Below are 55,797 nucleotides of genomic sequence, written 5' to 3' on the forward strand. Positions count from 1 at the left end.
TTTCACCCTCTATTAAATATCTCGCTAAAGAATCTAAGTTTTCAGAGCTTACTGTGAAGAATGCTCTACAGACTCTTAAAAAGTTAGGGCTAATCACCGTCCTGAAACGTGGGAACGGCATCACAGGCAAAGCCAGCACCTACACAGTGCAGTATTACAGGGAGCTTAAGACCCTGTTTACCCGTCCTAGCACAAGCGACATCTCCAAGGCAGATCGTGAAGCGCGTAGCGATGCAGATATTCCTGCAACGGATAGCGCAGACTAAAAACGGCCTACGGAAAGCGTGCACAGAAACGTGCAGAGGAACCACTCCTCATTTCTGAGGAACCAGAACGAGAGATCTCGTTGTGCTCACCAGTGCTAGAAATCCAGCAGTGCTCACAGGAGCCACCAGAAGCCCCTAAGGAGCCTTTAAAGGTTCAACACAAGCAGAACCAGAAAAAACGCCTCAGAACGCGATTAGCACCCCTCAGCATGTGGATGCTGGCTTGATTCCTGATGAATCAATAATTCTCTACTGGAGAGGCAGAGGAAGAGAAGCAACATCAACCCTAATTAGTATGGCTAGACGTGGCTTAGAAGCTGGAACGTTAGCTCAGGAAGATTTTGAAAAATATATAGTACAAGGAAAAGCAGCATGAACATTACTAAAGCCGTTATTGAAATTCAGCAGCAAGCAAACAGCCAGATGCTTTCATTAACTAAAGACAGCACTGACCACGATATCACTAAAAACTTCTATGATGCCGCTATTCGTTATCTAGTGCCTCATGACATCTATCAAAATATTGCACGTACTTTCATGCATACCTCACTTGAATATGTAGCCTCATTGGCCGCTAAGGTGGTTAATAATGAAAATGCCTAACAGAGATAAAGCTAGTGGACGCTGGCTAAGAGCTACTGACAATGACCAATATAGAGGCCGTCAATATGGGCGGCTTAAAGTATTAGATATAGACTGGATTACAGAGAAAGCGGGAAACACTAAACGCTATGCTCTGTACCATTGTACCTGTGGCAATCTTCATCGTTTAAGCTTGAGCAGTTTAATCAGAAAAGAGTTCCCCACTCGTTCATGCGGCTGTTTACGTAGGGAGATTTGTTATAATGGAAGATGAAAATGATTTGACGTGGTCTGATAATTTCGAAACGGTTTATAAGCCTGATAAAGGCTATGATGGTTTTGAAGATGAATATGGGGCTTTTTCAACCTTCCTACAACATTCAAAACCACGTCATACAAGCCTAACTATCAATGAGTTAGACACTCTCAGCATTGTATGTTCATACGACATTCATACAACTGTCTTACGATATGCACTCAGCAGTACACGGGTGAGCATTGATTTGTAAGCAAAAAAAAGCCCATCGTGGGAGATGGGCAAAGACTACACACAGCAATTCGTTGTTTCACTCAGGGGATTTCCATGCTTATAAATCAAGGTGTTGATTTATAACCGTGTCTTAATAGTAGGCATGCCAGGATTTTGAGTCGATCGGATTCGTCTCAATAGTTAAAGGCAGGTAAAGATTTCTTGAAGAGAATGACGGTTTTAGGCAGGAAAAGGCGGGTCTGACCAGTGTGCAGAGAATAAATAGTTTAGCAACGTTTAAGTATTGCTGTGGAGAGTGTAGGCCGGGTAAGCGTTAGCGCCACCCGGCATCCGTTCTTACTGCGCGTTCTTATCTTCCAGCTCTTCAAGTTCGCTTAAGATGACGTCTGGATCGGTTCCCGGCGGCGGTACTTCATGCACCCAGGCGGAGAAGAGACGCCAGGTCACCGCTAGCAGAACCGGACCGATGAACAGGCCAATCATGCCGAAGGCAATTAACCCCCCGATTACCCCAGACAGGATCAGAATCAGCGGCAGGTCAGCGCCCATGCGGATGAGGAGGGGACGGATCACGTTATCCATGGTGCCCACCACGCAACTCCAGACCAGCAGCACCGTGCCCCAGGTCGTATCCCCCGTCCAGTAAAGCCAGATAATGCAGGGAACCAGCACCAGCAGCGGACCGAGCTGCGCCAGACAGGTCATCAGCATGACGACGGTGAAAATGGTGGCATAAGGTACGCCGGAAATCGCCAGCCCGATTCCGCCAAGTACAGCCTGCACCAGCGCTGTGACCACCACACCGAGCGCCACCGCGCGGACGGCCTGGGCTGCCAGCAGCACGGCCGCATCGCCGCGTTTACCTGCCAGTCGGGTGGCGAAATGACGTACCCCCAGCGCAACCTGCTCGCCGCGCCAGTACAGCAGGGCGCTGAAGACCAGCATCAACGTACAGTGCATCATGAAGCGACCGATGTGCGCAGCCTGCCCCACAAACCAGGTGGTGGTTGTGCCGATGTACGGACGCACTTTGGCCATCAGGGCGCTACCGCCCATCTCCAGCAGGCTGTGCCAGCCGCTGTACAGTTTTGCGCCCACAACAGGAATACTGTTCAGCCACGCGAGATCCGGCAGCGTCATATCACCGCTGGTGACCGCGCGAATAACCGGGCCGCTACTGTCAACCAGGCTGTTAACCAGTAGTGCAATGGGAATAATAAACAGCAGGAACAACAGCAACGTCATCACCAGCACGGCCAGGCCGCGGCGACCAAACAGCAGTTTCTGCAAACGCAAGAGTAAAGGCCAGGTGGCGACGACGACGGTCGCGGCCCAGGCAAATCCGAGCACGAAAGGACGAACGATCCACAGACACGCAATAATCATAATGGCTAAGAACAGCACCGACAGCAGTATCTGCGCGACATCCCTGGGCTGACGAAGATTGACCATAAACGAAACTTTCCTTAAATGAACACCAGCAAGGCTGATGGGAATATAAACCGCATCTCTCTAATCATTAGTGATTTCAGCGATTTTTGACAGGCGGATTTTGCCCGTAATTCTACGAAGCACATAAGAAAAAAATGTGATAAAACTTTCCAGACACAACGCAAACGATTTCACACTATTCTCATTAGGGTCGACAGCAATGATCCCACAGATTTCTCAGGCACCGGGCGTCGTTCAGCTGGTGCTTAATTTTTTGCAGGCACTGGAGCAACAGGGTTTTACAGGTGACACCGCTACCGATTATGCCGACAGGCTGACGATGGCGACCGATAACAGTATTTACCAGCTTCTTCCCGATGCCGTCGTTTTCCCGCGCTCTACCGCCGATGTGGCGCTCATCGCCCGTCTGGCATCGCAGGAGCGTTTCAGCTCCCTGGTCTTCACCCCACGCGGCGGCGGGACGGGTACCAATGGGCAGGCGCTGAACCAGGGCATCATCATTGATATGTCCCGCTATATGAACCGCATCATTGAGATCAACCCGGAAGAGGGGTGGGTGCGTGTGGAAGCGGGGGTGATCAAAGATCAGTTGAATCAGTTTTTGAAACCTTACGGCTATTTTTTTGCGCCGGAGCTTTCCACCAGTAACCGCGCGACCATTGGCGGGATGATCAACACCGATGCCTCGGGGCAGGGCTCACTGGTGTACGGCAAAACCTCCGACCACGTTATGGGTGTGCGGGCGGTGCTGCTGGGGGGCGATATCCTCGATACCCAACCGATGCCGATCGAGCTGGCCGAAACGCTGGCAGCAGAGAGCACCACCAGCGGACGGATTTATCGCACCGTGCTGGAGCGCTGCCGCGAAAATCGCGAGCTGATCCTTGACAAATTCCCGAAGCTAAACCGCTTCCTGACGGGCTACGATCTGCGACATGTCTTCAATGACGATATGAGCCAGTTTGATCTTACCCGCGTACTGACCGGGTCAGAAGGGACGCTGGCCTTCATCACCGAAGCGCGTCTGGATATCACCCGGTTGCCAAAGGTGCGCCGTCTGGTGAACGTCAAATACAACTCCTTTGACTCGGCGCTGCGTAATGCACCGTTTATGGTGGAGGCGCGGGCGCTGTCGGTGGAAACCGTCGATTCAAAAGTCCTGAACCTGGCCCGGGAGGATATTGTCTGGCATTCGGTGAGCGAACTGATTACCGACGTGCCGGATAAAGAGATGCTCGGCCTGAACATCGTCGAGTTCGCCGGGGATGACGCAGAGCTGATTGAGAGCCAGGTAAGCACGCTCTGCCAGCGTCTGGACGAGCTGATTGCGCAGGGGGAAGGCGGCGTCATTGGCTGGCAGCTGTGTAACGATCTCTCCGGCATCGAGCGAATCTACGCGATGCGTAAAAAGGCGGTGGGGCTGCTCGGCAACGCGAAAGGGGCGGCGAAGCCGATTCCGTTTGCGGAAGATACCTGCGTGCCGCCGGAACATCTGGCGGATTATATCGTGGAGTTTCGCGCGCTGCTCGACAGCCATGGTCTGAGCTATGGCATGTTCGGGCACGTTGACGCGGGCGTGCTGCACGTGCGCCCGGCGCTGGACATGTGCGATCCGCAGCAGGAGATCCTGATGAAGGCGATCTCCGACGAGGTCGTGGCCCTCACGGCCAAATACGGCGGTTTGCTGTGGGGCGAGCACGGCAAGGGGTTCCGCGCCGAGTACAGCCCGGCCTTTTTTGGCGAACAGCTCTACGCCGAGCTGCGTAAGGTGAAGGCCGCGTTCGATCCTGATAACCGCCTCAATCCGGGAAAAATCTGCCCGCCGGAGGGCGTTGATGCGCCGATGTTGCAGGTGGATGCCGTTAAGCGCGGCACCTATGACCGCCAAATTCCGATTGCGGTACGCGCTTCCTGGCGCGGCGCGATGGAGTGTAACGGCAACGGGCTGTGCTTTAACTTCGATGTGAAAAGCCCGATGTGTCCGTCGATGAAAATCACCAGCAACCGCATCCACTCCCCAAAAGGGCGTGCCACGCTGGTGCGCGAATGGCTGCGCCTGCTGGCCGACCGCGGCGTTGACCCGCTCAAGCTGGAACAGGAGCTGCCGGAAAAACGCGCGAGCCTGCGCGGGCTTATCGAACGCACCCGCAACAGCTGGCATGCGAACAAAGGCGAATACGATTTCTCGCATGAGGTGAAAGAGGCGATGTCCGGCTGCCTGGCGTGTAAGGCGTGTTCAACCCAGTGCCCAATTAAAATTGACGTACCGGAATTCCGTTCCCGCTTCCTCCAGCTGTACCACACGCGTTATCTGCGCCCGATGCGCGATCATCTGGTAGCAACGGTGGAGAGTTACGCGCCGCTGATGGCCCGTGCGCCAAAAACCTTTAACTTCTTTATCAACCAGCCACTGGTGCGAAAACTGTCTGAAAAACATATCGGCATGGTGGATCTGCCGCTGCTGTCGGTGCCATCGCTCCAGCGTCGGCTGGTGGGGCACCGCTCGGCGAATATGACCCTGGAACAACTGGAAGCATTAAGCCCTGAGCAGAAAGCGAAGGTGGTGCTGGTGGTGCAGGATCCATTTACCAGCTATTACGATGCGCAGGTGGTGGCCGATTTTGTCCGACTGGCCGAGAAAATCGGCTACCAGCCGGTGGTGCTGCCGTTCTCGCCGAACGGCAAGGCGCAGCACATTAAAGGCTTCCTCACCCGCTTTGCGAAAACCGCGCAGAAAACTTCAGATTTTCTGAATCGCGTGGCGCAGCTCGGCATGCCGATGGTGGGCGTCGATCCGGCGCTGGTGCTCTGTTACCGGGACGAATATAAGCAGACTCTCGGCGATAAGCGCGGTGATTTTCAGGTCTTACTGGTACACGAGTGGCTGCCTGCGGTGCTGACGCAAACGCCCCCTCAGGAGGTCAGCGGAGAATCCTGGTACCTGTTTGGGCACTGCACCGAAGTGACGGCGCTGCCGACGGCGCCTGCCCAGTGGGCTTCTATCTTCTCCCGGTTTGGCGCGAAGCTGGAAAGCGTCAACGTGGGCTGCTGCGGTATGGCCGGAACCTACGGCCATGAAGTCAAAAACCACGCTAATTCGCTCGGCATTTACGAGCTGTCATGGCATCAGGCGATGCAGCGCCTGCCACGCAACCGCTGTCTGGCGACGGGCTACTCCTGCCGCAGCCAGGTGAAACGGGTGGAAGGTAACGGCGTCCGCCATCCATTGCAGGCTTTACTGGAGATTATCGGATGATCTGGAAACGTGCGGTCACGCTGGAGGCCTTAAATGCCATGGGCGCGGAGAACATGGTCGGTTTGCTGGACATCCAGTTCACGCGCATTGGCGACAACGAACTGGAAGCGACGATGCCGGTAGACTGCCGTACTCATCAACCGTTTGGCCTGTTACACGGCGGCGCGTCCGTCGTGCTGGCCGAAACGCTGGGATCGGTGGCGGGCTACCTGTGTACGGAAGGAGAGCAGAAGGTGGTGGGTCTGGAGGTCAATGCCAACCACATCCGCTCCGTTCGCAGCGGGCGCGTGCGCGGCGTCTGCCGGGCGCTGCATGCTGGAAGCCGCCATCAGGTGTGGCAGATTGATATCCTGGACGAGCAGGATCGCCTGTGTTGTTCATCAAGGCTGACGACGGCCGTTGTGTAAAGTTTCCGGATGTCTTGCTTTTGGTCAAAAATTAGCCGCCTGATTGTGATATACTGGTCACGTTTTGAACATAAGCGAGGACATCATGGATACTGAAATAACCCCAACACAGCTGGCAATTGAATATTTACGTCGCGATAAAAGCAATCTGTCTCCAGCGCAGTACCTGAAAAAGCTGAAACAGCTTGAGCTGGAATTTACGGATTTGCTGGCGCTCTCTTCAAACGAACTGAAAGAAGAGATCTACTTTGCCTGGCGGTTGGGCGTTCACGTCCATTAAGCAGTGAAGAAAAGGCCGCAAGCGCGGCCTTTTTTGTGTCTGACAGTCAGTATCTGGCAGGCAGTTTGTTAATTTTAATCAGCCGGCCTTCTTCCATTTCGATGAACCCGCCCGTTTTCAGGTCAGCCAGGATCCGCATTACGCCGCTGCGGGAAAGCTGGGTTTTATCCCTGATATACCTTTCCGCCGTCACGCTACGTCGGTAGCTGTCATCTTCCTGCATCAGCAGCACGAGCTGCTGGCGAATCATCTCGTACGCGGTTGGCGCGCCTTTCGGCATGACGTTGTGATAAAGCCGGTTATAGACAAACATCAGATGATTAGAAAGCAGCCCCCACAGCGCCTTCTCTTTGATAATTTCAGCCACCCGCTCGGTCGTGAGCACACCAATCAGGCAAGGCGTTACCGTTCGAAGGTAGTCGGTAAAATAGATGTCCGTCAGGTTAGCGAGGCCAAACAGGGCGGGACTGCGCGCCGTCGAAAGCATCATGTCGTCGCTTCTTCTGTATATGGCGACCGTGCCGTCAAGAATTAAATAACACATGCTCTGCCCGTTTACCTGGAGATCAAGTTGCTCGCAGGGATCGGTTTTATGCGTGGTGCAGTGCGGCTGTAAATGAGAAATCAGTTCCTGAGCATAGGGAGATCCGCGATGCGATGGTTTGTCAGAAGACATAGCGTTAACCTGGAAAGAGACTGTACTCTCTATAGTGTCGCTCTTCTTTTCCACCTTCTCCAGAGATAAATACAGCCTCAGTATTTACGGGGTAAGTGATGGATCTCTACTAGAACGCCACGCTCCATGGTGATGTATTTCCCCGTCCGCAACTCCGCGAGGATCCGCATAATGCCACTGCGTGAAAGATAGGTGCGGCTTTTGATATAGGCTGCGGCGGTAATGTTTTGTCTAATGGCTTCCGGCTCCTGCATCAACTCAACCAGCTGAAAGCGGATAATGTCATAAGCCGACATTTGCGATATCTGGGCGCAATGTTCGTAAACGCGCGATGCGGTATAGATCAGCAGGTTTGAGAAGTGCTCCCATAAATTCTGTTGTGCGACAACATGATTGAAACGCGCCAGCGAAACGCTGGCCACCTCTGAGGTTTCCAGCGCTCTGACGTACAGGTGCTCAGACGATAACTGGCTGCTCACGCCGAGTATAAATGGCGCAGATTCAGAATTTAAGACGATACCGTCCCCGCGACGGTGCAACGCCACGCTGCCATGCAACAGTAAAAAGCATTGACGGGTATCGCCGGAGCAATAATGGATAATTTCTCCTCTGGCAATAATGCCTCTCTCCGCATGCGGCAAAACATTATCGATTATTTTTTCAATGTGCTTAAAAGGCTTAGCGCCGAGCACTGTTGATTTATCAATTTCTGACTCAGGCGCGAATCGGGTATTCATTTGAGACCTCACTGACTGATGCGATCATTTTTTGATCGGCATAAAGAATTATCTTAAAAAACAGCAGGTCAGGGAATGTTAGCAGCGAGTCTAATTATAGACTTATCTTTTTTTAAGTGTTAATTAATTGAAATTGCAACTTTTTTTGTTCAGGTCTAAAAGTAGACTGTGGACATTATTCTTAAGCTATTCCCGAGTGAATATGTTTTTTATTTGTTAAAAGAGGGTCTACAGCTAGACCTCAAAATTGATTGTATGCGGAAAAGGAGTTGTATAAATTTTGACTCGTCGGAAGGGGTTTAATTTCTGCAACTGAATGTCGGTAATAAATAGAGTAATACGGGATATAAAATTATGAATAAAAAATTGATGATGGCAATGTTAGCGGCAGGTTCTGTACTCACTATGACCAATGCATTGGCAGCGGCCGGTACCGTTAATTTTAACGGAAATATTCTGGATTCTGCCTGCGACGTTGATGTGGCATCCCAGAATCAGGTGGTGGTATTGGGCGATTATTATAAAACGGAATTCCCGACAACCGGGGCGAGAACGGCTGCGACGCAGTTTAATATTATTTTGAAAAACTGTCCGGTAACGGTCACCAATGCAAAAGTCCGTTTTGATGGCACGCCGGATTTAACCAACGCCAGCCTGCTGGCGATTGATACGTCCGTGGCGGGAGCGGCTACCGGGATGGCGATTAACCTGATGACGGCAGATAAAGCCGATCTGCCGCTGCACGGCAGCAACAGCTATACCTACGCACTCAGCAGTACGGCTGATAATACGTTGAGCTTCTACGCGCAGTATATTTCCACCGCGGCATCCGTTACCGCGGGCCCGGCTAACTCGGTCGCGAACTTCTCTGTGGTGTACAACTAAGTCAATGGCAGTAATTAGCAGGGGGCCGCCTGGCCCCTTGTTTTATGAGGTAAAAAATGCGTTTTATCACCACAACGGGCCTGGTTATGGCGCTGTTACCGCTGACGTTAACATCCGCCAGTGCAGGAGTAATTATTGGCGGCACCCGTGTTATTTTTGATGGGGCTAAAAAAGAAGCGTCAATAAATATTACGAATCCTGATAACGGTCCTTATTTAATTCAGTCGTGGATAGATGTTCAGGATGAACAATCGGGTAAAGCGCCTTTTATTATTACTCCTCCGCTGTATCGGCTGGACGGCGGACAAAAAAACCTCGAGCGTATTGTCATGACAGGCTCTCTGCCTCAAGGGCAGGAGAGTTTATTCTGGCTGAACATCAAAGCTATTCCGTCAGCCTCTAAGCAGATGAACTCGCTGCAAATTGCCGTCAAAACGCGCATCAAATTAATTTATCGACCAGAGGCTCTTCGTGCGTCTACCCCCGAGGAGCAGGCCAATAAATTAACCTGGCGTCGTGCGGGAAATACCCTTCTGGTTAATAATCCAACGCCGTACGTTATCAATTTCAATGAAATTACGTTGGGTAATAAGAAACTTGACGATGTCACGTATGTGATGCCTTCGGGCACAGCCCGTTTCCCGTTACCGAATGGAACCAGTGGCAATACGCTGACGTTTAAAGTCATTAACGATTATGGCAGCCCTGGTGAATTACACCGGGCCAGTTTGTGATCCTTACGCGTTAATCAGGTGCTCGTCATGACAACGGCATTGAATACAATGCAGCCTGCGCGCCTGGCAATATTTATTGCCCTCGCGCTTGCTGGTGTCTCTCCCACACTGTATGCCAGTGAGACGTTTAATACGGAACTGGTAGAGCTGGATAATCCCGGAATGGGGAAAGCGGATTTATCTGCCTTTGAATCCGGCTCGCAGGCGCCCGGGACATACCATGTTGATATTATTCTTGACGATCGGCTGCTGGAAACGCGGGATATTCGTTTCATGGCAGTGAAGGATGCTAACGGCAGTGAAACGTTGCAGCCGTGCCTGAGTATCGGGCAGTTAAAAGCGTGGGGCGTGAAAACGGCGCTTTTCCCGCAGCTCGACGCCGGGGAAGGAGAATGCGCCGATCTCAGGGCGATTCCACAGGCCAGCGCGGATTTCCAGTTTGGCGCCCAGCGCCTGGCGATCAGCATCCCACAGGCGGCCATAGACCTGCCAGCGAGAGGTTACGTTCCGCCGGATATGTGGGATGAAGGCATTACCGCGGCCATGCTCAACTACAGCCTGAGCGGGGCAAACAGCCGGGCAAGAAGCGGGGCAGGCACCCGCAGCGACAGCCAGTATGCAAACCTGCGGCCGGGGATCAACGTCGGTCCCTGGCGGTTACGCAACTACACCACCTGGTCCCGCGATGCGTCCGGCCAGGATAAGTGGGACAACGTCTACACCTTGATGCAGCGCGCGATTATTCCCCTGCAAGCCCAGCTTACGCTCGGAGACAGTTCCGCGCCTGCCGATGTCTTTGACAGCATGCCGTTTCGCGGCGTCCAGCTGGCGTCCGACGACGATATGCTGCCGGATTCCCTGAAAGGCTATGCGCCGGTGGTGCGCGGTATTGCGCGAACTAACGCGCAGGTCGTGGTGCGTCAGAATGGCTATCAAATCTACCAAAGCTACGTGGCGCCGGGCGCGTTTGAGATCGCGGATATGTATCCCACCGGCGGCGCGGGCGATCTTGATGTCACGATCGTCGAAGCCGATGGCAGTGAGCAACATTTCACCCTGCCGTACGCTTCGCTGCCGGTCCTGCAACGGGAGGGGCGACTGAAATATGCCCTTACCGCCGGGCAATATCGCTCGTATAACCGTAGCGTGGAGAAAACCCCCTTCGGGCAACTGACCGGAATTTACGGCCTCCCTCACGGGATCACGCTCTATGGCGGCGTCCAGGGGGCAGATAAGTACCAGTCGGCGGCTCTGGGGATGGGCAAGAACATGGGCGATCTCGGGGCTGTATCCGCAGACGTCACTCAGGGCTGGTCAACGCCGGAGCATACCGCGAAAACAAGCGGTCAGTCGTGGCGGGCCAGATACAGCAAGAATTTTATCACTACCGGGACCAACTTTTCGATTGCCGGGTATCGCTACTCGACCCGCGGCTATTACGGGATGCAGGACGTCCTCGGTTCGTACGGAGACAGCAGCGCGCTTCAGGACAGGCGACGTAACCGTGCCGAGCTGACGATGAGCCAGACGCTGGGGGACAACCTGGGCGCGCTTACCCTCAGTGCGGCGCGGGAAGATTACTGGAATGACGGTAAGTCGATGGCTTCGTGGAGCGTCGGCTATAGCAACTACTGGCACAACATCAGCTATGGCCTGACATGGACCTACAGCAAAAATGTCCGCTCAGCGTCAGAAAACCGCAAAAGCCAAAAAAACGCTGACCACGACCAGCTTCTGTCGTTCAACGTCAGCATTCCGCTGGATAAATTTTTGCCGCAGACATGGGCTAACTATGGCATGAACGCCAGCAGCAATAACGGGACGACGTATAACGTCGGCCTGAACGGGGTGGCACTCGAGAACCGTGCCCTGAGCTGGAACGTCCAGCAGGGATATGGCACAGAGGGCGTGGGGAATACCGGCAACGTGAACGCGGACTATAAAGGCACCTATGGCGAAGTCACGGCAGGTTATGGTTATGACAAAAACAGTGAACGCCTGAATTACGGGCTGCAAGGCGGCATTCTCGCCCATGCTGATGGCATCACGCTTTCCCAGCCGCTGGGGGAGACCAGCGTCTTAATCAAAGCCCCAGGCGCCTACTACGTGGATATCCGCAATCAGCCCGGTGTACGGACAGATTTTCGCGGATATACGGTCGTGAGCAACCTTTCTGTCTACCGGAAAAACGATCTCACCCTCGACCCGGAAACGATGCCGGACGATGTCGAGCTGGAGATCAACACCCGCACGGTGACGCCGACGCGGGGAGCGGTGGTGAGAGCCGATTATCTGCCGAAGTCAGGTCGCCGGGTGCTGATGACCTTGACCGACAACGACCGCGCCGTTCCGTTTGGGGCGGTGGTCACCCTTGTGGGTGATGAAAGCGGCAGTTTTATTGTCGGCGATCGCGGTCAGGTCTATTTAACCGGGATGCGCGAGCAGGGAACGTTAGTCGCCACATGGGGAAGTCAATCCAGCCAGCAATGCCGCGCTGATTTCACGCTGCCGAATCACTCAACGTACGGTGGGATCGCTGATATGCACACCACCTGCCGTCAGGAACGCTAACATGAAATGTCTTAACACGATGCTGCTGCTCTGTTTGCTCGCGGCGGGAAGTATCGCTCGTGCCGGTACCTGCACCACCATCATCCCACAGCTTTCCACCCTGTCCGTGGGGACGATCAACGTGCAGCGCGATGCGCCTGTCGGCACGGTGGTATTTTCCGGCGCGGCGTCAGCCACAGGCTCCTATCTTACCGGGTGTACGAATCCGCTGATGCTGGGATTCAGCATGCGCTACAACAGCGCCACGTTGAGCAGCTACGGCAACCATGTTTACAACACGAACGTCAGCGGGATAGGGATACGCTTTTCCTCCAACGGCTATTTTGAAAACCCGAGCAATACGTTCTCGTACAATGCGCAGACCTCCTATGTGGACTGGTACGGCGGGAGGATTGAGCTGGTGGTGACCGGCCCGGTCTCATCGGGGGCATTAACCCCGGGGGTGATTGGCGTCGTGACGCTTCAGGGAAGCGACGGCCTCTACCGTGACGGTCTGACCACGCAGCTCACCTCCGGCAACATCAATGCCCTGGCGTGCACGGTGAATACGGCCCAGCTGACGTTTCCGATAGGGGATATTCCCGCTTCGGTGTTCGGCACCGTGGTGGGCACCACGCCAGCGAGAGCACAGAACACGCAAAACCTGGGCTTAACTTGCGCCGCCGGAACCAATATTACGGTCTCGCTCAGTGGAATACAGAATCCGGACAGCGCCAATACCAGCGTGATGGCCTTAACCGGGCAGGGAAATGCCGGCACTGCAAAAGGGGTGGGGGTGCAGCTAATCTATAACGGTGCACCGCTGGCGATGAACAGCCGACTATTTTTGCGACAGTCTGCCGGGGGGCAAGAGACGTTGCCATTAACGGCCCGATATTACCAGACGTTAACCCGCGTGGAGTCAGGTTCAGCGAATGCCTCCGCCACCCTGAATTTGACCTACCAGTAGCAGGTAAGAAGATGAAAATAAGATGCAGGACACTGCTGTTACTTGCCTTACTCAGCGGGAAGGTATGCTCCGCTGATAGCGTCAACATCGGTGTGACGGGAAATATCGTGGCGTCGCCATGCATATTTAATGGCGGCAATAACAATCTCGATGTCAATCTGGGCAATATTCAGGCAACCAATATGGCGACGCCGGGCTCAACATCGGATCCGGTGCCTTTCAGTCTGCTGTTTACCCAGTGCCCAACGGGAACGCAGAGTGTGACCGTCGCTTTCACCGGCAGCCCCGATCCTGAGGCGGGCGCGGACTATTTTATGAACAGCGGTTCGGCCACACATGTGGCGATAGCCATGCGCGATGCCCAAACCGGTGCGCTTAAAGGAACAGGCTCCAGCATGACCCAGACCATTGCCGCGGACAGAACCGCGACATTAGCTATGCTGGCCTCGGTAAAATCCATGACGGGGGGCGCCACGCCGGGAAGCATCCGCGCGGTTGTGGTGATGACGATGCAGTACAACTGAATGCCGGTGATAAGCCTTTTTTAAAGACGTTGGTGTGAACTATGTTAAATATTCTGATTCAGGAAACGGATCTGTTTTTTCAGGCTGGGCTACAGAGCTTTTTCGAAGATTTTTTTAAGCATAACTTTCATCGCTCCATCACTTTTCACCTGGCGCTGACCAATGAAAACGTCAGCCAGGCCGATATTATTGTTCTTTCATTATGTCAGGGGGAAACGCTGACCTGTTTTCCGGAATTACTGGCCCGGCAAAAAGGAATTGTGATAGGTCTCGTCGACGATGAGCTGCGCTTTTCGGCTCTGCCTTCCTGCTTTCAGGACATTATTTTTCTTCCTCGCCGGGCATCGCTTGATCGTATTAGCGGCGTTCTGTTTATTGCGTGGTTCACGACGCAATTACCGGGTTACACCTGGAATAAAAAGACCTGTTTCGACTGCCAGCATAAAGGGTTATCCCGGCAACAAATTCGTATTCTGGTCAATTTTTACCGAGGGCTGTCGGTAGTGCAGACCGCTCAGGCGCTGGAGATGAGCGAAAAAACGGTCTTTACCCATAAATATATGATGATGCAAAAATTTAATCTGCGAAGCGATTACGAGCTGATCGTACTGTTGAGAAGGCTGATGGAGAAAAAGAGCCGGCCGAACCTGCTTCGCGATTACCTGGAAAATAATTATGCACAACAAATAGCCTGAAACGGCAGCGGATAGCTGGCCGGGCAGCGATAGCCGCCACCCGACAAGCATTTAAACGTTAACCGCAGCGATCAACCGCGTCTTCATGGTCTGGTACGCGGAAGCCGCAAAATCCTCCGCCCAGCGCTGGTCCTCGATTGCCTCAAGCTGCACGGCGCAATACTTCGTTTCCGGCGTTCTGGAGATCGGGTCGAGATTATCCTGCGTCAGCTCATTACAGGCGCCAATCCACCACTGGTAGGTCATATAGATTGCTCCCGCATTGATGCGCTCGCTGATGCTGGCGCGGGTGATCACTTTACCCCGGCGTGAACGTACCCAGACCAGCTGGCCTTCGGCAATCCCCCGTTCATCCGCGTCGGCCGGGTTAATTTGCACCCGGCCCGGCTCGTCGGCCAGGCTTTGCAGCGCCGCGCAGTTCCCGGTCATGGAGCGGCAGGAGTAGTGGCCCACCTCGCGGACCGTACAGAGCACCAGCGGGAAATCCGCATCCGGGATTTCCGCTGGCGCGCGCCACGGTGCGGCAAAGAGCTGCCCTTTACCGCTCGGGGTATCGAACTGATTATCTTTGTACAGGTACGGCGTACCGGGATGATCCAGCGTCGGGCACGGCCATTGAACGTGACCCATCTCGCCCATTTTTTCGTAGGTCACGCCGTAGAAGAGGGGGCACAGCTCGCGCATTTCGTCCCAGATCTGCTGGTTATCCTCGTAATGCATGGGATAGCCCATTTCCGTGGCCAGCAGGCTGATGATCTCCCAGTCGCGCCTGACATTGCCGCTGGACTCAATGGCTTTGCCGAAACGCTGAAAGCCGCGATCGGCACAGGTGAACACACCGGCGTGTTCTCCCCATGAGGTGGCAGGGAGCAGCACGTCAGCCAGCTCTGCCGTTTTGGTCATAAAGATGTCCTGAACCACCACAAAATCGAGCGCCTCAAAGCCGCGGCGGACCAGACCCAGATCGGCTTCTGTCTGAAGCGGATCTTCCCCCATGATGTAATACGCTTTGATCTTACCTTCCAGCGCGAGATGCGGCACTTCGGTGATGCGCGTTCCGACGCGATCGTCCATCCGGTTGACATTGATTTTCCACGCATCAGCAAATTTCAGTCTGACCGCCGGATCAGTGACGTCCTGGTAGCCGGGAAACATATTGGGCAGAACACCCATATCGCAGGCGCCCTGAACGTTATTTTGCCCGCGAACCGGCCCCACGCCGACGGCAGGGCGGCCCAGATTGCCGGTCAGCAGTGCCAGGCTGGAGAGACCTTTCACCACATCGACCGCCTGACCAAACTGCGTGACGCCCATTCCCCACATCACCGTTGCTGAAGGCGCCGCTGCGAACATGCGCATTGCCTGACGAATATCCCGCGCGGGGATCCCCGTCAGATGTTCAACCTGCTCGGGTGCGTAATCTTTTACCGTCAGTCGGTACGCCTCAAGCCCTTCTGTAAAGCGAGCAACGTAGTTTTTGTCGTACAATTCCTCTTCAAGCAGGACATAGCCAAAGGCATTGACCAGCGCCATGTTACTGCCATTTTTTAACTGAAGATGAAGATCGGCAATGCGTGCCGTTTCAATATGACGCGGATCGCAGACAATGATTTTAGCGCCATTTTCACGTGCTTTAAGCACGCGTCGGGCGACGATGGGGTGAGAGTCGGCGCAGTTATAGCCGAATACCAGCAGGCATTTTGAGTTTTCAATATCGTTAATGGAATTGCTCATGGCGCCGTTGCCGAGGGTCTCCTGTAAACCGGCAACGGACGGACCGTGACAGACGCGGGCGCAGCAGTCGACGTTGTTAGTATTCAACACCGCACGGGCAAATTTTTGCATCACATAGTTGGTCTCATTGCCCGTTCCCCGCGAGGAACCCGTGGTCATAATGGACCGAGGGCCGTACTGTTCTTTGATGCTTTTAAGCCTGTAAGCGGTATAGCGAATGGCCTCTTCCCAGGTAACAGGGGTAAAGGCCTCGCCTTTGCTGTAGCGGATCATGGGCTGCGTCAGGCGGGGGGTAAGCAGCCGAGTATCATTAAGAAAGTCCCAGCCGTAGAACCCTTTCAGGCAAAGCGTGCCCTGATTAGTTACGCCATCAGCGGCTTCGGCACGGATAATCCGGTTATTTTTAACGACGAGGTTAAGTTTGCAGCCTGCACCGCAGTAGGGGCAGACGCTGGCGATTTTTTTCATCAATAACAGACCTGTTAAGAAATGAAGCAATGTTTACTGGAAAGCCCAGTCCCTTAGCGGACTAAGCAGGATCCATGCCAAATTCGGCGTGCTTGATTAACAGGGCGTTAGGGGAGAGAGGGCGTGTCATCGTCAGTCCGTTCGTCAGAATTGACGGTGACACGCTAACCGAAGAGATGGGAAGAGTGAGGCGTTAAAGATCGTCCATGGTGTAACCGACGACAATTTCCAGCGTCTTGCGGATCACATCCGCCTTAACGACATCATCGGTGGATTCCAGCGTCTGGATCAGCCAGAGAATGATCGCTTTGTTGGTCAGATGACCTTCGGAAGCAAGAACACAACGAACCGCAGTCGAAAAAATGGCAGACTCTTCAGCAAAGCGATCGCCTGCGTGACGGAAATACTCCGACAACGCGCTATCTAAAAAGGCGGAGTGGTATTCGGGTTGAAGCTGAATATTTTGTCTCATTTGTTCTCACCGTAGCTGTAAAGTTGTAGTCAATGTATCTTTTTGGGATCGGACGGTTTTCCATTTCCAAATAACGGCACTACATTGTCTCGGTTATTTTTGAGAGATCCCTCTCTCTGAATTCGTCCTTGTGCGGTTCTGCGACCTTTAAAAGCGACCGTGCCAGAGCTGATTTCAGCTATCACCCTCGCTAATGTCTCCCGCCGCTGGGGATCCGTCTCACAGGCTTGCATGTTACGCAGACGCTGAACCAAACCCTCGGTCGTTACAGGACCGCGCTCCTTCAAAAGTGAAAGAGCGGCTTCTCCAATAAGCTGGTCGATCAGTCTGTCCGCATCACTGCTGTTCATAACATTAACGTTCGAAGAGCAGGCCAAGAAGCATGTGATAATGATGCTCCTCTTCCGGGCCATTGGCCTTTTCAAGGCGACTTAACAGTTTTGTGCAGAGCGATTTGCGATTCAGATTCCGCCCGTCGCTAAGGATTTCAACAACAACCTGACCCAATGTTTCCTGTTGGGTTGGAAGCGCGGCTTTTTCGAAGTACTGCGCAATTGCTGTTGCTGTGTCTGCGAGGTGTCCGTTCTGCTGCATGTTTCGCTCCTGTAAATTTTCGTAATCAGTAACGTTACATTTAAGGTATACATAATTTTCAAATCTGTACATTAAAAATGTACAATTTTTTAAATATTTTATAATATATTTGATAAAGTATATATTTATCATATGGTTATATGTATACAGCTTACTGCTAAATTCACAAAATATATTGTACAATTCGAAGTGGCGTTGCAGAGTTGTACAAGCCCGGAAAAGGCGCAAAGAAGTCATGTAAATTGTTGAGATGTAAATTATTTATTGGGTAATTAATGTGCTATAACAGAGTTCTCCCCACGTGTTTTCGTGGTCACCCCCTCAATCTTCAGGATTAGCATGCTCACAACCATTATTTACCGCAGTCATATCTGCGAGGACGTTCCAGTGAAAGCGCTGGAAGACATGGTCGCTGCTGCAAATTGTAGAAATCGCCAGTTCGATGTGACGGGGATTTTGCTGTTTAACGGCACACACTTCTTTCAGTTACTTGAAGGGCCCGCTGATAACGTTAAGGAGATCTATCAGCTCATCTGCCGTGACCCACGGCATCACAACGTGGTCGAATTATTAAGCGATCACGGGCCTTCAAGACGTTTTGGCAACGTAGGTATGGAGCTCTTTGACCTTCGTCAGTACGACACCGACGAAGTGCTACAAAAGGTACTCGATAAAGGCACAACCCGCTATCAGCTGACCTATAACGATCGCGCCCTACAATTTTTCCGCACCTTCGTTGAGGCCACTGAAAAAGCCAACTACTTTGAGCTGCCTCCGGCTGACGCCTGGGAGTTTGTCACCGAAAACACGCCATTATCCTCCCAGCCAACGGTAGTGGCAAAGGGCGCGGACTGTAGTTTCGCATTTCAACCTATCGTCGATCCGTTTATGCAGCAGGTGGTTTCCTGGGAAGCCCTGATCCGCACGCCGTCCGGTGAGTCCCCGGAAAGCTACTTTGCCAACCTGTCGCGTGAGGCGCTGTACGAATCGGATCTGAAGAGTAAGCAGGTGGCTTTGTCGATGGCCAGCGCGCTGGGCCTACAGACTCAAACGTTGTCCATTAATCTGTTGCCGATGACGCTGGTCAATGTTCCTGGCGCCGTCGATTTTTTACTGACGGCAATTGAGGCGAACGGTTTTGTGCCGGAGCAAATTGTGGTCGAGTTCACCGAGAGCGAGGCGATCTCGCGCTTCGAAGAGTTCACCAGCGCGGTCAGACAGCTTAAAAGCGCCGGGATCAGCGTGGCCATCGATCACTTTGGCGCGGGATTCGCCGGTCTGCAACTGCTGGCCCAGTTCCAGCCGGACAGAATCAAGATCAACCGTGATTTGATTGCTAACGTGCACAAGAGCGGCCCGCGTCAGGCAATCATTCAGTCAATCATTAAATGCTGCGCCTCCCTGGAAATTCTGTTCTGTGCGGTAGGCGTAGAGCTAGCTGAAGAGTGGATGTGGCTGGAATCTGCCGGGATTTCTCAGTTCCAGGGTCACCTTTTCGCCAGCCCGCGTCTGGGGGGCATTCCGGCGATTGCCTGGCCCGAGAAAAAGTACGATTTATAAAAAACCTGTACGTAACTGTTAAAAGTGACCTGTACGTACGGCTAAATTTATACAACAATATATTAACGAGTGAGTGGTTCTTTGAGCCATTCACTTGTCTCAGAACGAGGAGTTAGTTATACAAATGATTTGTACAATCTGATAAGGTTGGTTTGGTTAGGTATGGAAGTATTGTGCGTGAGGGAGTTAATGGCCTATTACAGTATCGGCGAAGTGGCCGAACGATGCGGTATCAACCCCGTTACGTTGCGTGCCTGGCAGCGCCGTTATGGATTGTTGAAGCCGCAGCGAAGCGAAGGGGGCCATCGTCAGTTTGACGATGAAGATATCCTGCGTATCGAAGAGATCAAACGCCTGATGAAAACGGGTGTTTCGGTCGGTAAAGTAAAAGCGCTTCTTGAAAATACAGAAGTGATGACTCAGGGGAACTGGGCATCGTTTCAGGAAGAGATGTTAACCGTTCTGCGCTATGCCAGCCCGGCAAAACTGCGCGCCAAAATCGGCGAGTTCCGCCGTGACCATGCGATGGATGTTCTGATAGATAACATCATCACCCCTGTGCGGCAGCGAATGAACCAGGACCAGAATACGGTGCGTCACATGGCGAGCCTGCTGGACGGTGTCCTGATTGAGTTTGCCGTTGCAAGCCTGGGTGAGTCGCGAAAAAAAGCAGGTAAGGATGCGCTGCTGATTGGGTGGGAGTGCGACGACCGTACGCATTTGTGGCTGGAAGCGGCCCGTCTTGCCTGTCAGGGCTGGCATATTGACGTGCTGGCTGAGCCGATTGATTCTCCGCGTCCGGAACTCTTTCCCGGGCAAAAAATTTTCGTCTGGACCGGTAAAGCGCCTACGCCTCGTCAACAGGAGCAGCTCGACCACTGGCGTGAACAGGGTTTCGCCGTTTCGATCCATCACTGATGTTAAGGGGGCCAACGGTAAACCGCCAGCGCGGGTTTTTAGCCTTCTGGCGATACGACAGGGGTATCCGCGAAGATGCATAGCATCAGTACCCCTGTCATATCGTCGGTTTATTCCATCATCAGGTTGTCTGAAATATTCATACTGGCCACGGATTCAACTTTCCACACGCCATCTTCCTTGACCATGCAGTCAATCACGGTGTGATCCCGCTTTTTGCCGAATGAGATATAAACCTGCATACAGGCGGCATCGTAATCCAGCGCCCGCGCACTGACGATGCCCCAGTCATCTTCATATCCCTGAGCCTTGATGAACATATCGACGTCAGGCACGTCATATTCATCTGGATCCAGCTTATCCATGGCTTTGAGTTTGCTGATAGTTTCGCGGGTTACATATGGCCTCAGCGCTTCATAGTTTTTCAGGGGCTCTTTCCCGATAATAATTTGCGAGATGTACCACTTATTAAACTGAAGGGCAGCGGATACCTCAGGGGTGAACTTCTGTGCAGCGGATGCGAGAGTGGGCAGAAGCAGGATCGCCAGAATTATTTTTTTCATGTCAGTCATGCCTGTAAATTGCATATGCTGGCTTTAATTCCCGGTATTCCTTTCCCGGATACATTGTTCGCTGAACAAAATCAGAGTACCAGACGCCGTTCCCACCATAGATGCAAGCGTGGCCATATGGGTGGTGCGCTGTGGGCTGGATCACCGCTACATCGCCCTCAACAGGCTCACCGTAAACCTGGTGGAAACCCGCCAGAATTAAATTGCTTTTCATATCCTTAGCATAATGCGTGTTCTGTAGATTAGCACCGCCGGAGCGAATGGATTTTGAAACAAATTCTGCACATCTTTTTTGGCTATACTGACCTGCATGCTGGCGAGCATGAACTGCGGCTTTATGGGCACTCCACATAATTTGATCCCTTACTGAATGAGTGGTTAAAAAGGGAAACATTACGCCGAAAAGGGACGAGTTTATGTAAATAATCATGAGCGGAATTTAACCACTATCAGACTGATAAATAATGGTTAACTCATCCATTAAACGTCTTTATGCGCGCTCAGGTAAGGCAAAAAAGAATTAAAAAGAACCTGGCTTAAGGGGGAGGCATCCGTAAATAATGTATTTGGTGCCTGGGCGTACTTTAGCTATCTTAAAAATAGGTATTTCCAATACAATTTTTATCATTGCCCGCTACCTCACCGCCTTTCTTATGAAATTCGTTATTTATCAATGCATTGAACAAATCTAACCATCCCATCCGCATCCCGTCACAGGGTCTATGCTTAATGAAAGTAGCCAAAAAGGGCGGTTTAGCCCAAAGCCCCTGCTCGCAGGGGGTTGAAGTGATAATCGTTATCACTAACATGGTGTTATGCCCTGGTGGCTTATCAGATGAGGTGGACCTATGGAACTGCATTCAGAAACCTTCAATCCGGCCGATTTTGCCTGGCGTGGCTTAACGCTGACGCCCGCGGCGGCGGCGCATATTCATGAGCTGGTGGCAAAAAATCCCGACATCCTCGGCGTACGCTTAGGCGTTAAGCAGACTGGCTGCGCGGGATTTGGCTACGTGCTGGATACCGTAACCGAACCTGAAAAGGACGATCTGGTCTTTGAAACCGACGGTGCAAAGTTATACGTCGCACTACAGGCGATGCCTTTTATCGATGGAACCGAAGTCGACTACGTTCGGGAAGGTTTAAACCAGTTATTCAAATTTCATAACCCGAAAGCCCAGAACGAATGCGGCTGCGGCGAAAGCTTTGGGGTATAGGCGGTACTATGTCTCGTAATACTGAAGCAACGAGTGATGTAAACACCTGGAGCGGCGGACACCTCAACTATAAAGAGGGTTTCTTCACGCAGCTGCAAACCGATGAACTGGCGAAAGGCATCAACGAAGAGGTCGTGCGCGCCATTTCGGCGAAACGTAACGAGCCGGAGTGGATGCTGGAGTTTCGCCTGAGCGCATTCCGCGCGTGGCTGGAGATGGAAGAACCCCACTGGCTGAAAGCGCATTACGATAAGCTGAACTATCAGGATTATAGCTATTACTCTGCGCCCTCCTGCGGCAGCTGTGATGATACCTGCGCCTCGCAACCCGGTGCGGTACAGCAAACCGGTGCCGAGAACAGCTTCCTGAGTAAAGAGGTGGAAGAGGCGTTCAATCAGCTCGGCGTGCCCGTGCGCGAAGGCAAAGAGGTGGCGGTAGACGCCATTTTTGACTCCGTCTCGGTGGCAACCACCTACCGTGAAAAACTGGCGGAGCAGGGGATTATTTTCTGCTCCTTCGGGGAAGCCATTCACGATCACCCGGAGCTGGTGAAAAAGTACATTGGCACCGTGGTACCCAGTAACGATAACTTCTTCGCGGCACTGAATGCGGCGGTGGCGTCAGACGGTACCTTTATCTACGTGCCGAAAGGCGTGCGCTGCCCGATGGAGCTCTCGACCTATTTCCGCATCAACGCGGAAAAAACCGGCCAGTTTGAACGCACCATCCTGGTGGCCGATGAAGGCAGCTACGTTAGCTACATCGAAGGGTGCTCCGCTCCTGTGCGCGACAGCTACCAGCTGCACGCGGCGGTGGTGGAGGTCATCATCCATAAAGATGCGGAAGTGAAGTACTCTACGGTACAGAACTGGTTCCCGGGCGACGGTAACACCGGCGGTATTCTGAACTTCGTCACCAAGCGTGCGCTGTGCGAAGGCGAAAACAGCAAAATGTCCTGGACGCAGTCAGAAACCGGCTCCGCCATTACCTGGAAATACCCGAGCTGTATTCTGCGCGGCGACAACTCAATCGGTGAGTTTTACTCCGTGGCACTGACCAGCGGTCATCAGCAGGCCGATACCGGCACCAAGATGATCCACATCGGTAAAAACACCAAATCGACCATCATCTCCAAAGGGATCTCTGCCGGTCACAGCCAGAACAGCTATCGCGGGCTGGTGAAAATCATGCCGACGGCAACCAACGCGCGTAACTTCACCCAATGTGACTCCATGCTGATTGGCGCGGACTGCGGGGCGCATACCTTCCCGTATGTCGAATGCCGCAATAACAGCGCCCAGCTTGAGCATGAGGCAACTACGTCACGTATTGGTGAAGATCAGCTTTTCTACTGCCTGCAACGCGGGATCAGTGAAGAAGATGCGATTTCAATGATCGTTAACGGCTTCTGTAAGGACGTGTTCTCTGAACTGCCGCTGGAATTTGCCGTTGAAGCCCAGAAACTCCTCGCCATTAGTCTTGAACACAGCGTCGGTTAAGGAAAGCACATGTTAAGCATTAAAGATTTACAGGTTAGCGTGGAAGAGAAAGAGATCCTGCGTGGCCTCAATTTTGACGTCAAACCGGGTGAAGTTCACGCCATCATGGGGCCAAACGGCTCCGGGAAAAGTACGCTTTCAGCGACGCTGGCAGGACGCGAAGATTATGAAGTTACCAGCGGCTCCGTTGAGTTTAACGGCAAAGATCTGCTGGAGATGTCGCCGGAAGAGCGTGCCGGCGAGGGCATCTTTATGGCCTTCCAGTATCCGGTGGAAATTCCGGGCGTCAGCAACCAGTTCTTTCTGCAAACCGCGCTGAACGCGGTGCGCAAGTATCGCGGCCTTGAGGCGCTGGATCGCTTTGACTTCCAGGATCTGATGGAAGAGAAGATCAAGCTGCTGAAAATGCCGGAAGATCTGCTGACCCGCTCGGTAAACGTGGGTTTCTCCGGCGGTGAGAAGAAACGTAACGATATTCTGCAAATGGCGGTTCTGGAGCCAGCGCTGTGCATTCTCGATGAGACCGATTCAGGGCTGGATATCGATGCCCTGAAGATCGTTGCCGACGGGGTGAACTCCCTGCGTGATGGCAACCGCTCATTTATCATCGTGACACATTACCAGCGAATTCTGGACTACATCAAGCCGGACTATGTCCACGTGCTTTACCAGGGACGCATTGTGAAATCCGGTGACTTTACGCTGGTTAAACAACTGGAGGAGCAGGGTTATGGCTGGCTTACCGAACAGCAGTAATGCACTTCAGCAGTGGCACCGGCTGTTTGAAGCGCAGGCTGGAGCGCGCTCTGAACAGGCTCAGCACCATCTCCAGCAGATGCTGCGTCTCGGTTTACCGACGCGTAAACATGAGAACTGGAAATATACCCCGCTGGATGGCCTGCTGAACGGCGAGTTTGTCACCCGTCTGGCGCAGGTCAGCCCCGATCAGCGCGACATGCTGGCGCTGAGCGTGGATGCCGTGCGTCTGGTGTTTGTCGACGGTCTGTTCCGTGCGGAGCTGAGCGACAGCGTGCAGGAGAGCGGGTTCGATATCGTCATTAACGATGAACGTCAGTCGCTGAACGCGCCTGTTCAGCCTGAAGTCTTCCTGCACCTGACAGAGAGCCTGTCACAATCTGTCACCCATATTCGCGTTAAGCGTAACCAGCGCCCGGCGAAACCGCTGCTGCTGATGCATATCACCCAGGGCGTTGCGGGTGATGAGATTAACACCGCCCACTATCGCCACCATCTTGAGCTGGCAGAAGGGGCGGAGGCGACGGTGATCGAGCATTACGTCAGCCTTAACGACACCCGTCATTTCACCGGTTCGCGTCTGACGATGAACGTGGCGGCCAATGCCCAACTGCACCACATCAAGCTGGCGTTTGAGAATCCGCTCAGTCACCACTTCGCCCACAACGATATTCTGCTGGGCCAGGATGCCGCGGCGTACAGCCACAGTTTTCTGCTTGGCGGCGCGGTGCTGCGCCACAATACCAGCACCCAGCTGAACGGTGAAAACACTACGCTGCGTATTAACAGCCTGGCGATGCCGGTGAAGTCAGAAGTGTGCGACACGCGCACCTGGCTTGAGCATAACAAAGGCTACTGCAACAGCCGTCAGCTGCACAAAACCATCGTCAGCGACAAAGGACGTGCGGTGTTCAACGGCCTGATCAACGTGGCGCAGCACGCCATCAAAACTGACGGGCAGATGACCAACAACAACCTCTTGCTGGGACGTCTGGCAGAGGTGGACACCAAACCACAGCTGGAAATCTATGCGGACGACGTTAAATGCAGTCACGGTGCGACGGTCGGGCGTATTGACGATGAGCAGATGTTCTACTTGCGCTCGCGCGGGATAGACCAGCAGGCCGCGCAAAAGATGATTATTTACGCCTTTGCGGCTGAGCTGACGGAAGCGCTGCCCGATGGCGGACTTAAACAGCAGGTGCTGGCCCGTATCGGTCAGCGACTGCCTGGAGGCGAAGCATGACATTTCCCGTAGAGAAAGTCCGGGCAGATTTTCCGGTACTGACCCGTGAAGTGAACGGTCTGCCGCTGGCCTATCTCGACAGTGCGGCCAGCGCGCAAAAACCGAATCAGGTGGTGGATGCGGAAGCCGAGTTTTACCGCCACGGTTATGCGGCGGTACATCGCGGGATCCACACCCTGAGCGCCGAGGCGACCCAGCGCATGGAAAACGTGCGCACGCAGGTTGCAGCCTTCCTCAACGCGCGTTCGCCGGAAGAGCTGGTGTTCGTGCGCGGCACCACCGAAGGGATCAACCTGGTGGCTAACAGCTGGGGCAATGCGCAGGTGCACGCGGGGGATAACATCATCATCACCCAGATGGAGCACCATGCCAACATCGTGCCCTGGCAGATGCTCTGCGAGCGTGTGGGGGCGCAACTGCGGGTGATCCCCCTGAATGAAGACGGCACGCTCCAGCTGGAAAAGCTGGACGCTCTGCTGGACGACAGAACGCGGCTGGTGGCGGTGACCCACGTTTCAAACGTGCTGGGCACGGAAAATCCGGTGGCGCTGATCGTCGACAAAGCCCATCAGGCCGGTGCGAAAGTGTTGATTGATGGTGCCCAGGCGGTGATGCACCATGCGGTTGACGTTCAGGCCCTGGACTGCGATTTCTACGTCTTCTCCGGGCACAAGCTGTATGGCCCGACGGGCATCGGCGTATTGTATGTGAAAGAGGACATTCTCCAGGCCATGCCGCCGTGGGAAGGGGGCGGGTCAATGATCGCCACCGTCAGCCTGACGGAAGGCACAACCTACGCCCGTGCGCCCTGGCGCTTCGAGGCGGGTACGCCCAACACGGGCGGGATCATCGGGCTGGGCGCGGCCATTAGCTATGTCTCTGAAACGGGGCTGGCGGCGATTCAGGAGTACGAACAGCTGCTGATGCATTACGCCTTGCAGGAGCTGGTCAGCGTCCCGGACCTGACCTTATATGGTCCTGCTGACCGTCTGGGTGTGATAGCCTTCAACCTCGGCAAGCATCACGCCTATGATGTGGGCAGTTTCCTTGATAATTACGGCGTCGCTGTGCGTACCGGGCATCACTGCGCGATGCCGCTGATGGCGTATTATGAGGTACCGGCCATGTGCCGCGCATCGCTGGTGATGTACAACACAACGGAAGAGGTCGACAGACTGGTGGCGGGATTAAAACGTATTCATCAGCTGCTTGGCTAACGGAGAGGCGAGAGATGGCAGATTTGCCGGACAGAGATAAATTGCTGCGCAACTTTGGGCGTTGCGCGAACTGGGAAGAGAAATACCTTTATATCATCGAACTGGGTCAGCGCCTGCCGCCGCTCAGCGAAGAGGCGCATAACCCGGACAACATCATTCAGGGCTGCCAGAGCCAGGTCTGGATCCAGATGCAGCAGACGGATGATGGCGTAATCGATTTACAGGGTGACAGCGATGCCGCCATTGTGAAGGGGCTTATTGCCGTCGTATTTATTCTTTATCACCAGATGTCGGCGCAGGATATTGTCGCCTTTGACGTTCGCCCGTGGTTTGAAAAAATGGCCTTAACCCAACACCTCACCCCGTCCCGATCCCAGGGACTGGAAGCGATGATCCGCGCCATACGCGCCAAAGCCGCAATCCTTAGCTAAACTGACAGAACAGCATTCATTCTGTTTCGCGGGGTGGTTTCCACCTCGCTGGTTTTTCAGCTTTCTGACGTTTGGTCAGTGAATAAGGAATCTCAGCATGAAGCGCGCGTCTCTAATAACTCTATTACTCCTTGGTTCGCTCAGTGCTGTTAATTCAGCCAGGGCGGTTGATTATCCTTTACCGCCCGCAGGCAGCCGCCTGATTGGGCAAAACCAGACATACACCATTCAGGAAGGGGACAATAAACTTCAGTCTATCGCTCGTCGGTTTAATACCGCCGCACAGCTCATCCTTGAAACCAATAATACCATTGCACCGGTGAATCCTGCGCCAGGAACGGTCATTACGATCCCTTCCCAGATGCTACTGCCGGACACCGAGCGTGAGGGCATTGTGGTGAATCTGGCGGAGCTGCGTCTTTACTTCTATCCGCCTGGCGAAAATATCGTGCAGGTCTATCCGCTGGGTATTGGTCAGCTTGGGCTGGAAACACCGGTCAGCACCACCCGTGTGAGTCAGAAAATCCCTAACCCTACCTGGACCCCCACAGCGGGCATCAGAGCGCGCTCACTGGCCCAGGGAATTAAACTGCCGCCTGTGGTACCCGCAGGGCCAAATAACCCGCTGGGGCGCTTTGCGCTTCGTCTGGGTATCGGGAATGGGGAATATCTTATTCACGGCACCAGCGCGCCGGACAGCGTAGGGCTGCGGGTCAGCTCGGGCTGTATGCGGATGAACGCGCCGGATATCAAAGCGTTGTTTGAGCAAGTGCGCGTCGGCACGCGGGTGCAGATTATCAATGAGCCGGTGAAGTTCTCCATCGAGCCGGACGGCAAACGTTATATCGAAGTGCACAGGCCGCTGGCGCAGGCAGAGGGCGAAAACCCACAGACGGTGCCGTTCACGCACTCGGCGGCGTTTACCGCTTTTGCAGCGGAGTCAGGTAGCGATAAAACGCTTATCGATAAAGCCCTGGCGCGCAGAGCCGGGATCCCGGTTGCCGTTTCAACAGGCAATGGTTCGTCAGCCAGCAATTCTGTCCTGTCGGTTCAGAATAGTCGTGTCTCAGCGGCGGTGGCGGAAGACGAGGGAGAGAAAGCGCTTCAGTAGAGGTTTGACTAAGGCAAAAAAAATGGCGCACAATGTGCGCCATTTTATTAACAGGTACTATTACTTACGGTATTTAGTAGCCTGGTTGTCCAGACGCTGGTTAGCGCGAGCTGCGTCGTCTTTAGCAGCCTGAACGTCGGAACGCATTGCGTTCACGTCGTTGCTCAGCTGGTCAACTTTAGCGTTCAGAGTCTGAACGTCAGAAGACAGCTGATCGATTTTAGCGTTGCTGGAGCAACCTGCCAGCAGAGTAGAACCCAGGATTACCGCGCCCAGTACCAGTTTAGTACGATTCATTATTAATACCCTCTAGATTGAGTTAATCTCCATGTAGCGTTACAAGTATTACACAAAGTTTTTTGGGTTGAGAATATTTTTTTGATGGGATTACGCCTATTTTTGATCGTTCGCTCAAAGAAGCAACGAAATCGGCAATTTTGACGAAAAAGCTATGTTAAAAAAGGCATTTTTCATCGGATTCATCTTAGATAAATCGCGATTAAATAGAAAAACCCGATTTGCTTTTTGAATAGTTCTGGTTAAAGGCGGGAATAAAAAAAGCGCCCCGAAGGACGCTTTTTAACAAAACAATAATTTGTTCGTGAAATATTACAGCACGTGGACAGATGCCGTGTTGGTGGTGCCGCTTGGAACCAGCGCGCCAGAAACCATAACCACCACGTCGCCTTTCTGAGCCAGGCCACAATCAACCAGTTCCAGAGCCACTTCTTTACCCAGACGATAGAAATCATCGGTAGAGGCAATCTCTTTCACCAGGTGTGGGATTACGCCTTTGCTCAGCACCAGCTGACGCGCGGTGGTTTCGTTGGTGGTCAGCGCCAGAATGGTCGCATCCGGGAAGTATTTACGCACGGCACGCGCAGATTTACCGCCCTGGGTCGCCACGACAATCAGCGGGGCTTCCAGTTTCTCGGCGGTTTCTACCGCACCACGGCACACGGCTTCGGTGATGCGCAGTTTACGGCTGTCGTTGTTGTAATCCAGACGGCTTTTCATCACGCGGTCGGTACGCTCACAGATGGTCGCCATGATGCTGACCGCTTCCAGAGGGTATTTCCCTTTTGCAGATTCGCCAGACAGCATAACGGCATCGGTACCGTCGAGGATGGCGTTCGCAACGTCGCCTGCTTCAGCGCGGGTAGGGCGTGGGTTTTTGATCATGGAGTCCAGCATCTGCGTTGCGGTGATAACCACTTTACGCGCGCGAACACATTTCTCGATCATCATCTTCTGCGCGAAGATCACTTCTTCAACCGGGATTTCAACGCCCAGGTCGCCACGCGCTACCATGATACCGTCAGACGCTTCGAGGATTTCGTCGAAGTTGTTCAGGCCTTCCTGGTTTTCGATCTTGGAGATGATCTGGATGTTCTCGCCGCCGTGCGCTTTCAGGTGCTCACGGATCTCAACCACGTCAGAACGTTTACGGATAAAGGAGGCAGCAACGAAGTCCACGCCTTGTTCGCAGCCGAAGATCAGGTCTTGTTTGTCTTTTTCAGCCAGCGCTGGCAGAGCAATGGACACACCCGGCAGGTTGACGCCTTTGTTTTCGCCCAGATCGCCGTTGTTCAGCACTTTACAGATAACTTTGTTACCTTCGATAGCGGTCACTTCCATGCCGATCAGGCCGTCATCTACCAGCACGGTGTTGCCAACAGACAGGTCGCTGGTGAAGCCTTCGTAGGTCACGGCAACGATTTCGTTATTACCCACAACGGATTTGTCGGTGGTGAAGGTGAAGGTCTGGCCCGCTTTCAGGGAAACGTCGTTACCGCCTTCCAGTTTGATGGTGCGGATTTCAGGACCTTTGGTGTCGAGCAGGATTGCCGCTTTTTTCCCGGTCTTGCTCATCACGTTGCGCAAGTTCTGGATACGCTGGCCGTGTTCAGCATAGTCGCCGTGGGAGAAGTTCAGACGCATCACGTTCATGCCGGCATCCAGCATTTTGCTCAGCATCTCTTCGGATTCGGTTTTCGGGCCGATAGTACAAACAATTTTCGTCTTTTTCATGACAGTCTTAGTCTTTAAGTTGGGAAGGATATGGAAATCTCGCTCCGGGGGCGCACCGCCGCGGAGTCAAACCTGTGTTGCGAAAGAGTATATGACACGCACTAAGAATAGGTGACATCAAATGAGCGTGCAGAAGAAAGTGTGCCTGAGTGCCAGCCCAACGAAGGAGAGGAGAAGTTGTACGTTGTTTTTTGTATTCCAAGCGCTGAAACCATTCACCAGGGATTTGGCGCGCATTATACGCTGATTTACAGTAAAAAGGAAAATGGAAACAGCGTTTCAAAAACAATCTGTGCAGATTCACATAAGTTTGTTATCAAGGCGTTAAGGCCTAATGTCATCTTATGACGGCAGGCGCAACGCCCGCCGTTTTTTGCTCACTTTTTCAGCGCTTGTTTAAGGTCGGCGATCAGATCCTTCGCATCTTCAATCCCCACCGACAGGCGGATAAGCTGCGGCACAATGCCGTTTACAAGACGTTGCGCCAGTGGAATGGAGGCGTGGGTCATGCTGTAGGGCTGGCTCACCAGACTCTCCACACCGCCAAGGCTTTCCGCCAGGGTAAAGAGCGTAAGATGACGGATCACCTCTGTCGCGCGCTGCGCATCGCCTTTAATCACAACGGAGATCATGCCGCCCGGCAGCGCCATTTGTCTGCGGGCCAGCGCATACTGGGGATGTGACGCCAGCCCGGGATAGAACACGCTGTCTACCTGCGGATGCTGCTCCAGCCATTGCGCAATCGCCAGCGCATTGGCGCTGTGCTTCTCAACGCGCAGTGAGAGGGTGCGAATGCCCCGCAGCGTCAGGAAGCTGCTGAACGGATCCAGAACGCCGCCAATCGCGTTTTGCAGATAGCCCAGACGCTCCGCCAGATCCTTATTCGACCCCACAACAGCCAGCCCGGCAACCACGTCTGAATGACCGTTGAGATATTTGGTGGCGGAGTGGACCACTATGTCGAACCCCGCCTCCAGCGGCCGGTGAATGACCGGGGAGGCGAAGGTATTATCCGCCACGCTGATCGCATTATTGCGCCGGGCAATGTCCGCGATGGCCTCCAGGTCGGCCAGTTTCAGCAGCGGGTTCGTTGGCGTTTCCACCCAGATCATGCGCGTGTCCGGGCGAATGGCGGCCTCAAGTCCGGCTACATCGTCCGGCTTAACCCAGCTCACCTGTAACCCGGTGCTGCGCTTGCGCACGTTTTCGATCAGGCGATACGTACCGCCATACACGTCGTCAATGGCGACGATATGGCTGTCTTTATCCAGCAGTTCGAGCACGGTGGAAATGGCCGCCAGCCCTGACGCGAAGGCGTACCCGCGCGTGCCGCCTTCCAGTTCGGCGATGGCGGTCTCCAGCGCATGGCGGGTTGGGTTGCCGCTCCGGGAGTATTCGTAGCCGGTATGTTCACCCGGTGCCGGTTGCGCAAACGTCGACGTGGCGTAAATTGGCGGCATCACGGCGCCGTGCGGGTCGTGATACTCACCACTGTGAACGCTGAGGGTGGCCAGGTTTTTCATCTTTTGCTCCTTTTATTTTGTCAGGCGGTTACGCCAGGCGGTGAGTACGTCACTGCGTGTGATCAAACCCAGAAAGCGGTTTTCGTCATAAATAATCGCCACCAGGCCACGGTCAAAGATGGCGTACAGGGCGCTCTCCGGGGCCTGCTTATCCAGATATTCAACCTGACGCGTCATGGCCGCCGTCACGGGGAGGGAGAAGCGATCGGCATCTCCCCCGATGTGTCGCAGCAGGTCCCACTCGTCGATGATGCCGACGACCTTGTTGTCATCGAGCACCGGCAGCTGAGAGATGTCGTACAGGCGCATGCGGGCCAGCACGGTGGAAAGCGTGTCGTCCGGGGCGGCAGTCACCGTCGCGCCTTCATCGTGGCGCAGGGCAATATAGTCCGAGAGATCGCCTGCCTGCGGACGCGAAATCAGCCCCTGCTGGCGCATCCAGTCGTCATTGAACATCTTCGAGAGGTATTTATTGCCGCTGTCGCAGGCGAAGGTGACCACACGTTTTGGCGTAGTCTGCGCCTGGCAATATTTCAGCGCTGCCGCCAGCAGCGTGCCGGTGGAGGAGCCTGCCAGGATCCCTTCCGTTTTTAGCAGATCGCGGGCGGTGGTGAACGCCTCGCGATCGGTAATGCGCCAGGCGCGGTTAACCCCCTCGATGTGCGCCAGCGGAGGAATAAAGTCTTCGCCAATCCCTTCAACCAGCCACGAGCCGGCATCGTGATAGCGTCCGGTCTCAACCTGGTCCGCCAGTACCGACCCGGCCGGATCGGCAAGCACAAATTCCGTCTGCGGCGAATGTTCTGCAAACCACGCCTGTAAGCCGCCCAGCGTACCGCCGGACCCCACGCCGACGACGATGGCATCGATCTGGCCGTCAAGCTGTTCAAACAGTTCCGGCGCGGTAGTGGTGCGATGCGCCAGCGGATTGGCCGCGTTACTGAACTGGTCGATATAAAACGCGCCTGGCAGTTCGTTCGCCAGCCGCCGGGCATAATCCTGATAATAGGCCGGATGCCCTTTGTTCACATCCGAGCGGGTCAGCACGACCTGCGCCCCTAACGCGCGCAGGTGGAAAATCTTCTCGCGGCTCATTTTGTCCGGCACCACCAGGATCAGCGAGTAGCCCTTCTGCGCCGCAATCAACGCCAGCCCCAGGCCGGTGTTCCCCGCCGTAGCTTCAATAATGGTGCCGCCGGGCCTTAGCTGGCCCGTACGCTCGGCTTCGTTAATCATCGACAGCGCGACGCGGTCTTTAATCGAGCCGCCGGGATTCTGGTTTTCCAGCTTCAGAAACAGCGAGCAGGTGCCGGTGTCCAGCTTGTGCAGCTGGATGAGCGGCGTACGGCCAATCAGTTCGGTGACGGAGTGGTAAAGCGTCATGGTCATGTCCTGTGAAGAGGTGATGACCGGATGATAGAACCATGAAATTTTCTCAATAAAGAACGTTTCACCAGGTTTAAGAACAGAAAGGAATAATCCTTGTGTTTTCAGATGGAAAGACAGCAAGACGTAAAGTTGTCCGGATGTGAGGATGGCTAAATCCGCATAAAGTGCTGCAAAATTAACCGATTTCGCCGGGTGAGTGTGACCTGATATGCAAATGGCAGATAATTATTGCTGATATTCATCTAAATGCTTTTTCACCCGCCAGTTCGCTGCTTATTCCGCAGAATTATAAGAAATTCTTTTTTGGTCATTTAAAAGCTGATAACGGCTGTTTACTATCTTTTGGACATCCATACTGCTAAACCGCTATATGCGTAACGGATAACGAATAAGAATGATCGTACTCAGCAATATTTCGAAGGTCTTTGAAAACGGAAAGCTGGCGCTGACAGCCGTTGATAACGTCAACTTGACGATAGAGCAGGGACAGATTTACGGGATCATCGGTTACAGCGGGGCCGGGAAAAGTACGCTGATCCGTCTGCTGAACGGTCTGGAAAAGCCCAGCGCCGGCAGCGTCACCATTAACGGTCAGGATATCTCCGCCGCGAAGGGAGAAGCGCTGCGTCAGGCACGCCTGAAAATCAGCATGGTGTTCCAGCATTTTAATTTGCTCTGGTCGCGCACGGTGAAGGAAAACATCGCCTTTTCAATGCAAATTGCCGGTGTGCCAAAAGCGCAAATTCAGGCTCGCGTTGCCGAGCTGGTGGAGCTGGTCGGCCTGAAGGGACGCGAGAATGCTTACCCGTCGCAGCTGAGCGGCGGGCAAAAACAGCGTGTGGGCATTGCCCGCGCGCTGGCCAATCATCCGGACGTACTGCTGTGTGATGAAGCCACCTCGGCGCTGGATCCACAAACCACCGATCAGATCCTCGATCTGCTCCTGGACATTAACCGTCGTTTTAACCTGACCATCGTACTCATTACGCATGAGATGCACGTGGTGCGCAAAATCTGCGACCGCGTGGCGGTTATGGAGAACGGTAAGGTGGTGGAAGAGGGGGACGTACTGAGCGTGTTTACGCATCCGCAGCAGCCGATCACCCGGCAGTTTGTCCGCCAGGTGAGCCAGTACGCGGAGGAAGAGACCTTCAATACCGAACTGGCAAACGATCTGGAAGGCACGGTAATCAGGCTGACCTTCACCGGGCACAGCACGCACAGGCCGATCGTCGGTGAACTAACCCTGCGCTACGGCCTGCCGTTTAACATTCTGCACGGCAAAATGACGCAAACCGCCCACGGTGTTTTCGGCCAGCTCTGGGTGCACGTGGTGGCATCTGATGAACAACTGAACAATATCCTCGCCGACCTGCAGCACAGCGATATTGAAGGCGAGGTGATTAAACATGGCTGAGAATCTCTTTCCGCATCTCAAGTGGGATCAGCTCTGGGCGGCGACGCTGGAGACGCTGTACATGACCGCGCTTTCCGGCGTGGCGACCTTTGTATTAGGCATCGTGCTGGGTCTGGCGCTGTTTTTAACTGCCCGCGGCGGGTTATTCCACAACCGCACGGTCTACAGCGTGATGTCGATTGTGGTGAACGTGTTCCGCTCGATTCCGTTCATCATTCTCATCGTTCTGCTGATCCCGTTCACCAAGACCGTTGTGGGGACCATTCTCGGCGCTAACGCTGCGCTGCCCGCCCTGATTGTGGGCGCGGCGCCGTTCTACGCCCGTCTGGTCGAGATTGCCCTGCGAGAAGTGGACAAAGGGGTCATTGAGGCCACGCGTTCGATGGGCGCGCGGCTGAGCACGTTAGTGTTTCGGGTTTTACTGCCGGAATCCTCACCCGCACTGGTTTCAGGTATGACGGTGACGCTGATTGCGCTGGTGAGCTACAGCGCAATGGCAGGGGTGATAGGTGCCGGCGGTTTGGGAAATCTGGCTTATCTGGAAGGATTCCAGCGCAACCATGGTGACGTCACGCTGGTGGCAACGGTGACCATTCTGATCATCGTGTTCATTATCCAGTTCTGCGGCGATGCCATTACTTCACTGTTAGATAAACGCTAATAAATACACACAGGAACCACATCATGAAAAAGACACTGACACTGATCGCCGCCGCAACCCTGAGCGCCCTGAGCTTTGCCTCCTGGGCGGATACGCTCACCGTGGGGGCGTCCAACACCCCGCACGCGGAAATTCTGGAGCAGGCTAAGCCGATTCTGGCGAAGCAGGGGATCGATCTGGAGATTAAACCCTTCCAGGACTACATACTGCCAAACACGGCGCTGGCGGGGCATGACATTGACGCCAACTATTTCCAGCACATCCCTTACCTGAACAGCGTGCTGAAAGATCACGCGGGCGATAAGGATTATGATTTTGTCAGTGCGGGCGCAATCCACATTGAGCCGATCGGTATCTATTCAAAAAAATACAAATCGCTGAAGGATCTGCCGGAGGGCGGCAAAATCATCATGCGTGATGCGGTTTCCGAGGAAGGGCGTATTCTCTCCATCTTCGAAAAAGAGGGCGTGATCAAGCTGAAGCCGGGCATCGATAAAGTGACCGCGCGCATCAGCGATATCGTGGAGAACCCGAAAAAGCTGCAATTTACCCCTAACGTCGAAGCGTCTCTGCTGCCGCAGATGTACAACAACGACGAAGGTGCTGCGGTGGTGATCAACGCCAACTACGCGATTGATGCTGGCCTGGATCCGGTCCACGATCCAATTGCGGTTGAAAGCGGTGAGAATAACCCGTACGCCAACATCATTACCGTTCATCGCGGTGACGAGAAGAAGAAGGATATCGTCGCGCTGGTGAACGTGCTGCACTCCAAAGAGATTCAGGACTGGATCCGCACCAAATACAAAGGCGCAGTCATCCCGGTTAACAACTAATCGACTGATTTTCCAGACGAAGCCCGGCGAACAACACGCCGGGCTTCTTTTTTGTATCCAGCCGACGAATGATTTAAGCTGACGGTTTAGGGCAACGGAGTGATGGCAATGGGCAATGTGACCAAAGACGAAGCGCTGTACCAGGAGATGTGTCGGGTGGTAGGCAAGGTCGTTCTCGAAATGCGTGATTTAGGGCAGGAGCCGAAACATATTGTCATTGCGGGCGTACTGCGTACCGCGCTGGCGAACCAGCGCGTTAAGCGCAGTGAGTTGACCACCAAAGCGATGGAAACGGTGGTTAAAGCGCTGGCCGGCTAACGCGCCAGCGCTTCGCGAGCAGCTCAAGCGAGCAGCAGAGCAGGTAATAGATCACACCCGTAAAGATAAAAATGGCCGCCGGGTAAATTTGCACTCGGTTGTTGACCTGTCCCGCCACCGTGGTCAGTTCAGGAACGTTCACGATAAACGCCAACGACGTATCCTTCAGCAGGCTGATAAAAATCCCCACCAGCGACGGCAGAATATTTCTCAGCGCCTGCGGCAGCAGCACGCGCCACAGCGTTTGCTGCGTACTGAACCCTTGAGAAAGCGCGGCCTCATTCTGGCCCGACGGTAGGGCTCTCAGTCCGGCTAATACCGAATGCATCACCGCAGCCGCGGTAAACCAGGCCAGCGCCAGCGTGACGGTCGTCGCGCCAGGGAGATCCCTGCCGGTTATCAGCGGCAGCAGATACCACATCCAGAATATTACGAAGATCAGGGGGATCCCGCGAATCAACTCTGCCCACGCAAACAGCGCACTGCGCACCACGCCGGGATAGCGCCAGGCGACGCATGCCAGCACAATCCCGCCGGGCAGGGCAAGCGCGGCGGCGCCAGCGGCCATCAGCAGTGAGAGCAGTACGCCGCCGGGTTCTCCCGCAGTCGCACGTCCCCAAAGCAGATAATCCAGGTTTTCGACAATAACGTTAAATCCGGGGATCATGATTTTTCCTCCCTGAATGGGGGCCGAGGCGCACCAGCACGCTCCCCGTCACCATCCCGGTAAGTAAGTAGAGCACCGTACCGACGGTAAAGGCTTCCAGGGCATGGGCGTTATAACTTTCTATCTGGCGAACCTGGTAGGTCAGTTCGGCGAAGCCAATTCCGCTCGCGAGCGAGGAGAGCTTCATCAGGTTAAGGTACTGGCCAACGACGGGTTGCCAGGCGTTAGCGAGCCCCTGTGGCAGAAGAATGTAGCGAAACAGACGCCATGAGGAAAATCCCTGGGCGAGCGCCGCCTCCCGTTGCCCGGCAGGTACGGAACGGAGCCCCGATTCGACTTCTTCAATTAAAAACGCCGAGGTAAATACGCCTAACCCCCAGGCGGAGCATAAAAATTCGGGCGTAAACCACCAGACGTCACCGGGCAAAATGGACCAGCTGTGGTCTGCATTCACCGCGTCACGCAGCTCCTGCGGCAACCCGTTCCAGGCGGCGAAATACCAGAACAGCAGCTGCACCAGCAGCGGCGTATTGCGAAACAGCGATACCCAGCCGCTGACGAACGACGTCCCGAGAAGTCCCCCGGAAAGCCGCAAAAGCATAAAGAACAAGGCGAGCAGGCTTGCCAGCATAATCCCCGCCAGCGTCACCCACAGAGTGGTGAGAAATCCGGAGAGGATCCAGTGCAGGGGCTGTCCGGCCAGCACCCCCTGCCAGTCCAGAGCGGGCATTACAGTTGCTCCTGACGCAGCGGATCCAGCACTTTTTGCAGGAACCGCCTCGCACGCGGATGCGACGGTTGGTTGAAAAATTGCGCCGGGGACGCGGTTTCCAGAATGTGTCCACCGTCGATAAAGACGATTCGATCGGCAATTTCCCGGGCGAACTGCATCTCATGGGTGACGACAATCATGGTGATCCCGCTGTGGGCAAGGGCTTTCATCACCAACAGCACTTCGCCAATCATCTCCGGGTCGAGTGCCGACGTTGGCTCGTCAAAGAGAATGATTTGCGGCGACGAGGCCAGAGCGCGGGCAATCGCCACGCGCTGCTGTTGTCCGCCGGAAAGTTCAGCAGGGTAGCGGTGCGCCTTCTCCAGCATGCCGACCTTCTCCAGCAGCGCCAGCGCGCGCTCCTGGGCGGGCAGGGGTTTCCAGCCGTGAACGTGCTCCAGTGCCAGGGTGATGTTCTGGCTGGCGGTAAGGTGGGCATAGAGATTGAACTGCTGGAATACAAACCCGACGCGGCTGCGTAACTGACGTAGCCTGCTGCCGGAAAGCTGTCCGGTCGGCTTGTGGTCGACCAGAATCTCCCCGCCGCTCAGGCTCTCAAGCTGGTTGATAAGCCGAATCAGGGTCGATTTTCCGGAACCCGAAGGGCCGAGAATGGCAACCACTTCACCCGGCATGATGGTGAGATTAATGTCGGTTAAAACCGGATGGTCGCCGTAGCGTTTGTCCACATGGCGAAACTCAACGCTGGCCTGTTCCAGACGTGAAAAATCCGCGGCATTGGCCGCGGAGTGCGAAAATAAACCTGAGAGCATATTACCGGGCTTCTATTTTAAAGTTACGAGGCTGTGGAGCAGGGGTGCCTGGACCGAACCAGACGTCATAGATTTTTGCCGCCTGGCCGTTTTTCTCCAGGTTAACCAGCTCATCGTTAACGGCTTTCAGCAGCGCCGTTTCACCCTTTTTCACCCCCACGCCAATCTCTTCTTTACTGAGCAGGTCGGGCAGGATTTTGAAGTCGGCTTTATCCGGCGCCTGCGCCAGCAGACCAGCCAGAATGGTGCTGTCCTGGGTAATGGCCTGCACGTTGCCATTGCGCAGTGCCGTCAGCGCCAGCGGGATGTCATCGTAAGAGAGGACGCGGGACTGCGGAAAACGCTGGTGCAGCGCCTGTTCACCCGTCGTACCTTTTACGGCGCCAATGCGTGCCCGGCTATAGTCATCAAGCTTGTCCGGTGATTTTACCGGGACCAGGAACTGCTGGCCGGTGACAAAGTAAGGCGTCGAGAAATCAATGACCTGTGCGCGTTCCGGGGTGATGGTGATATCCGCCACGATGAGATCCGCTTTTCCGGACTGTAGCAGCGGAATGCGGTTAGCCGGATTGGTGGCGACCAGTTCAAGCTTGACGCCGAGCGATTTCGCCAGCGCTTTGGCGAAGTCCACATCGTAACCCACGATCTCATGCGTTTTGGCATCAATCGAGCCAAAGGGTGGATTAGCATCAAATGTGGCCACTTTCACCACGCCTGCTGCCTTGATATCCGCCAGCCGATCGGCCTGCGCCTGCGCTGAAACCAGGCCCCAGGCTGCCACTAATCCCAGAACCTGCGCCCGTTTTTTAAACCCTTTCATTTTTGCAGCCATAGTCATACGCCATCCCGTTGTTTTTGTTTTACCCCGTTACGCTCCCATAAGGGAAAGCTATCGCCAAATAAGAAATCGTTCTTTGCTATGTGAAAAAAAGCATGAGTGAACAAGGTGTTAAAGAAGAGAGCAGACGGTGGGGCGCTATTTGCAGATCCTGCACATCGACAGTGGATTTTGATATTTCCCCCGGGCGCAATTTGGGTGTTTAACTGAGGACAGGTTAAGCGAGAAGGGTAATGACGATGAAAAAATGGATAAGCACGTTACGGCGGTTTTTTGCGCCCCGACCAGCGAATGCGGAGAACAGCGCGCAACGTGTTCTTGAGTCAATACTGCCTGTCGCCAGCCTGTATGGCGTGGACGTAGCCAACATCGACCCGGAGTGGTTCCATGATAAAACGTCACGCTGAACTGCGCCGGACGCGCGAAATGTACTGGAATGAGTTGTGCGTGGTGTCTGTAAAGCGAGGATGAAGGGAAAAATACCCAGGCTAATCCTCGGTAATTTATGGCCGTTTTGTTACCACTATCTCCTTTCACAGATGGAGATAATAATGAAACGGACAGTATTAACCCCCGCGCTTTCTGCCACCGCACTTCTGCTTACCATGCAGGCGGCACACGCTGGTCCACAGGCACATGTTGTATGCAGTTATTCCCACACCCTCGGCGATGATGCCATTATGATGTTCGGCATGCCCAACGAGGCTATGCTGCACGATTTTTTTGGTAACGTGCATACGGATGCTTACTCCAGCCGTGAATCGCTGCGTATCCAGGAAAAGACCACCTGCGATAACAAAGCAGACAGCTCGGCCTACTGGGCTCCGTCGCTAAAATTGCCGGACGGAACGGTGGTCAAACCCGCCTATCAAAAAACCTATTATCAGGCATCGAACGTTGACGCCTGGCCGCTGCACCCGTTCCCGGCGGGGCTGTCGCTGCTGGCGGGCGATCACCACGGCACCGCGCCAAATCCGCATATCACCTTTTTATGCGCCAATGGCAAGGGTTACACCACCAGAACGGGTGAAGTCTGCGGCTTACGCAAGGCGAAGGATGCCGTGCAGTTTAATATCGGCATTCAGTTCCCGAACTGCTGGGACGGGGTCAACCTGAAGCCCGCCCACGGCCTGGCTAACGCCACCTACGATACGAAAGGACAGTGTCCGTCCGCCTTCCCGGTGAAGATCCCGACGGTGAACATGAATATTGCGTACGTGCTCCCGACAATTAGCTCTCTGGATACCAGTAAAGTCCAGCTTTCCCTCGACCCCATCATGCATGGCAGTGAGCGTGAAGAGCGGTGGGGTAGCCTGTATACGGCACATGCTGACTTCATGAACGGCTGGACGGAAGATGCCGCGCGCTTTATGACCGACCTGTGCATGAACCGCGGAATGGATTGCGGCACCACCGTGCCGTATGGTTATTCAAAAGCGAAGGCCAACGTCTGGCTCAGCAGCATGGAACCCGCACTTTCACAGCCCGATCCCCAGATCTTACTGGTGCAGGATAACTGGAAGAATGGTGGACGCACGAAAAACAGCGAAACATTGTCGCTGGTGAAGTTCCACATTCCACCGCTGCCTGCCGGACAGGATCCTGCCCAGTTTAAATACCGCGTAAGAATTTTTGGCGGGAAAGTGGAAACCAACGGCGCGGATCAAATTTTCTTCTATCCGGCGAGTAACGACTGGGATCCGGCCACCGTAAGCTGGCATTCACGACCGTCCTGCAACTACCGCTCGGATGCGGTGCTTTACCTGAACCACTCCCGCGAATACCGGATGGTGGACGTGGATAAAGCGGTGCGTAAGGCGCTGGCAGAAGGGAAGACCGAAATTTCGTGGTATATCGGTGGCGATCGTCAGGGAAATCACTATCAGTTTGAGACGGGCTCATCTCCCCAAAGCTTGATCCTGATGCTGACCGGGTTTAGCAAAACGCCGGAGATCTGATATCAGGTAGCAAAAGGCATTCATAAAAAAAGCACCGGGGAGCCCGGTGCTTTTTCTTCAGATCTTGCAGGCATCGCCGCAGTCGTCATCGGCGACAATCGCCTGGGCTTTTTTATCCGCATCGTCGAGACGTTCCGCGTTGCGCTCTTCTGCTTCATCCAGCCCGTTAAAGACTAAGTTATCGAGATCAATTTCCATGTGCCACCTGCGTTATTCAGTTTTTGATACTGGCACAGTATAAGTCAAAAAAAGCGGGCCAGGCACCCTTCAGCACATATGGATAATCCCTGCCATACTCAGTGCTTTATTGCTGAGGAAAGCCGATGATTACACTCTGTAAAACCTGCGGTACCGCTTACGATGAACAGCCTAAAAACTGCCCGATTTGCGACGATGAGCGCCAGTATGTCCCGGTGACGGGCCAGGCATGGACGGACTTCGACAGCCTTACGACCACGCACACCAACAAATGGCAACAGCTGGAGCCGCAGCTGTTCAGCATCAAAACCGTTCCCGCTTTTGCCATCAACCAGCGCGCGCTTCTGCTGCGTACGCCACAGGGCAATGTTCTGTGGGACTGCATCGCCAATCTTGACCCGGCGACCAGAGCGTTAGTTGACGCGCTCGGGGGCATCAGCGCGATCGCGATTTCGCACCCGCATTACTACACCACCATGCAGGAGTGGGCCGCCGCGTTTAACGCGCCGATCTACCTGCACGCCAGCGATCGGCAGTGGGTGATGCGTGACAGCCCGGCGATACGCTTCTGGGAGGAGGACGCCCTGGAGATTATGCCTTTGGTGACTCTGCTGCGGCTGGGCGGGCATTTTGCAGGCGGCACGGTGCTGCACTGGCAGTCAGGCGACGGCGTGCTGCTGGCCGGTGATATTTTGCAGGTTACACCCGGGAAAGACGCCGTGTCGTTTATGTGGAGTTATCCGAATATGCTGCCGCTGCCTGCCCGCACCGTTGAGTCGGTGATTGGCCGACTGACCGGGAAAACGTACCAGCGCCTGTACGGGGCCTTTGAAGGGCAGAACATCCCGGTGAACGCAGATGAGATCGTGCAGCGGTCGGGCCAGAAATATATTGCTTGTCTCCGCTAAGACGCGGTGGTTAAATTTTACGAGTGTGATCGCGATCATACCTAAACTAAAACAGATAAAAGAGAAATGGCTATGCAACATATCATTGAAGGTTTTCTCAGCTTTCAAAAAGAGATTTTCCCGCAACGTAAAGAGCTTTTTCGTAGTTTAGCGTCCAGTCAGAATCCCAAAGCGCTGTTTATCTCCTGCTCCGACAGCCGTCTGGTTCCGGAACTGGTTACGCAACAGGAGCCAGGACAGCTCTTTGTCATTCGAAACGCGGGCAACATTGTGCCTCCGTTCGGGCCGGAGCCTGGCGGTGTCTCTGCGACCATCGAATATGCGGTCGTGGCCCTGGGCGTGACCGATATCGTTATTTGCGGCCACTCCAACTGCGGCGCGATGAAGGCGATTGCTGACAACGCCGATCTGGAGCCGATGCCGGCCGTTTCCCACTGGCTGCGCTATTCTGATGCGGCAAAAGCGGTGGTGGAGAAGAAAACCTGGGATAAGCCAATCGATAAAGTGAATGCGATGGTGCAGGAAAACGTCTTTGCGCAGCTGAGCAACATCAAGACCCATCCGTCGGTGGCGGTAGGCCTGCGCAACAATGCCATTCGCCTGCACGGCTGGGTATATGACATCGAAAGCGGCAAAATCCTTGCCCTGGACAAGAACACTAAATCGTTCGTGTCGTTGTCGGAAAACCCGGAAGTCTTCTTCGAGTAATCCGACACCGCAGGGCAGGGAAGCCCTGTTAAAACTCCATGTAAGGTAACTTCCTTCGCACCCCCGACGCAGGTTTTCCAGCCGCTTTCGCCATCGCTTTACCAATTTCAGCGCACTCAGACAAACCCTGAACAAACGGATGATCGTGCATCAGCCAGGGGATCGCCCCAAAAGCGATACGCCCCCGCAGTGATGCCGGCGCCAGCAACGTATAGTCTTCCCCCACGTCCGGAACGTCATCGCCGGTTCCCGCAAGCTGTTTACGCAGGGTGGGGAAGGGAATGTCCTTGTTTCTGAGCGGCTTTTGTCCGCGCGCGTCGATAAACACGTCGAAGCGGTAACTTTTTTTTGCCGTGGTGATGACGGTCTGATCGCTGCCGATATCCAGATCGTAATCATCACCGAGTGCGACCACGCTAATGATCCCTGCCTCGCGCAGCGCCAGTAACCGGCGGATAGACTGCGGTGGAATGGCGGCATAATTATCGATAAACACACGCTCCAGCCCGGATTTAAACCGCTCTCTGTCATGCTCATTGAGTGAAGGGACGATGGCCTGTACCACTTCATGCAGACGAAGCACGGTATAGCGCCAGGCAACGGTGCGTTTTTCGCGCTTGTTGCGCTCCACTTCTTTCAGATTCGCTTCGGCCCAGGTGAAAGGACCGTGCTTTTTACGATCCTCAAACCAGGCATCACGGAGCGTGTCGGCATTCAGCGTGCCGAGCGCTATCGCCTGACACCATCGCGGATCGGCCAGCTCAAGCTCTTTCACCATCAGCGCAAAGATGCGGTCAAGCAGCCCATCCGGGCCTTTGTCGATTTCGCTTGCCACCACACAATCCGTTAACACCGACAGTGGTTCATAAGGGATAGGGCAGTAAAAATCGGCCTCCGGCAGAACGCCCGTGCGGGACATCAGCATGATTTTTAGCCCTTCGCTGCCTTTATTGACAACGAACTGCTTCCCGCTAAACCGGCCATGCTGCATCACAACCGCCATTGCAGCGTCCAGTCCGCTGAGGGAGGTACCCATGATCCCCACCTCACAGGCTCGGACCTCCGCGTCCATCAGCCCTGACCATGGGCTTGGGAAATATGCGCGGGTGGTTTCATTTTCATCAGGCCAGACGTGGCCGGTGGCAACAACCGCAAGATCAAACCGCCTTGAGAAAGGGGCATCGTTCACTGAAAGGGCCACGCCGTCTGCATCAGCCTTAATATCAGTGACTTCTGCGTTGGGGTGAACCTCGATATGAAACCCAGCCTTTTTCGCCTCGGCAGCGACAGCGAGAAACCGGTCGTGGAAATATTCACCCAGCAGAATACGGGGCAGAAATTGCCGGTCGTGCAGCTTCTCACTGTCGACGTTATAGCGGGCAAGGCGGGCCGCATTCTGCTGTTTGAGCCAGTCCAGGTAAGTGATGAAAATGGGCGGTATTTCAATACTGGCGATGTTCGCCAGCATCAGCCGGGAATTATCCTCGTCGCTGTAGGGCATTCCGACACCGGGTTGGTCTGCCTTTTCGAAAACGGTGATCGAAAGCGGCGCTGCGTTGTTAAGAAGTGAGTAAAAGGTGTAAATCCCTGTTGGGCCTGAGCCGATAATGGCGATTTTTTTCATCGAAAGCGTTCCTGCGTTTCTGAACCATACAACAAGCGTAGCAGGAGAAAGGCTAAGTCATTCAATGAAGGGAGAAATTAAGACGTTTAGAAGAGGGGATGTTGCGCCCCTTCCTGAATTTATGGGAAAGTCAATTCAATTGACCCTGCTGATTAGATATAATTCTGCCTGATTTTCTGAAAGGAATAACTGTTTGGTCCCAGGTTTATCGATTATCTGTATGTGATAGGGGTTAAAAAAAGAGATAGGATATTTAAATATATAGTGGGGCCAATATTATCCTTATTTTTTATAACTGTGAGTGATGGGATAGTCCGTGGCTGGACTATTCCATCACCTCGATAAAGTAACAAAATAATCTGGTAGCCAACCTTTGAGCAACTTTTTGTCAGGCTCACAAAAAGCGCGCAAGGGCATTTCGGCAGGCCGCTACGCGGCGTTCTTTTTTATTCTTATTGGTGGAATATTCTTAAGGAAAGTCCAATTGTAGATCTTTGATCTGAAAAGTTGATTTCAAATGGACATTTGCTCCAATATGGCTTTGTAAAGAAACGTCACTCACTTAACATTTATTTCTTTTAAAGAAAGGGATTGCTATGGCCGATTCATTCCAGAATGAGGTGCCCAAGGCACGCATAAACTTAAAGCTGGCTCTGCATACAGGTGGCGCGCAGAAGAAAGTCGAACTGCCGCTTAAACTCCTCACCGTCGGTGATTTCAGTAATGGAAAAGAGAATCGCCCATTATCGGAAAGGGAGAAAATCAACGTCAATAAAAATAACTTCAACAGCGTACTTTCGGAATTTAACCCGGAAGTGAATCTGACTGTTCCTAACACAATGGCCGGGGATGGCTCGGAAGAAAGCATAAAACTGAATTTCTCCGATATTAAGGATTTCGAACCTGAACAGGTTGCCCGCCAGATCCCCCAGCTCCGCGCCATGCTGGCCATGCGTAATTTATTACGCGACCTCAAATCCAATCTTCTTGATAACGCCACTTTCAGAAAAGAACTCGAGAAAATTCTCAAAGACCCGGCGCTGTCTCAGGAATTACGCGACGAAATGAGTGCACTGGCCCCGAAATAAGCGGCATGTGTAATTTAATGGATTAACCGGGAATATGCTGATGTCTGTGAATACTGAAACCGCCTCCGCGCAGGGGCAGACCACCGTACTGGAAAAAGAGGGCGTTTACGCCTCCCTGTTTGAAAAAATCAACCTGACCCCGGCCTCCAGCCTGGGTGATATCAATGCGTTTCTGGATGACGCCGCGCTTTCTGACGCTCCGGCGGGTGAACGCCTGACGGCGGCGATGCAGGTGTTTATGGACTGCATCCGCAAATCCGGTCAGCCGGTGGAGAAGCTCGACAAAATGCTGATTGACCTCCATATCGCTGAGCTGGATTTCCAGATCAGCCGTCAGCTGGATGCCGTAATGCATCACCAGGAGTTCCAGAAGGTGGAGTCCCTGTGGCGCGGCCTGAAGCAGCTGGTGGACAGCACCGACTACCGCCAGAATGTGAAAACCGAAATTCTGGATGTGTCGAAAGAAGATCTGCGTCAGGACTTTGAAGACGCGCCGGAACTTATTCAGAGCGGCCTCTACTGGCACACCTATACCGCCGAATACGACACCCCGGGCGGCGAGCCGATTGGTTCCGTGATTTCATCCTATGAATTTGACGCCAGCCCGCAGGATGTGGCGCTGCTGCGCAACATCTCTAAAGTATCAGCTGCCGCACATATGCCGTTTATTGGCTCTGTCGGTCCGAAATTTTTCCTGAAAGACTCGATGGAAGAGGTCGCTGCAATTAAGGATATTTCACCTTCCGCGAAAAGTTTATGTTCGTCCATCTTAACGGGCTGGAAAATATCACGCTTCCGGCGGGTACGGCGTATTTCGATATCGAGGTGGTGTTCAGCCAGGTATTCGAACTGATAAGACGCTTGCAGGTGGAAACCCACCTGAACGCGCTGGGCGACCTGTTACAGCGTATGGCATTAAAGCACGCCGTTCGCACCTTCCGGATACGTGGCGAACTTACTGCATGGCTGGCGTTTATGTTTTCTGCATGAGTGATAAAAGGGAGGGAAAATCATGACCAGGGCTGAAGAGTTTTGTCGTTCCTGAAATGTGAACACTGGCAGATGGATGCGCACACATCGCTCAAAAATCGATCTTTTTCAGGCGGATACTGAGATCAGAAAAGCATATGACCTTGAACAGTAACCGCAGCGACTGGAGGAATATGCTAATGAAGCGACAAGATATAAACGCATTAAAGAATTTTGATTTTCTGGCACGCAGTTTTGCCCGTATGTACGCCCTGGGCCAGCCAGTTGATATCGATGCCGTGACCGGCAATATGAGTAATAAACAGCAGGCATGGTTCCGGGAGCGATATGACCACTACCGAAAGCAGGCTGAGCGGGCGAGAGTTATAGAACTGCGATGATGTAACGAACAACGGGCTTAACGGCCCGTTGCTTTTTTAGGTTCCAGCTACATTTTTGCAGGCTCCTGAGGTTGAAATATTTTGCGGTAACCTCATATAGAAAGCGGGTAAGGAACACCTGCCCATAAGACATGAACTTTTTGAATATTCTTTTTTACTGTTCAGGAGGTACATGATGACTCTCAGAACCTTTCCCGTGTTGAACGATCTCTCCGACTCTCTGTTTGCGGACCGTTTTAACCGTATCGATCGCCTTTTTAGCCAGCTAACCGGCAGTACGCCGTTGCCCTCCACGCCTTCTTACAATATCCGGCGGCTGGGCGATAACCGCTATGAACTGACGCTCAGCGTGCCGGGCTGGAAAGAGAGCGAACTGGAAATTGAAACCGTTGGCGGTCAGCTGAATATCAGCGGTAAACGTGAAGAGGAGAAAACCGAAAACGGCGAAGAAGGGTGGATCCATCGGGGTATCAGCCGCAGCGACTTCCGGGCCAGCTATAGTCTGCCGGAGCATGTGAAAGTGACCGGCGCTTCGCTGGAAAACGGCTTACTGGCAATTGAATTACACCAGGATATCCCGGAAGAAGAGAAACCGCAGCGCATCGCCATCAACAACAACCCAGCGATTGAACATAAGCCGTAATCGTTGACTGACGTTGTTTTCACGCCCGGCAAACGCCGGGCGTTTTGCTAACCTGATGGGGCTTATGCCATTCCGCTTTTCCCGGTACGCGCGGGCTGGAGGTCACTTTCGATGTGCTTAAAAGGTTTGCTGCCTCTGCATGAGGCTGAACGGGAATGAAATGTGAGAGAAAACGGATTGGTGCGTCTGAATGGACTCGAACCATCGACCCCCACCATGTCAAGGTGGTGCTCTAACCAACTGAGCTACAGACGCAAGATGGTGCGTTCAATTGGACTCGAACCAACGACCCCCACCATGTCAAGGTGGTGCTCTAACCAACTGAGCTATGAACGCATTGTGTTGTCGGTGACAACGGGGACGAATATTAGCGGCACAGCACCAAGGTGGCAAGAGGGAAAATGCATTTTTCTCTCTGATTTCACGCGATTGCTTCATTACCGCGCAAAGTGAAGAGAAAGTAGCCGCCAGCCGGCGGCTACAGGGTCATCAACGTGCAGCGCGCTGCAAAATAACCGTAGAGGGCTGACGTTGCAGGAAACGCATGCGCAGCATCATCATAATGGCCGCAGACGTTAAGCCGATGATAAAGCCCATCCAGAATCCGGCTGGCCCCATGCGATCCACCACCAGATCCGTGAGCGCCAGAATGTACCCGCACGGCAGACCCAGCACCCAGTAAGCGATAAAGGTGATAAAGAAGATGGAACGCGTATCTTTATACCCACGCAGCACGCCGCTGCCAATGACCTGGATGGAGTCAGAGATCTGATAAATGGCCGCCAGCAGCATCAGGTGCGAGGCCAGAGTCACTACCTCCGGGTTGTCGTTATAGAGCAGGGCAATTTGCTCACGCAACAGCACGGTAAAGAGGGCGGTACAGACCGCCATGCAGACGCCGACGCCCAGCCCGGTGCGGGCAGCCGTTTGCGCATCCAGCGTAGAACCTTGCCCCAGACGGAAGCCCACGCGAATCGTCACCGCAGCCGCCAGCGACATCGGCAGAACAAACATCAAAGAGCTGAAGTTCAGCGCGATCTGGTGGCCTGCCACATCAATAATCCCTAACGGCGAGACCAGCAGGGCGACGACGGCAAACAGCGTCACTTCAAAGAACAGCGCCAGCGCAATGGGCAGACCCAGCTGTGTCAGGCGGGTCAACATCGACCAGTCAGGCGTGCTAAAGGTGGTGTCGTTGCGAATGTCGCGCATGGATCGCGCATGCTTAATGTAGGTGAGCATGCTTCCGAACATCACCCAGTACACCGCTGCCGTCGCCACGCCGCAGCCCACGCCGCCGAGTTCCGGCATGCCAAAATGACCGTAAATGAAGATATAGTTCACGGGAATGTTCACCAGCAAGCCGATAAAGCCCATCACCATGCCCGGCTTGGTTTTTGCCAGCCCTTCACACTGGTTACGTGCCACCTGGAAGAACAGATAGCCGGGCGCGCCCCAGAGCAGGGCGCGCAGATAACCGACCGCCTTATCCGCCAGCGCCGGGTCGATATTATGCATGGCGCGAATAATATACCCGGCGTTCCACAGGACGATCATAATCAGGACGGAGACGAACCCGGCCAGCCAGAAGCCCTGGCGCACCTGATGGGCCACGCGGTCACGTCGACCGGAGCCGTTAAGCTGTGCGATGACGGGCGTTAGCGCCAGCAGCAGGCCGTGACCAAACAGAATGGCCGGGAGCCAGATTGAGGTTCCGATCGCCACGGCGGCCATATCGGTGGCGCTGTAACCACCGGCCATTACCGTATCCACAAATCCCATTGCGGTTTGGGCTACCTGCGCGACGATCACCGGTATTGCCAGTGCCAATAACTGACGCGCTTCGATCATATACTTCTGCACGTGAACACCTTTGTATTGTAGTTATTTGAGAGACTAAAAAGGCCGCCGTTACTGGCAGCAAGAAGAAAAAACAGAGGGATGCCAGCTATTGTAGCGGGGTTTAACTAATTATCTAGTGAAAAAATCGCCAGAAATTGCGCATCACTGGCAACCTGTTTTTTCAACTGTTATTGTGGTGGGATTATACGGTGTCATCGCCGTTCGGAATGAACAGGAGCTGTAAGCATGTTTACTGGTATTGTGCAGGGCACTGCCAAAGTGGTGTCCATTGATGAAAAACCGAATTTCCGCACTCACGTGGTTGAGCTGCCTGAATATATGCTCGACGGCATTGAAACCGGGGCGTCGATAGCGCATAACGGCTGCTGCCTGACGGTGACCGAAATTAACGGTAATCAGATTAGCTTTGATTTAATGAAAGAGACGCTGCGCATCACTAACCTGGGTGAGCTGGTGGTAGGAGATATCATCAACGTTGAACGCGCGGCGAAATTCAGCGATGAGATTGGTGGGCATCTGATGTCGGGCCATATTATGACCACCGCAGAAGTGGCGAAAATCGTGACCTCGGAAAATAACCGTCAAATCTGGTTCAAGGTGCAGGATCCGTCATTAATGAAATACATCCTTTATAAAGGATTTATTGGCATCGATGGGATTAGTCTGACCGTCGGTGAAGTGACGCCAACGCGTTTTTGCGTGCATTTAATTCCTGAAACGCTGCAACGTACTACGCTTGGCGCAAAAAAATTGGGGCAGCGCGTAAATATCGAAATTGATCCGCAGACCCAGGCGGTCGTGGATACCGTTGAGCGCGTGCTGGCGGCGAAAGAGGCGGCGATAATAAAGACCGTGGAAGAAGAATAAAAATTAACCCCGGGAAACCGGGGTTATTTTTTCAGCGAGCCACCCGCAAGCCGTGCTCAATCCCACGACTAAACACCACCTGCCACAGCTGTATATCCCGCGCACGGAACGCGCCCGCACAGGCATTCAGATAATAGCTAAACATCCGTTTGAATCGTTCCGAATAGTTGTCGGCGATTTCAGGCCATGCAGCCTGGAAACGTTCATGCCAGGCCATCAGGGTCGTGTCGTAATCTGCGCCGAAGTTATGCCAGTCTTCCACAATAAAATGCGGTTCGCTGGCGTTCGCAATCTGGCGAACAGAGGGTAAACAGCCATTCGGGAAGATATATTTGTTGATCCAGGGGTCCACATTGTTATCGGTGCGCTTAGAGCCGATGGTGTGCAGCAGGAAAATTCCGTCAGGCTTCAGGTTACGATCGGCGACCTCAAAGTAGGTCTTGTAGTTCTTCGGCCCCACGTGCTCGAACATACCTACGGAAACAATACGATCGAACTGCTCATTCAGGTCGCGGTAGTCCTGAAGCCGAATATCAACATCCAGTCCCAGACAGCGTTCCTGCGCCATCTTCTGCTGTTCAGCCGAAATCGTGACGCCGACTACGCTGACGCCGTAATTTTTCGCCATAAACCAGGCAAGACCACCCCAGCCACAGCCGATGTCCAGCACACGCATACCGGGCTGTAACTGCAATTTATCGCAGATCAGTTGCAGCTTATCCTGCTGCGCCTCTTCCAGGGTCGTCGCTTTTTTCCAGTATCCGCAGGAGTACTGCATTAAAGGATCGAGCATACGGCTGAACAAATCGTTGCCAAGGTCGTAATGCTCTTTACCGACGATCCATGCCCGTTTTTTACTTTGCAGATTGAACAGGCGGGCGGAGGCGATACGTAAGGTATCTTTGAAATGACGAGGGAGCTGTTTTTCAAGACCGGCGCGTAATACGCTGGAGAAGAACATATCCAGCCGCTCACACTCCCACCAGCCGTCCATATAGCTTTCACCCAGCCCTAACGATCCCTCCTGTAACACGCGTTTGAAAAAATCGGGATGCTTTATCTGGGGATCGGAGGGGGATGAGCCATTAATCGTAATGCCCGCACGTCCCAACAGTTCACTGACGATCCGGGACCAGTTATCGTCCGGAACGCTGACTTCTTCTATACACGATGAACTCATAGCTTCTCCATCACCTTGCTGTGATCAGAACCTTAAAACAGCGTAGACGCTTTTTTGGTTTGTGAGAAATCTCACGGTAAATGCCCGCGAGGCTAATATCCGACGTAGAACAGAGGAAGGGAGATAACCCTTGCCGAAATGCCTTCCATGGTAAAACGGGAGCGCTCCGGCTCCCGTTAACACTTAATATTTATCGTATTTAATCGAACCAAATTCAGTATAGGCCGCAAAATTTGGTGATTCAACAGAAAATTGTTAGCTACCTAATCACTGGTTTTTAACATAGTTTCCCGCGCAATCAGGCGTGCGACGTTTCGGTTTGTGCATTGTCATTCTGCTCGCAAAGCGCGGAGGACTGCATGCGATAACCCAATCCCGCCAGCGCAACGGTGATCAGCATCACGCTGGTAGTGGTGAGCAGCGGGGTTGCAATCAACGCAGAGACCACGAGACTTGCCAGGAAGCACAGGCCAAGTTGCAGGGTATTTTGCAGCGCGGCAGCGCGGCCTGTCGCCTGCGGAAATGGACGCAACGCCTGGGCTACAACGATAGGGTAGATGGCCCCGTTAGCGATCGCCATGACGCAGAACGGAATCAAAATTTCTGCAAGCCCGGCGCCGGGAATAAAGCCGACAGCCCAGGTCGCAATCACGCTTAGCGCATACAGCACCAGCAGCCAGGGCAGCATCTGTTGGCCTTCCCATTTTTGCAGCGCGGCGCGACAGCCATAGCCACCCACCAGGAAGGCGATGGTCTGTGGTACATAGCTCAGGCCGATAGCCGCCGGGCTGTAGCCCATGTCATGCAGAATGAACGGCGAACCGGTCAGCCAGGCAAAGAAGCTGGCAGAGCAGGCGGCATAAATCAGCACGTTACCGCGATAGGCTTTCGACCGCACTAAAGAGGTAAAGGTGATGGGCTTCGCGTCCGGATGCGTCTCTTTTTTATGCGCCGGTTTAAGCCCGAACGCGGGCAGCATCAGGACCAGCGTAATAGCAAAGAGCGTGGCGAAAATGGCCTGCCAGTCGAAATGCGCCAGGAGCCAGCTGCCCAGTAACGGGGCAAGCGCCGGCGACAGGCCGACCAGGGGCATAATGGTGGCGAATATGCGGTTAGTGCGCGAGGCGGGGTAGTAATCGGTTACCAGCGCCTGCCAGGTCACCGCAGCGGCACAGACACCGACCGCCTGAATAAAGCGCAGCGCCAGCAGCCAGGCGGCATCGCGGACCCACAGCATGCCCAGACAGCCTGCGGCAAAAATCGCCAGCCCCAACAACAGGACGGGTTTACGGCCAAAACGATCCGAGAGCGGCCCCCACAGCAATTGCGCAAAAGCAAAACCGGCGAGGAACAAACTCAAACTGGCGCTGATGGCGGCGGCAGGGGTTTGCAAATCTTCCTGCATCGCGGCGAACGCGGGCAGATACATATCGGTCGCCAAAAAGCCCAGCACGCTTAAGCCGCCGAGCCAGACTAAAAATCCTTTCCTGGGTTGCACTTTTTTTCTCCTGAGGAGGCAGGTGTACGTTGGCGCAGAGTGTAGGGAGTGCAAAGCGGCTTGTGAAACGCTAATATTTGGCGGGTGCGTTCAAAAAATTTGCAGGCTAAAGATGTGGTCAGATTATTCCCTTGAAGTGGTTGATGCCGTGGCGCGTAACGGCAGCTTTACCGGCGCCGCCCAGGAGCTGCATCGCGTTCCCTCGGCGATCAGTTACACGGTGCGTCAGCTGGAAGCGTGGCTGGCGGTGCCGCTGTTCGAGCGGCGTCATCGCGACGTGGAGCTCACGCCTGCCGGAGCGTGGTTTTTGAAGGAAGGGCGGTCTGTCATCAAAAAAATGCAGATCACCCGTGAGCAGTGCCAGCAGATCGCCAACGGCTGGCGCGGGCATCTCGCTATCGCGGTGGATAACATTGTTAAGCCGGAGCGGACCCGGCAGATGATCGTCGATTTCTATCGTCATTTTTCCGACGTCGAACTGCGTGTTTCGCAGGAAGTGTTCAACGGCGTCTGGGATGCGCTGGCGGACGGTAGGGCGGAGATGGCGATTGGTGCAACCCAGGCGATCCCGGTTGGTGGGCGCTACGCGTTTCGCGACATGGGCATGCTGAGCTGGACCTGCGTGGTCGCGCGCGATCACCCGCTGGCAGCGCTGGAAGGGCCGCTGAGCGATGACACATTACGCAACTGGCCCTCGCTGGTGCTGGAAGATACCTCCCGCTCGCTGCCCAAGCGCATTACCTGGCTGCTGGATAATCAGCGCCGCGTGGTCGCGCCGGACTGGGAGTCGTCAGCCACCTGTCTGAGCGCGGGGCTGTGCGTTGGCATGGTGCCGGTGCATTTTGCGCGCCCGCGCATCGACGCGGGAGAGTGGGTCGCTCTGACGCTGGAAAACCCCTTCCCGGATGCCGCATGCTGTCTGACGTGGCAGCAAAACGACGTCTCGCCCGCCATGGCCTGGCTGCTGGATTATCTGGGAGACAGCGAAACGCTGAACCGGGAGTGGTTGCGGGAACCAGCATAGCTGGCCCCGGAAAGTGATTAACGACGGTAGTCGCGGAACGGACCGTCCGCAACGGAACGGCGTTCTATCAGGCGCGGGTGAACTTCAATGGACTGGGACTGTTCACGCTTGTTGACGATCCTGTCCAGCAGCATGTTGAAGGCCGTTTCACCCAGCGAATCTTTCGGCTGGTGAATGGTGGTCAGCGCCGGGGTAAAGAAGCGGGCGTTGCGCACGTTGTCATAGCCGATCACCGAGATATCCTGGGGGACGCGCAGGCCGAGTTCATCTGCCGCGCATAGCGCGCCCATCGCCATGATGTCACCGCCGCAGAACACCGCGGTAGGGCGATGCGGCTGGGAGACGATCTGCTGCATGGCGCGATAGCCTGACTCCGGCTCGAAGTCGCCCTGAACAATCCAGTTTTCCGGCACGGTGATCAGCGCCTCTTCCATCGCTTTCATGAAACCGGCCAGACGGCCAGCACCGGTGTTACGCTCCAGAGGTCCCGGGATCACGCCAATTTCACGATGACCGCGTTCTACCAGATAACGCCCCGCCATGTAGCCGCCTTCAAAGGCGTTATCAATAACGGAGTCGGTGAAGTCTGCGCGCGCCTCGCCCCAGTCCATGACCACCATCGGAATGTGGCGATACTCTTCCAGCATGGAAAGGACCGACTCAGGGTATTCAGAACACATTACCAGAAGACCGTCGACGCGCTTTTGCGCCATCATTGACAGGTAAGCGCGCTGTTTTTCAATGTTGTTCCACGCATTGCCCAGAATCAGGGTATAGCCTTTCTGGAAGCAGTTTTTTTCAACGGCTTCGATGATTTCAGCAAAATAGGCCGCTTCACTGCTGGTGGCCAGCAGGCCAATCGATTTGGTGTGATTAACCTTCAGGCTGCGGGCGACGGCACTTGGCGAGTAGTGCAGTTCTTTGATTGCCGCCCAGACGGCATTACGCGTCTCTTCAGCGACGAAACGCGTTTTGTTAATAACATGTGATACGGTTGTAGTGGAAACGTTTGCGCGTTTTGCTACGTCTTTAATTGTTGCCATTAAATGTCACTCCAGACCATATCCTAAGCTCCTGAAAAAATTGAAGGTAAACGTTTGCCTTCTCTCACCCTTATTACGCAAACATGAGTTGCGACACGCCGGGAAAACGACACAGGACGTCAGGAGGGGGTCAGTGGCCGGTACGCTAATAAATTTAGCGTGGAATTTTGTCCTATCTTGATGAAAAGGGGAAGAGGTAAAGTGGATATCCGTTTAAATCCTGGAAGATTTTTGACCTGAACTGTGTAAAAATGAGCAAGCTCACTTTTCGTAGGGTGAATAAAAGGAGAAAAATTGATGA

General features: G+C 54.0%; 58 protein-coding genes, 2 tRNA genes, 1 other RNA gene and 2 pseudogenes (2 of these 63 cut by a window edge). 37 read left to right on the plus strand and 26 right to left on the minus strand.

Annotated features, from left to right (window positions below; translation table 11 throughout):
- The 3 genes from L384_RS06670 to L384_RS22510 form a co-directional block, all read left to right on the plus strand.
- Positions 1-266, plus strand: partial view of a helix-turn-helix domain-containing protein gene (locus tag L384_RS06670; protein ID WP_032628206.1) — the 3' portion only. The gene continues 136 nt to the left of window position 1, outside the view; the window shows 266 of its 402 coding nt (coding positions 137-402); its start codon lies off the left edge, out of view; it ends in the stop codon at positions 264-266.
- Positions 267-638: 372 nt separating this feature from the next.
- Positions 639-869, plus strand: a complete 231-nt coding sequence (locus tag L384_RS06665; RefSeq protein ID WP_023324516.1) for a hypothetical protein — start codon at positions 639-641, stop codon at positions 867-869.
- 242 nt (positions 870-1,111) lie between these two features.
- Positions 1,112-1,357 (plus strand): hypothetical protein, encoded by a 246-nt coding sequence (locus L384_RS22510; protein ID WP_023324517.1) that lies wholly within the window; start codon positions 1,112-1,114, stop codon positions 1,355-1,357.
- Here L384_RS22510 and rprA read toward each other — a convergent pair.
- Together rprA and ydiK are read right to left on the minus strand one after the other, a co-directional pair.
- Positions 1,358-1,465: antisense sRNA RprA (rprA, locus tag L384_RS22055), an RNA gene on the minus strand.
- Positions 1,466-1,674: 209 nt separating this feature from the next.
- Positions 1,675-2,790 carry an AI-2E family transporter YdiK gene (ydiK, locus tag L384_RS06660; protein WP_015570721.1) on the minus strand — a complete coding sequence of 372 codons (1,116 nt, stop codon included), beginning with the start codon at positions 2,788-2,790 and terminating at the stop codon, positions 1,675-1,677.
- A 199-nt stretch (positions 2,791-2,989) separates the two neighbouring features.
- Between ydiK and L384_RS06655 the strand changes: the two genes are divergently transcribed.
- From L384_RS06655 to L384_RS06645, 3 genes are all read left to right on the plus strand, one after another.
- Complete coding sequence (locus tag L384_RS06655) at positions 2,990-6,046, plus strand: D-2-hydroxyglutarate dehydrogenase YdiJ (RefSeq protein ID WP_023324518.1); 3,057 nt, start codon at positions 2,990-2,992, stop codon at positions 6,044-6,046.
- Positions 6,043-6,453 (plus strand): 1,4-dihydroxy-2-naphthoyl-CoA hydrolase, encoded by a 411-nt coding sequence (gene menI, locus L384_RS06650; RefSeq protein WP_003857767.1) that lies wholly within the window; start codon positions 6,043-6,045, stop codon positions 6,451-6,453. Before L384_RS06655 ends, menI begins: the two co-directional genes overlap by 4 nt.
- An 85-nt stretch (positions 6,454-6,538) precedes the next feature.
- Positions 6,539-6,733 carry a YdiH family protein gene (locus tag L384_RS06645; protein ID WP_003857766.1) on the plus strand — a complete coding sequence of 65 codons (195 nt, stop codon included), beginning with the start codon at positions 6,539-6,541 and terminating at the stop codon, positions 6,731-6,733.
- A 46-nt stretch (positions 6,734-6,779) separates the two neighbouring features.
- Here L384_RS06645 and L384_RS06640 read toward each other — a convergent pair whose 3' ends face one another.
- Positions 6,780-7,409, minus strand: a complete 630-nt coding sequence (locus L384_RS06640; protein ID WP_023324519.1) for a helix-turn-helix domain-containing protein — start codon at positions 7,407-7,409, stop codon at positions 6,780-6,782.
- Between the two features lie 77 nt (positions 7,410-7,486).
- Positions 7,487-8,146 (minus strand): winged helix-turn-helix transcriptional regulator, encoded by a 660-nt coding sequence (locus L384_RS06635; RefSeq protein WP_003857763.1) that lies wholly within the window; start codon positions 8,144-8,146, stop codon positions 7,487-7,489.
- A gap of 354 nt (positions 8,147-8,500) precedes the next feature.
- Between L384_RS06635 and L384_RS06630 the strand changes: the two genes are divergently transcribed.
- From L384_RS06630 to L384_RS06605, 6 genes are read left to right on the plus strand one after another with little or no spacing between them, the layout of a single operon-like run.
- Positions 8,501-9,031, plus strand: a complete 531-nt coding sequence (locus L384_RS06630) for a fimbrial protein (RefSeq protein WP_023324520.1) — start codon at positions 8,501-8,503, stop codon at positions 9,029-9,031.
- 56 nt (positions 9,032-9,087) lie between these two features.
- Positions 9,088-9,765 carry a fimbrial biogenesis chaperone gene (locus L384_RS06625; RefSeq protein ID WP_023315939.1) on the plus strand — a complete coding sequence of 226 codons (678 nt, stop codon included), beginning with the start codon at positions 9,088-9,090 and terminating at the stop codon, positions 9,763-9,765.
- A 27-nt stretch (positions 9,766-9,792) separates the two neighbouring features.
- Entirely contained in the window at positions 9,793-12,336 is a 2,544-nt protein-coding gene (locus L384_RS06620) for a fimbria/pilus outer membrane usher protein (RefSeq protein ID WP_023324521.1), read from the plus strand.
- 1 nt (position 12,337) lies between these two features.
- On the plus strand, positions 12,338-13,285 hold the full coding sequence (locus tag L384_RS06615; protein ID WP_023324522.1) for a fimbrial protein: 948 nt from the start codon (positions 12,338-12,340) through the stop codon (positions 13,283-13,285).
- Positions 13,286-13,296: 11 nt separating this feature from the next.
- Positions 13,297-13,809 carry a fimbrial protein gene (locus L384_RS06610; protein WP_022650916.1) on the plus strand — a complete coding sequence of 171 codons (513 nt, stop codon included), beginning with the start codon at positions 13,297-13,299 and terminating at the stop codon, positions 13,807-13,809.
- 41 nt (positions 13,810-13,850) lie between these two features.
- Positions 13,851-14,504 (plus strand): helix-turn-helix transcriptional regulator, encoded by a 654-nt coding sequence (locus L384_RS06605; protein WP_023324523.1) that lies wholly within the window; start codon positions 13,851-13,853, stop codon positions 14,502-14,504.
- A 51-nt stretch (positions 14,505-14,555) separates the two neighbouring features.
- On the opposite strand, the gene fdhF is transcribed toward L384_RS06605, so the two are convergent.
- The 4 genes from fdhF to ycgZ form a co-directional block, all read right to left on the minus strand.
- On the minus strand, positions 14,556-16,706 hold the full coding sequence (gene fdhF / locus L384_RS06600) for a formate dehydrogenase subunit alpha (protein WP_023324524.1): 2,151 nt from the start codon (positions 16,704-16,706) through the stop codon (positions 14,556-14,558).
- A gap of 193 nt (positions 16,707-16,899) precedes the next feature.
- Positions 16,900-17,178, minus strand: a complete 279-nt coding sequence (locus L384_RS06595) for a biofilm/acid-resistance regulator YmgB/AriR (protein ID WP_003857748.1) — start codon at positions 17,176-17,178, stop codon at positions 16,900-16,902.
- A gap of 29 nt (positions 17,179-17,207) precedes the next feature.
- Positions 17,208-17,528, minus strand: coding sequence for a hypothetical protein (locus tag L384_RS22060; RefSeq protein ID WP_032658210.1), 321 nt, complete (start codon positions 17,526-17,528; stop codon positions 17,208-17,210).
- A 4-nt stretch (positions 17,529-17,532) separates the two neighbouring features.
- Positions 17,533-17,772: a regulatory protein YcgZ gene (ycgZ, locus tag L384_RS06590; protein WP_003857747.1), complete on the minus strand. Its 240-nt coding sequence runs from the start codon at positions 17,770-17,772 to the stop codon at positions 17,533-17,535.
- Positions 17,773-18,111: 339 nt separating this feature from the next.
- Here ycgZ and L384_RS06585 point away from each other — a divergent pair, with 339 nt between their 5' ends.
- Positions 18,112-19,332 (plus strand): diguanylate phosphodiesterase, encoded by a 1,221-nt coding sequence (locus L384_RS06585; protein ID WP_003857746.1) that lies wholly within the window; start codon positions 18,112-18,114, stop codon positions 19,330-19,332.
- A 189-nt stretch (positions 19,333-19,521) separates the two neighbouring features.
- Positions 19,522-20,250, plus strand: a complete 729-nt coding sequence (locus L384_RS06580; protein WP_023324525.1) for a MerR family transcriptional regulator — start codon at positions 19,522-19,524, stop codon at positions 20,248-20,250.
- A gap of 110 nt (positions 20,251-20,360) precedes the next feature.
- Here L384_RS06580 and L384_RS06575 read toward each other — a convergent pair whose 3' ends face one another.
- Both L384_RS06575 and L384_RS0121220 read right to left on the minus strand, forming a co-directional pair.
- Positions 20,361-20,813 carry a DUF3828 domain-containing protein gene (locus L384_RS06575; protein ID WP_023324526.1) on the minus strand — a complete coding sequence of 151 codons (453 nt, stop codon included), beginning with the start codon at positions 20,811-20,813 and terminating at the stop codon, positions 20,361-20,363.
- Position 20,814: 1 nt separating this feature from the next.
- Positions 20,815-21,174 carry a hypothetical protein gene (locus L384_RS0121220; RefSeq protein WP_032628209.1) on the minus strand — a complete coding sequence of 120 codons (360 nt, stop codon included), beginning with the start codon at positions 21,172-21,174 and terminating at the stop codon, positions 20,815-20,817.
- A gap of 496 nt (positions 21,175-21,670) precedes the next feature.
- Here L384_RS0121220 and sufA point away from each other — a divergent pair, with 496 nt between their 5' ends.
- The 7 genes from sufA to L384_RS06540 all read left to right on the plus strand — a co-directional run bounded on the left by sufA (position 21,671) and on the right by L384_RS06540 (position 28,299).
- Complete coding sequence (gene sufA / locus L384_RS06570) at positions 21,671-22,039, plus strand: Fe-S cluster assembly scaffold SufA (RefSeq protein ID WP_003857741.1); 369 nt, start codon at positions 21,671-21,673, stop codon at positions 22,037-22,039.
- An 8-nt stretch (positions 22,040-22,047) separates the two neighbouring features.
- Positions 22,048-23,538, plus strand: a complete 1,491-nt coding sequence (sufB, locus tag L384_RS06565) for a Fe-S cluster assembly protein SufB (RefSeq protein ID WP_003857739.1) — start codon at positions 22,048-22,050, stop codon at positions 23,536-23,538.
- Positions 23,539-23,547: 9 nt separating this feature from the next.
- A complete protein-coding gene (gene sufC, locus L384_RS06560; RefSeq protein WP_003857736.1) occupies positions 23,548-24,294 on the plus strand; it encodes a Fe-S cluster assembly ATPase SufC in 747 nt (248 codons plus the stop codon).
- Positions 24,269-25,540, plus strand: coding sequence for a Fe-S cluster assembly protein SufD (gene sufD, locus L384_RS06555; protein WP_022650922.1), 1,272 nt, complete (start codon positions 24,269-24,271; stop codon positions 25,538-25,540). Before sufC ends, sufD begins: the two co-directional genes overlap by 26 nt.
- The gene (gene sufS / locus L384_RS06550; RefSeq protein ID WP_023324528.1) at positions 25,537-26,757 is read left to right on the plus strand and encodes a cysteine desulfurase SufS; all 1,221 of its coding nucleotides are present in this window, start codon (positions 25,537-25,539) and stop codon (positions 26,755-26,757) included. The genes sufD and sufS overlap by 4 nt, the downstream gene beginning before the upstream one ends.
- 14 nt (positions 26,758-26,771) lie before the next feature.
- Positions 26,772-27,188 (plus strand): cysteine desulfuration protein SufE, encoded by a 417-nt coding sequence (sufE, locus tag L384_RS06545; RefSeq protein WP_003857730.1) that lies wholly within the window; start codon positions 26,772-26,774, stop codon positions 27,186-27,188.
- 97 nt (positions 27,189-27,285) lie between these two features.
- Positions 27,286-28,299 carry a L,D-transpeptidase LdtE gene (locus L384_RS06540; RefSeq protein WP_003857729.1) on the plus strand — a complete coding sequence of 338 codons (1,014 nt, stop codon included), beginning with the start codon at positions 27,286-27,288 and terminating at the stop codon, positions 28,297-28,299.
- A gap of 60 nt (positions 28,300-28,359) precedes the next feature.
- Here L384_RS06540 and lpp read toward each other — a convergent pair whose 3' ends face one another.
- From lpp to L384_RS06520, 4 genes are all read right to left on the minus strand, one after another.
- Positions 28,360-28,596: a murein lipoprotein Lpp gene (lpp, locus tag L384_RS06535; protein WP_001082307.1), complete on the minus strand. Its 237-nt coding sequence runs from the start codon at positions 28,594-28,596 to the stop codon at positions 28,360-28,362.
- Positions 28,597-28,908: 312 nt separating this feature from the next.
- Complete coding sequence (gene pykF / locus L384_RS06530; RefSeq protein ID WP_003857687.1) at positions 28,909-30,330, minus strand: pyruvate kinase PykF; 1,422 nt, start codon at positions 30,328-30,330, stop codon at positions 28,909-28,911.
- 377 nt (positions 30,331-30,707) lie between these two features.
- Entirely contained in the window at positions 30,708-31,853 is a 1,146-nt protein-coding gene (locus L384_RS06525) for a trans-sulfuration enzyme family protein (RefSeq protein ID WP_022650924.1), read from the minus strand.
- A gap of 12 nt (positions 31,854-31,865) precedes the next feature.
- The gene (locus L384_RS06520) at positions 31,866-33,236 is read right to left on the minus strand and encodes a pyridoxal-phosphate dependent enzyme (RefSeq protein ID WP_023324529.1); all 1,371 of its coding nucleotides are present in this window, start codon (positions 33,234-33,236) and stop codon (positions 31,866-31,868) included.
- 400 nt (positions 33,237-33,636) lie between these two features.
- Here L384_RS06520 and L384_RS06515 point away from each other — a divergent pair, with 400 nt between their 5' ends.
- The 4 genes from L384_RS06515 (at position 33,637) to fumD (ending at position 36,474) form a co-directional block, all read left to right on the plus strand.
- On the plus strand, positions 33,637-34,659 hold the full coding sequence (locus L384_RS06515; RefSeq protein ID WP_023324530.1) for a methionine ABC transporter ATP-binding protein: 1,023 nt from the start codon (positions 33,637-33,639) through the stop codon (positions 34,657-34,659).
- Entirely contained in the window at positions 34,652-35,320 is a 669-nt protein-coding gene (locus L384_RS06510; protein ID WP_023324531.1) for a methionine ABC transporter permease, read from the plus strand. Before L384_RS06515 ends, L384_RS06510 begins: the two co-directional genes overlap by 8 nt.
- Before the next feature lie 23 nt (positions 35,321-35,343).
- Positions 35,344-36,156, plus strand: a complete 813-nt coding sequence (locus L384_RS06505; protein ID WP_003857677.1) for a MetQ/NlpA family ABC transporter substrate-binding protein — start codon at positions 35,344-35,346, stop codon at positions 36,154-36,156.
- A gap of 108 nt (positions 36,157-36,264) precedes the next feature.
- Positions 36,265-36,474 carry a fumarate hydratase FumD gene (gene fumD / locus L384_RS06500; protein WP_003857676.1) on the plus strand — a complete coding sequence of 70 codons (210 nt, stop codon included), beginning with the start codon at positions 36,265-36,267 and terminating at the stop codon, positions 36,472-36,474.
- On the opposite strand, the gene L384_RS06495 is transcribed toward fumD, so the two are convergent.
- From L384_RS06495 to L384_RS06480, 4 genes are read right to left on the minus strand one after another with little or no spacing between them, the layout of a single operon-like run.
- Entirely contained in the window at positions 36,455-37,141 is a 687-nt protein-coding gene (locus L384_RS06495; protein ID WP_022650927.1) for an amino acid ABC transporter permease, read from the minus strand. The two genes, fumD and L384_RS06495, sit on opposite strands and share 20 nt — an antisense overlap.
- Positions 37,125-37,871 (minus strand): amino acid ABC transporter permease, encoded by a 747-nt coding sequence (locus L384_RS06490; protein ID WP_023324532.1) that lies wholly within the window; start codon positions 37,869-37,871, stop codon positions 37,125-37,127. Before L384_RS06490 ends, L384_RS06495 begins: the two co-directional genes overlap by 17 nt.
- Complete coding sequence (locus tag L384_RS06485; RefSeq protein ID WP_023324533.1) at positions 37,871-38,686, minus strand: amino acid ABC transporter ATP-binding protein; 816 nt, start codon at positions 38,684-38,686, stop codon at positions 37,871-37,873. Before L384_RS06485 ends, L384_RS06490 begins: the two co-directional genes overlap by 1 nt.
- Position 38,687: 1 nt before the next feature.
- Positions 38,688-39,518: an ABC transporter substrate-binding protein gene (locus tag L384_RS06480; RefSeq protein ID WP_048241858.1), complete on the minus strand. Its 831-nt coding sequence runs from the start codon at positions 39,516-39,518 to the stop codon at positions 38,688-38,690.
- 245 nt (positions 39,519-39,763) lie between these two features.
- Between L384_RS06480 and L384_RS22630 the strand changes: the two genes are divergently transcribed.
- Both L384_RS22630 and L384_RS06470 read left to right on the plus strand, forming a co-directional pair.
- Positions 39,764-39,931 (plus strand): hypothetical protein, encoded by a 168-nt coding sequence (locus tag L384_RS22630; protein ID WP_032609053.1) that lies wholly within the window; start codon positions 39,764-39,766, stop codon positions 39,929-39,931.
- A gap of 144 nt (positions 39,932-40,075) precedes the next feature.
- Positions 40,076-41,482, plus strand: coding sequence for a DUF1996 domain-containing protein (locus L384_RS06470; RefSeq protein ID WP_023324535.1), 1,407 nt, complete (start codon positions 40,076-40,078; stop codon positions 41,480-41,482).
- Between the two features lie 57 nt (positions 41,483-41,539).
- Here the strand turns inward: L384_RS06470 and L384_RS22515 are convergent, their stop codons facing one another.
- On the minus strand, positions 41,540-41,680 hold the full coding sequence (locus tag L384_RS22515; protein WP_003857665.1) for a hypothetical protein: 141 nt from the start codon (positions 41,678-41,680) through the stop codon (positions 41,540-41,542).
- A 125-nt stretch (positions 41,681-41,805) separates the two neighbouring features.
- On the opposite strand from L384_RS22515, the gene L384_RS06460 reads away from it, so the two are divergent.
- Together L384_RS06460 and L384_RS06455 are read left to right on the plus strand one after the other, a co-directional pair.
- Positions 41,806-42,588 carry an MBL fold metallo-hydrolase gene (locus L384_RS06460; RefSeq protein WP_003857664.1) on the plus strand — a complete coding sequence of 261 codons (783 nt, stop codon included), beginning with the start codon at positions 41,806-41,808 and terminating at the stop codon, positions 42,586-42,588.
- Between the two features lie 72 nt (positions 42,589-42,660).
- Entirely contained in the window at positions 42,661-43,296 is a 636-nt protein-coding gene (locus L384_RS06455) for a carbonic anhydrase (protein ID WP_003857662.1), read from the plus strand.
- Between the two features lie 28 nt (positions 43,297-43,324).
- Here the strand turns inward: L384_RS06455 and L384_RS06450 are convergent, their stop codons facing one another.
- Positions 43,325-44,920 carry an FAD-NAD(P)-binding protein gene (locus tag L384_RS06450; protein WP_023324536.1) on the minus strand — a complete coding sequence of 532 codons (1,596 nt, stop codon included), beginning with the start codon at positions 44,918-44,920 and terminating at the stop codon, positions 43,325-43,327.
- Positions 44,921-45,516: 596 nt separating this feature from the next.
- On the opposite strand from L384_RS06450, the gene tssB reads away from it, so the two are divergent.
- The 5 genes and pseudogenes from tssB to L384_RS06430 all read left to right on the plus strand — a co-directional run bounded on the left by tssB (position 45,517) and on the right by L384_RS06430 (position 48,021).
- Complete coding sequence (gene tssB, locus L384_RS06445) at positions 45,517-46,008, plus strand: type VI secretion system contractile sheath small subunit (RefSeq protein ID WP_023324537.1); 492 nt, start codon at positions 45,517-45,519, stop codon at positions 46,006-46,008.
- 34 nt (positions 46,009-46,042) lie between these two features.
- Positions 46,043-46,744 (plus strand): annotated as a pseudogene (locus L384_RS06440) (type VI secretion system contractile sheath domain-containing protein); the annotation flags it as partial.
- Positions 46,741-46,857: pseudogene (locus L384_RS22520) on the plus strand (type VI secretion system baseplate subunit TssF); the annotation flags it as partial. The pseudogenes L384_RS06440 and L384_RS22520, both read left to right, overlap by 4 nt.
- A gap of 320 nt (positions 46,858-47,177) precedes the next feature.
- Positions 47,178-47,378, plus strand: a complete 201-nt coding sequence (gene glgS / locus L384_RS06435; RefSeq protein ID WP_022650936.1) for a cell surface composition regulator GlgS — start codon at positions 47,178-47,180, stop codon at positions 47,376-47,378.
- A gap of 172 nt (positions 47,379-47,550) precedes the next feature.
- On the plus strand, positions 47,551-48,021 hold the full coding sequence (locus L384_RS06430; RefSeq protein ID WP_003857647.1) for an Hsp20 family protein: 471 nt from the start codon (positions 47,551-47,553) through the stop codon (positions 48,019-48,021).
- A gap of 178 nt (positions 48,022-48,199) precedes the next feature.
- Here the strand turns inward: L384_RS06430 and L384_RS06425 are convergent.
- The 3 genes from L384_RS06425 to mdtK form a co-directional block, all read right to left on the minus strand.
- A tRNA-Val gene (locus L384_RS06425) sits at positions 48,200-48,276 on the minus strand.
- Between the two features lie 4 nt (positions 48,277-48,280).
- A tRNA-Val gene (locus L384_RS06420) sits at positions 48,281-48,357 on the minus strand.
- Positions 48,358-48,510: 153 nt separating this feature from the next.
- On the minus strand, positions 48,511-49,884 hold the full coding sequence (mdtK, locus tag L384_RS06415; protein ID WP_003857645.1) for an MdtK family multidrug efflux MATE transporter: 1,374 nt from the start codon (positions 49,882-49,884) through the stop codon (positions 48,511-48,513).
- A 225-nt stretch (positions 49,885-50,109) separates the two neighbouring features.
- Here mdtK and L384_RS06410 point away from each other — a divergent pair, with 225 nt between their 5' ends.
- A complete protein-coding gene (locus tag L384_RS06410; RefSeq protein WP_003857643.1) occupies positions 50,110-50,751 on the plus strand; it encodes a riboflavin synthase in 642 nt (213 codons plus the stop codon).
- 31 nt (positions 50,752-50,782) lie between these two features.
- Here L384_RS06410 and cfa read toward each other — a convergent pair whose 3' ends face one another.
- Positions 50,783-51,931, minus strand: coding sequence for a cyclopropane fatty acyl phospholipid synthase (gene cfa / locus L384_RS06405; protein WP_003857641.1), 1,149 nt, complete (start codon positions 51,929-51,931; stop codon positions 50,783-50,785).
- 298 nt (positions 51,932-52,229) lie between these two features.
- On the minus strand, positions 52,230-53,429 hold the full coding sequence (gene punC / locus L384_RS06400; RefSeq protein WP_023324539.1) for a purine nucleoside transporter PunC: 1,200 nt from the start codon (positions 53,427-53,429) through the stop codon (positions 52,230-52,232).
- A 112-nt stretch (positions 53,430-53,541) separates the two neighbouring features.
- Between punC and punR the strand changes: the two genes are divergently transcribed.
- The gene (gene punR / locus L384_RS06395; RefSeq protein ID WP_003857638.1) at positions 53,542-54,453 is read left to right on the plus strand and encodes a DNA-binding transcriptional activator PunR; all 912 of its coding nucleotides are present in this window, start codon (positions 53,542-53,544) and stop codon (positions 54,451-54,453) included.
- 17 nt (positions 54,454-54,470) lie between these two features.
- Here the strand turns inward: punR and purR are convergent, their stop codons facing one another.
- A complete protein-coding gene (gene purR / locus L384_RS06390; protein ID WP_003857634.1) occupies positions 54,471-55,496 on the minus strand; it encodes an HTH-type transcriptional repressor PurR in 1,026 nt (341 codons plus the stop codon).
- 297 nt (positions 55,497-55,793) lie between these two features.
- Between purR and L384_RS22525 the strand changes: the two genes are divergently transcribed.
- Positions 55,794-55,797 carry the 5' portion of a cytochrome bd-I oxidase subunit CydH gene (locus L384_RS22525; RefSeq protein ID WP_003857632.1) on the plus strand. Its footprint extends 86 nt past the window's final position, so the window shows 4 of its 90 coding nt (coding positions 1-4); the start codon lies at positions 55,794-55,796; the stop codon falls past the right edge of the window.

The organism is Enterobacter sp. MGH 38, from assembly GCF_000492855.1.
Lineage (GTDB): Bacteria > Pseudomonadota > Gammaproteobacteria > Enterobacterales > Enterobacteriaceae > Enterobacter > Enterobacter hormaechei_C.

Coding starts and splice junctions, on each gene's coding strand:
- L384_RS06665 (WP_023324516.1), top strand. CDS start 639: ATGAACATTACTAAAGCCGTTATTGAAATTCAGCAGCAAGCAAACAGC.
- L384_RS22510 (WP_023324517.1), top strand. CDS start 1,112: ATGGAAGATGAAAATGATTTGACGTGGTCTGATAATTTCGAAACGGTT.
- ydiK (WP_015570721.1), bottom strand. CDS start 2,790: ATGGTCAATCTTCGTCAGCCCAGGGATGTCGCGCAGATACTGCTGTCG.
- L384_RS06655 (WP_023324518.1), top strand. CDS start 2,990: ATGATCCCACAGATTTCTCAGGCACCGGGCGTCGTTCAGCTGGTGCTT.
- menI (WP_003857767.1), top strand. CDS start 6,043: ATGATCTGGAAACGTGCGGTCACGCTGGAGGCCTTAAATGCCATGGGC.
- L384_RS06645 (WP_003857766.1), top strand. CDS start 6,539: ATGGATACTGAAATAACCCCAACACAGCTGGCAATTGAATATTTACGT.
- L384_RS06640 (WP_023324519.1), bottom strand. CDS start 7,409: ATGTCTTCTGACAAACCATCGCATCGCGGATCTCCCTATGCTCAGGAA.
- L384_RS06635 (WP_003857763.1), bottom strand. CDS start 8,146: ATGAATACCCGATTCGCGCCTGAGTCAGAAATTGATAAATCAACAGTG.
- L384_RS06630 (WP_023324520.1), top strand. CDS start 8,501: ATGAATAAAAAATTGATGATGGCAATGTTAGCGGCAGGTTCTGTACTC.
- L384_RS06625 (WP_023315939.1), top strand. CDS start 9,088: ATGCGTTTTATCACCACAACGGGCCTGGTTATGGCGCTGTTACCGCTG.
- L384_RS06620 (WP_023324521.1), top strand. CDS start 9,793: ATGACAACGGCATTGAATACAATGCAGCCTGCGCGCCTGGCAATATTT.
- L384_RS06615 (WP_023324522.1), top strand. CDS start 12,338: ATGAAATGTCTTAACACGATGCTGCTGCTCTGTTTGCTCGCGGCGGGA.
- L384_RS06610 (WP_022650916.1), top strand. CDS start 13,297: ATGAAAATAAGATGCAGGACACTGCTGTTACTTGCCTTACTCAGCGGG.
- L384_RS06605 (WP_023324523.1), top strand. CDS start 13,851: ATGTTAAATATTCTGATTCAGGAAACGGATCTGTTTTTTCAGGCTGGG.
- fdhF (WP_023324524.1), bottom strand. CDS start 16,706: ATGAAAAAAATCGCCAGCGTCTGCCCCTACTGCGGTGCAGGCTGCAAA.
- L384_RS06595 (WP_003857748.1), bottom strand. CDS start 17,178: ATGAGACAAAATATTCAGCTTCAACCCGAATACCACTCCGCCTTTTTA.
- L384_RS22060 (WP_032658210.1), bottom strand. CDS start 17,528: ATGAACAGCAGTGATGCGGACAGACTGATCGACCAGCTTATTGGAGAA.
- ycgZ (WP_003857747.1), bottom strand. CDS start 17,772: ATGCAGCAGAACGGACACCTCGCAGACACAGCAACAGCAATTGCGCAG.
- L384_RS06585 (WP_003857746.1), top strand. CDS start 18,112: ATGCTCACAACCATTATTTACCGCAGTCATATCTGCGAGGACGTTCCA.
- L384_RS06580 (WP_023324525.1), top strand. CDS start 19,522: ATGGCCTATTACAGTATCGGCGAAGTGGCCGAACGATGCGGTATCAAC.
- L384_RS06575 (WP_023324526.1), bottom strand. CDS start 20,813: ATGAAAAAAATAATTCTGGCGATCCTGCTTCTGCCCACTCTCGCATCC.
- L384_RS0121220 (WP_032628209.1), bottom strand. CDS start 21,174: ATGTGGAGTGCCCATAAAGCCGCAGTTCATGCTCGCCAGCATGCAGGT.
- sufA (WP_003857741.1), top strand. CDS start 21,671: ATGGAACTGCATTCAGAAACCTTCAATCCGGCCGATTTTGCCTGGCGT.
- sufB (WP_003857739.1), top strand. CDS start 22,048: ATGTCTCGTAATACTGAAGCAACGAGTGATGTAAACACCTGGAGCGGC.
- sufC (WP_003857736.1), top strand. CDS start 23,548: ATGTTAAGCATTAAAGATTTACAGGTTAGCGTGGAAGAGAAAGAGATC.
- sufD (WP_022650922.1), top strand. CDS start 24,269: ATGGCTGGCTTACCGAACAGCAGTAATGCACTTCAGCAGTGGCACCGG.
- sufS (WP_023324528.1), top strand. CDS start 25,537: ATGACATTTCCCGTAGAGAAAGTCCGGGCAGATTTTCCGGTACTGACC.
- sufE (WP_003857730.1), top strand. CDS start 26,772: ATGGCAGATTTGCCGGACAGAGATAAATTGCTGCGCAACTTTGGGCGT.
- L384_RS06540 (WP_003857729.1), top strand. CDS start 27,286: ATGAAGCGCGCGTCTCTAATAACTCTATTACTCCTTGGTTCGCTCAGT.
- lpp (WP_001082307.1), bottom strand. CDS start 28,596: ATGAATCGTACTAAACTGGTACTGGGCGCGGTAATCCTGGGTTCTACT.
- pykF (WP_003857687.1), bottom strand. CDS start 30,330: ATGAAAAAGACGAAAATTGTTTGTACTATCGGCCCGAAAACCGAATCC.
- L384_RS06525 (WP_022650924.1), bottom strand. CDS start 31,853: ATGAAAAACCTGGCCACCCTCAGCGTTCACAGTGGTGAGTATCACGAC.
- L384_RS06520 (WP_023324529.1), bottom strand. CDS start 33,236: ATGACGCTTTACCACTCCGTCACCGAACTGATTGGCCGTACGCCGCTC.
- L384_RS06515 (WP_023324530.1), top strand. CDS start 33,637: ATGATCGTACTCAGCAATATTTCGAAGGTCTTTGAAAACGGAAAGCTG.
- L384_RS06510 (WP_023324531.1), top strand. CDS start 34,652: ATGGCTGAGAATCTCTTTCCGCATCTCAAGTGGGATCAGCTCTGGGCG.
- L384_RS06505 (WP_003857677.1), top strand. CDS start 35,344: ATGAAAAAGACACTGACACTGATCGCCGCCGCAACCCTGAGCGCCCTG.
- fumD (WP_003857676.1), top strand. CDS start 36,265: ATGGGCAATGTGACCAAAGACGAAGCGCTGTACCAGGAGATGTGTCGG.
- L384_RS06495 (WP_022650927.1), bottom strand. CDS start 37,141: ATGATCCCCGGATTTAACGTTATTGTCGAAAACCTGGATTATCTGCTT.
- L384_RS06490 (WP_023324532.1), bottom strand. CDS start 37,871: ATGCCCGCTCTGGACTGGCAGGGGGTGCTGGCCGGACAGCCCCTGCAC.
- L384_RS06485 (WP_023324533.1), bottom strand. CDS start 38,686: ATGCTCTCAGGTTTATTTTCGCACTCCGCGGCCAATGCCGCGGATTTT.
- L384_RS06480 (WP_048241858.1), bottom strand. CDS start 39,518: ATGGCTGCAAAAATGAAAGGGTTTAAAAAACGGGCGCAGGTTCTGGGA.
- L384_RS22630 (WP_032609053.1), top strand. CDS start 39,764: ATGAAAAAATGGATAAGCACGTTACGGCGGTTTTTTGCGCCCCGACCA.
- L384_RS06470 (WP_023324535.1), top strand. CDS start 40,076: ATGAAACGGACAGTATTAACCCCCGCGCTTTCTGCCACCGCACTTCTG.
- L384_RS22515 (WP_003857665.1), bottom strand. CDS start 41,680: ATGGAAATTGATCTCGATAACTTAGTCTTTAACGGGCTGGATGAAGCA.
- L384_RS06460 (WP_003857664.1), top strand. CDS start 41,806: ATGATTACACTCTGTAAAACCTGCGGTACCGCTTACGATGAACAGCCT.
- L384_RS06455 (WP_003857662.1), top strand. CDS start 42,661: ATGCAACATATCATTGAAGGTTTTCTCAGCTTTCAAAAAGAGATTTTC.
- L384_RS06450 (WP_023324536.1), bottom strand. CDS start 44,920: ATGAAAAAAATCGCCATTATCGGCTCAGGCCCAACAGGGATTTACACC.
- tssB (WP_023324537.1), top strand. CDS start 45,517: ATGGCCGATTCATTCCAGAATGAGGTGCCCAAGGCACGCATAAACTTA.
- glgS (WP_022650936.1), top strand. CDS start 47,178: ATGAAGCGACAAGATATAAACGCATTAAAGAATTTTGATTTTCTGGCA.
- L384_RS06430 (WP_003857647.1), top strand. CDS start 47,551: ATGATGACTCTCAGAACCTTTCCCGTGTTGAACGATCTCTCCGACTCT.
- L384_RS06410 (WP_003857643.1), top strand. CDS start 50,110: ATGTTTACTGGTATTGTGCAGGGCACTGCCAAAGTGGTGTCCATTGAT.
- cfa (WP_003857641.1), bottom strand. CDS start 51,931: ATGAGTTCATCGTGTATAGAAGAAGTCAGCGTTCCGGACGATAACTGG.
- punR (WP_003857638.1), top strand. CDS start 53,542: ATGTGGTCAGATTATTCCCTTGAAGTGGTTGATGCCGTGGCGCGTAAC.
- purR (WP_003857634.1), bottom strand. CDS start 55,496: ATGGCAACAATTAAAGACGTAGCAAAACGCGCAAACGTTTCCACTACA.